Source organism: Mesorhizobium sp. M8A.F.Ca.ET.207.01.1.1 (genome assembly GCF_004794715.1).
Lineage (GTDB): Bacteria > Pseudomonadota > Alphaproteobacteria > Rhizobiales > Rhizobiaceae > Mesorhizobium.
Window position 1 is genome coordinate 684,825 of record NZ_SRUS01000002.1, and the last position, 54,035, is coordinate 738,859.

General features: G+C 63.9%; 61 protein-coding genes (2 of these 61 cut by a window edge). 24 read left to right on the top strand and 37 right to left on the bottom strand.

Going from position 1 to position 54,035, the window contains the following annotated elements:
- The 6 genes from EN850_RS08140 to EN850_RS08165 form a co-directional block, all read right to left on the bottom strand.
- Positions 1-81: the 5' end (the start) of an ATP-binding protein gene (locus EN850_RS08140; RefSeq protein WP_135867504.1), read on the bottom strand. 1,830 nt of this gene lie to the left of the window's left edge; 81 of the gene's 1,911 nt are visible here — the first part of the coding sequence; it begins with the start codon at positions 79-81; its stop codon lies off the left edge, out of view.
- Positions 82-83: 2 nt separating this feature from the next.
- On the bottom strand, positions 84-875 hold the full coding sequence (locus EN850_RS08145; protein ID WP_135867503.1) for a Fic family protein: 792 nt from the start codon (positions 873-875) through the stop codon (positions 84-86).
- Positions 876-923: 48 nt separating this feature from the next.
- Positions 924-2,069, bottom strand: coding sequence for a hypothetical protein (locus tag EN850_RS08150; protein WP_136090968.1), 1,146 nt, complete (start codon positions 2,067-2,069; stop codon positions 924-926).
- Positions 2,070-2,109: 40 nt separating this feature from the next.
- Entirely contained in the window at positions 2,110-3,198 is a 1,089-nt protein-coding gene (locus EN850_RS08155; RefSeq protein WP_027143401.1) for a hypothetical protein, read from the bottom strand.
- 318 nt (positions 3,199-3,516) lie between these two features.
- On the bottom strand, positions 3,517-3,906 hold the full coding sequence (locus tag EN850_RS08160; RefSeq protein WP_127869783.1) for a cytochrome c family protein: 390 nt from the start codon (positions 3,904-3,906) through the stop codon (positions 3,517-3,519).
- A 131-nt stretch (positions 3,907-4,037) separates the two neighbouring features.
- Positions 4,038-4,649 (bottom strand): thymidine kinase, encoded by a 612-nt coding sequence (locus tag EN850_RS08165; protein ID WP_127278094.1) that lies wholly within the window; start codon positions 4,647-4,649, stop codon positions 4,038-4,040.
- 404 nt (positions 4,650-5,053) lie between these two features.
- Here EN850_RS08165 and EN850_RS08170 point away from each other — a divergent pair, with 404 nt between their 5' ends.
- The 3 genes from EN850_RS08170 (at position 5,054) to choV (ending at position 8,143) form a co-directional block, all read left to right on the top strand.
- Positions 5,054-5,989: a choline ABC transporter substrate-binding protein gene (locus EN850_RS08170; protein WP_135881226.1), complete on the top strand. Its 936-nt coding sequence runs from the start codon at positions 5,054-5,056 to the stop codon at positions 5,987-5,989.
- Positions 5,990-6,110: 121 nt separating this feature from the next.
- Positions 6,111-6,965 (top strand): choline ABC transporter permease subunit, encoded by an 855-nt coding sequence (gene choW / locus EN850_RS08175; protein WP_135881225.1) that lies wholly within the window; start codon positions 6,111-6,113, stop codon positions 6,963-6,965.
- On the top strand, positions 6,962-8,143 hold the full coding sequence (choV, locus tag EN850_RS08180; RefSeq protein ID WP_127869780.1) for a choline ABC transporter ATP-binding protein: 1,182 nt from the start codon (positions 6,962-6,964) through the stop codon (positions 8,141-8,143). Before choW ends, choV begins: the two co-directional genes overlap by 4 nt.
- A gap of 17 nt (positions 8,144-8,160) precedes the next feature.
- On the opposite strand, the gene EN850_RS08185 is transcribed toward choV, so the two are convergent.
- Positions 8,161-9,570 (bottom strand): ATP-binding protein, encoded by a 1,410-nt coding sequence (locus EN850_RS08185; RefSeq protein ID WP_135929218.1) that lies wholly within the window; start codon positions 9,568-9,570, stop codon positions 8,161-8,163.
- Positions 9,567-10,283, bottom strand: a complete 717-nt coding sequence (locus EN850_RS08190) for a response regulator transcription factor (RefSeq protein ID WP_127278089.1) — start codon at positions 10,281-10,283, stop codon at positions 9,567-9,569. The genes EN850_RS08185 and EN850_RS08190 overlap by 4 nt, the downstream gene beginning before the upstream one ends.
- A gap of 282 nt (positions 10,284-10,565) precedes the next feature.
- On the opposite strand from EN850_RS08190, the gene EN850_RS08195 reads away from it, so the two are divergent.
- The 4 genes from EN850_RS08195 to clpS all read left to right on the top strand — a co-directional run bounded on the left by EN850_RS08195 (position 10,566) and on the right by clpS (position 12,123).
- Positions 10,566-10,865 carry a hypothetical protein gene (locus EN850_RS08195; RefSeq protein WP_127278088.1) on the top strand — a complete coding sequence of 100 codons (300 nt, stop codon included), beginning with the start codon at positions 10,566-10,568 and terminating at the stop codon, positions 10,863-10,865.
- A 37-nt stretch (positions 10,866-10,902) separates the two neighbouring features.
- On the top strand, positions 10,903-11,211 hold the full coding sequence (locus EN850_RS08200; protein WP_127869778.1) for a hypothetical protein: 309 nt from the start codon (positions 10,903-10,905) through the stop codon (positions 11,209-11,211).
- A gap of 162 nt (positions 11,212-11,373) precedes the next feature.
- Positions 11,374-11,688: a hypothetical protein gene (locus EN850_RS08205; protein WP_127278086.1), complete on the top strand. Its 315-nt coding sequence runs from the start codon at positions 11,374-11,376 to the stop codon at positions 11,686-11,688.
- 129 nt (positions 11,689-11,817) lie between these two features.
- Positions 11,818-12,123, top strand: coding sequence for an ATP-dependent Clp protease adapter ClpS (clpS, locus tag EN850_RS08210; RefSeq protein WP_127278085.1), 306 nt, complete (start codon positions 11,818-11,820; stop codon positions 12,121-12,123).
- A gap of 174 nt (positions 12,124-12,297) precedes the next feature.
- Here the strand turns inward: clpS and EN850_RS08215 are convergent, their stop codons facing one another.
- From EN850_RS08215 to EN850_RS08230, 4 genes are all read right to left on the bottom strand, one after another.
- Positions 12,298-14,370, bottom strand: a complete 2,073-nt coding sequence (locus EN850_RS08215; RefSeq protein ID WP_136090969.1) for a hypothetical protein — start codon at positions 14,368-14,370, stop codon at positions 12,298-12,300.
- A 63-nt stretch (positions 14,371-14,433) separates the two neighbouring features.
- Positions 14,434-17,256, bottom strand: a complete 2,823-nt coding sequence (locus EN850_RS08220; RefSeq protein WP_136090970.1) for a DUF4159 domain-containing protein — start codon at positions 17,254-17,256, stop codon at positions 14,434-14,436.
- The gene (locus EN850_RS08225) at positions 17,253-18,221 is read right to left on the bottom strand and encodes a DUF58 domain-containing protein (protein WP_135881221.1); all 969 of its coding nucleotides are present in this window, start codon (positions 18,219-18,221) and stop codon (positions 17,253-17,255) included. The genes EN850_RS08220 and EN850_RS08225 overlap by 4 nt, the downstream gene beginning before the upstream one ends.
- On the bottom strand, positions 18,221-19,225 hold the full coding sequence (locus EN850_RS08230; RefSeq protein WP_127280906.1) for a MoxR family ATPase: 1,005 nt from the start codon (positions 19,223-19,225) through the stop codon (positions 18,221-18,223). The genes EN850_RS08225 and EN850_RS08230 overlap by 1 nt, the downstream gene beginning before the upstream one ends.
- Before the next feature lie 158 nt (positions 19,226-19,383).
- Here EN850_RS08230 and EN850_RS08235 point away from each other — a divergent pair, with 158 nt between their 5' ends.
- From EN850_RS08235 to EN850_RS08245, 3 genes are read left to right on the top strand one after another with little or no spacing between them, the layout of a single operon-like run.
- Positions 19,384-20,013 carry a DUF1285 domain-containing protein gene (locus tag EN850_RS08235; protein WP_127280907.1) on the top strand — a complete coding sequence of 210 codons (630 nt, stop codon included), beginning with the start codon at positions 19,384-19,386 and terminating at the stop codon, positions 20,011-20,013.
- Positions 20,013-20,645, top strand: a complete 633-nt coding sequence (locus EN850_RS08240) for a CoA pyrophosphatase (RefSeq protein WP_127869773.1) — start codon at positions 20,013-20,015, stop codon at positions 20,643-20,645. Before EN850_RS08235 ends, EN850_RS08240 begins: the two co-directional genes overlap by 1 nt.
- Entirely contained in the window at positions 20,642-21,904 is a 1,263-nt protein-coding gene (locus tag EN850_RS08245) for a CCA tRNA nucleotidyltransferase (protein ID WP_127869772.1), read from the top strand. Before EN850_RS08240 ends, EN850_RS08245 begins: the two co-directional genes overlap by 4 nt.
- Positions 21,905-21,952: 48 nt before the next feature.
- Here EN850_RS08245 and EN850_RS08250 read toward each other — a convergent pair whose 3' ends face one another.
- The 4 genes from EN850_RS08250 to hemF form a co-directional block, all read right to left on the bottom strand.
- Positions 21,953-22,939: a S8 family serine peptidase gene (locus EN850_RS08250; protein ID WP_127280919.1), complete on the bottom strand. Its 987-nt coding sequence runs from the start codon at positions 22,937-22,939 to the stop codon at positions 21,953-21,955.
- Positions 22,940-23,026: 87 nt separating this feature from the next.
- Positions 23,027-23,605, bottom strand: coding sequence for a hypothetical protein (locus EN850_RS08255; protein ID WP_136090971.1), 579 nt, complete (start codon positions 23,603-23,605; stop codon positions 23,027-23,029).
- A gap of 245 nt (positions 23,606-23,850) precedes the next feature.
- On the bottom strand, positions 23,851-24,036 hold the full coding sequence (locus EN850_RS08260) for a DUF1059 domain-containing protein (RefSeq protein WP_027047304.1): 186 nt from the start codon (positions 24,034-24,036) through the stop codon (positions 23,851-23,853).
- Between the two features lie 152 nt (positions 24,037-24,188).
- On the bottom strand, positions 24,189-25,103 hold the full coding sequence (hemF, locus tag EN850_RS08265; RefSeq protein ID WP_135915188.1) for an oxygen-dependent coproporphyrinogen oxidase: 915 nt from the start codon (positions 25,101-25,103) through the stop codon (positions 24,189-24,191).
- Positions 25,104-25,235: 132 nt separating this feature from the next.
- On the opposite strand from hemF, the gene EN850_RS08270 reads away from it, so the two are divergent.
- Positions 25,236-25,493, top strand: a complete 258-nt coding sequence (locus EN850_RS08270; protein WP_023770299.1) for a hypothetical protein — start codon at positions 25,236-25,238, stop codon at positions 25,491-25,493.
- Here the strand turns inward: EN850_RS08270 and soxR are convergent.
- Together soxR and EN850_RS08280 are read right to left on the bottom strand one after the other, a co-directional pair.
- Complete coding sequence (gene soxR / locus EN850_RS08275; RefSeq protein ID WP_127276069.1) at positions 25,490-25,936, bottom strand: redox-sensitive transcriptional activator SoxR; 447 nt, start codon at positions 25,934-25,936, stop codon at positions 25,490-25,492. The two genes, EN850_RS08270 and soxR, sit on opposite strands and share 4 nt — an antisense overlap.
- A gap of 129 nt (positions 25,937-26,065) precedes the next feature.
- Positions 26,066-26,524 carry a tRNA (cytidine(34)-2'-O)-methyltransferase gene (locus EN850_RS08280; RefSeq protein ID WP_135915189.1) on the bottom strand — a complete coding sequence of 153 codons (459 nt, stop codon included), beginning with the start codon at positions 26,522-26,524 and terminating at the stop codon, positions 26,066-26,068.
- Positions 26,525-26,807: 283 nt separating this feature from the next.
- On the opposite strand from EN850_RS08280, the gene EN850_RS08285 reads away from it, so the two are divergent.
- The 5 genes from EN850_RS08285 to EN850_RS08305 are packed head-to-tail and all read left to right on the top strand — an operon-like array spanning position 26,808 to position 31,976.
- Positions 26,808-27,329 (top strand): hypothetical protein, encoded by a 522-nt coding sequence (locus EN850_RS08285; RefSeq protein ID WP_189524053.1) that lies wholly within the window; start codon positions 26,808-26,810, stop codon positions 27,327-27,329.
- 30 nt (positions 27,330-27,359) lie between these two features.
- Entirely contained in the window at positions 27,360-29,261 is a 1,902-nt protein-coding gene (locus EN850_RS08290; RefSeq protein WP_127869767.1) for an ABC transporter ATP-binding protein, read from the top strand.
- Between the two features lie 10 nt (positions 29,262-29,271).
- On the top strand, positions 29,272-31,155 hold the full coding sequence (locus EN850_RS08295) for an ABC transporter ATP-binding protein (RefSeq protein ID WP_136090972.1): 1,884 nt from the start codon (positions 29,272-29,274) through the stop codon (positions 31,153-31,155).
- 4 nt (positions 31,156-31,159) lie between these two features.
- Positions 31,160-31,663: a GNAT family N-acetyltransferase gene (locus EN850_RS08300; protein ID WP_136090973.1), complete on the top strand. Its 504-nt coding sequence runs from the start codon at positions 31,160-31,162 to the stop codon at positions 31,661-31,663.
- Between the two features lies 1 nt (position 31,664).
- On the top strand, positions 31,665-31,976 hold the full coding sequence (locus tag EN850_RS08305) for a DUF6665 family protein (protein WP_136090974.1): 312 nt from the start codon (positions 31,665-31,667) through the stop codon (positions 31,974-31,976).
- Here the strand turns inward: EN850_RS08305 and EN850_RS08310 are convergent.
- Both EN850_RS08310 and EN850_RS08315 read right to left on the bottom strand, forming a co-directional pair.
- Entirely contained in the window at positions 31,957-32,841 is an 885-nt protein-coding gene (locus EN850_RS08310; RefSeq protein WP_136090975.1) for an alpha/beta hydrolase, read from the bottom strand. The genes EN850_RS08305 and EN850_RS08310 overlap by 20 nt on opposite strands.
- An 83-nt stretch (positions 32,842-32,924) precedes the next feature.
- The gene (locus EN850_RS08315) at positions 32,925-33,269 is read right to left on the bottom strand and encodes a cupin domain-containing protein (protein ID WP_127276062.1); all 345 of its coding nucleotides are present in this window, start codon (positions 33,267-33,269) and stop codon (positions 32,925-32,927) included.
- A gap of 314 nt (positions 33,270-33,583) precedes the next feature.
- On the opposite strand from EN850_RS08315, the gene petA reads away from it, so the two are divergent.
- From petA to EN850_RS08340, 5 genes are all read left to right on the top strand, one after another.
- On the top strand, positions 33,584-34,144 hold the full coding sequence (petA, locus tag EN850_RS08320) for a ubiquinol-cytochrome c reductase iron-sulfur subunit (RefSeq protein WP_127276061.1): 561 nt from the start codon (positions 33,584-33,586) through the stop codon (positions 34,142-34,144).
- A gap of 16 nt (positions 34,145-34,160) precedes the next feature.
- Entirely contained in the window at positions 34,161-35,462 is a 1,302-nt protein-coding gene (locus EN850_RS08325) for a cytochrome b N-terminal domain-containing protein (RefSeq protein ID WP_127276060.1), read from the top strand.
- A 27-nt stretch (positions 35,463-35,489) separates the two neighbouring features.
- Positions 35,490-36,362, top strand: coding sequence for a cytochrome c1 (locus EN850_RS08330; protein WP_127276059.1), 873 nt, complete (start codon positions 35,490-35,492; stop codon positions 36,360-36,362).
- Positions 36,363-36,511: 149 nt separating this feature from the next.
- Complete coding sequence (locus EN850_RS08335) at positions 36,512-37,207, top strand: phosphatase PAP2 family protein (RefSeq protein ID WP_136090976.1); 696 nt, start codon at positions 36,512-36,514, stop codon at positions 37,205-37,207.
- A gap of 228 nt (positions 37,208-37,435) precedes the next feature.
- Entirely contained in the window at positions 37,436-37,981 is a 546-nt protein-coding gene (locus tag EN850_RS08340; RefSeq protein ID WP_027143364.1) for an adenine phosphoribosyltransferase, read from the top strand.
- 42 nt (positions 37,982-38,023) lie between these two features.
- Here EN850_RS08340 and EN850_RS08345 read toward each other — a convergent pair whose 3' ends face one another.
- The 7 genes from EN850_RS08345 to EN850_RS08375 form a co-directional block, all read right to left on the bottom strand.
- Complete coding sequence (locus EN850_RS08345; RefSeq protein ID WP_127276057.1) at positions 38,024-38,482, bottom strand: MaoC family dehydratase; 459 nt, start codon at positions 38,480-38,482, stop codon at positions 38,024-38,026.
- Positions 38,479-38,949, bottom strand: coding sequence for a MaoC family dehydratase (locus EN850_RS08350; RefSeq protein WP_189591026.1), 471 nt, complete (start codon positions 38,947-38,949; stop codon positions 38,479-38,481). The genes EN850_RS08345 and EN850_RS08350 overlap by 4 nt, the downstream gene beginning before the upstream one ends.
- 114 nt (positions 38,950-39,063) lie before the next feature.
- Entirely contained in the window at positions 39,064-40,038 is a 975-nt protein-coding gene (gene corA, locus EN850_RS08355; protein WP_135929209.1) for a magnesium/cobalt transporter CorA, read from the bottom strand.
- A 234-nt stretch (positions 40,039-40,272) separates the two neighbouring features.
- Complete coding sequence (ychF, locus tag EN850_RS08360; RefSeq protein WP_127276055.1) at positions 40,273-41,376, bottom strand: redox-regulated ATPase YchF; 1,104 nt, start codon at positions 41,374-41,376, stop codon at positions 40,273-40,275.
- A 96-nt stretch (positions 41,377-41,472) separates the two neighbouring features.
- Positions 41,473-42,210, bottom strand: a complete 738-nt coding sequence (pth, locus tag EN850_RS08365) for an aminoacyl-tRNA hydrolase (RefSeq protein ID WP_127869760.1) — start codon at positions 42,208-42,210, stop codon at positions 41,473-41,475.
- Between the two features lie 23 nt (positions 42,211-42,233).
- The gene (locus tag EN850_RS08370) at positions 42,234-42,875 is read right to left on the bottom strand and encodes a 50S ribosomal protein L25/general stress protein Ctc (RefSeq protein WP_135867490.1); all 642 of its coding nucleotides are present in this window, start codon (positions 42,873-42,875) and stop codon (positions 42,234-42,236) included.
- Between the two features lie 236 nt (positions 42,876-43,111).
- Positions 43,112-43,540, bottom strand: a complete 429-nt coding sequence (locus EN850_RS08375) for a MarR family transcriptional regulator (RefSeq protein WP_127278808.1) — start codon at positions 43,538-43,540, stop codon at positions 43,112-43,114.
- Between the two features lie 153 nt (positions 43,541-43,693).
- Here EN850_RS08375 and EN850_RS08380 point away from each other — a divergent pair, with 153 nt between their 5' ends.
- Positions 43,694-44,551: an alpha/beta hydrolase gene (locus EN850_RS08380; protein ID WP_127278809.1), complete on the top strand. Its 858-nt coding sequence runs from the start codon at positions 43,694-43,696 to the stop codon at positions 44,549-44,551.
- Positions 44,552-44,623: 72 nt separating this feature from the next.
- On the opposite strand, the gene EN850_RS08385 is transcribed toward EN850_RS08380, so the two are convergent.
- Positions 44,624-45,865: an MFS transporter gene (locus EN850_RS08385; protein ID WP_189343780.1), complete on the bottom strand. Its 1,242-nt coding sequence runs from the start codon at positions 45,863-45,865 to the stop codon at positions 44,624-44,626.
- A gap of 139 nt (positions 45,866-46,004) precedes the next feature.
- On the opposite strand from EN850_RS08385, the gene EN850_RS08390 reads away from it, so the two are divergent.
- A complete protein-coding gene (locus EN850_RS08390; protein ID WP_127278810.1) occupies positions 46,005-46,901 on the top strand; it encodes a helix-turn-helix transcriptional regulator in 897 nt (298 codons plus the stop codon).
- Positions 46,902-46,924: 23 nt separating this feature from the next.
- On the opposite strand, the gene EN850_RS08395 is transcribed toward EN850_RS08390, so the two are convergent.
- The 9 genes from EN850_RS08395 to EN850_RS08435 form a co-directional block, all read right to left on the bottom strand.
- A complete protein-coding gene (locus EN850_RS08395) occupies positions 46,925-47,860 on the bottom strand; it encodes a ribose-phosphate pyrophosphokinase (RefSeq protein WP_019860650.1) in 936 nt (311 codons plus the stop codon).
- 155 nt (positions 47,861-48,015) lie between these two features.
- Positions 48,016-48,654 (bottom strand): hypothetical protein, encoded by a 639-nt coding sequence (locus EN850_RS08400; protein ID WP_136090977.1) that lies wholly within the window; start codon positions 48,652-48,654, stop codon positions 48,016-48,018.
- A 43-nt stretch (positions 48,655-48,697) separates the two neighbouring features.
- Positions 48,698-49,849 carry a Xaa-Pro peptidase family protein gene (locus tag EN850_RS08405; RefSeq protein ID WP_127278812.1) on the bottom strand — a complete coding sequence of 384 codons (1,152 nt, stop codon included), beginning with the start codon at positions 49,847-49,849 and terminating at the stop codon, positions 48,698-48,700.
- Positions 49,849-50,643 (bottom strand): peptidoglycan editing factor PgeF, encoded by a 795-nt coding sequence (pgeF, locus tag EN850_RS08410; protein WP_127869759.1) that lies wholly within the window; start codon positions 50,641-50,643, stop codon positions 49,849-49,851. Before pgeF ends, EN850_RS08405 begins: the two co-directional genes overlap by 1 nt.
- Positions 50,644-50,746: 103 nt before the next feature.
- Complete coding sequence (locus EN850_RS08415) at positions 50,747-51,835, bottom strand: class I SAM-dependent methyltransferase (RefSeq protein ID WP_136090978.1); 1,089 nt, start codon at positions 51,833-51,835, stop codon at positions 50,747-50,749.
- Positions 51,832-52,692: a prolipoprotein diacylglyceryl transferase gene (gene lgt, locus EN850_RS08420; protein WP_127869757.1), complete on the bottom strand. Its 861-nt coding sequence runs from the start codon at positions 52,690-52,692 to the stop codon at positions 51,832-51,834. The genes EN850_RS08415 and lgt overlap by 4 nt, the downstream gene beginning before the upstream one ends.
- 126 nt (positions 52,693-52,818) lie before the next feature.
- Positions 52,819-53,061: a BrnA antitoxin family protein gene (locus tag EN850_RS08425; RefSeq protein ID WP_127280608.1), complete on the bottom strand. Its 243-nt coding sequence runs from the start codon at positions 53,059-53,061 to the stop codon at positions 52,819-52,821.
- Positions 53,062-53,191: 130 nt separating this feature from the next.
- Positions 53,192-53,455: a type II toxin-antitoxin system RelE/ParE family toxin gene (locus tag EN850_RS08430; RefSeq protein WP_246689164.1), complete on the bottom strand. Its 264-nt coding sequence runs from the start codon at positions 53,453-53,455 to the stop codon at positions 53,192-53,194.
- Between the two features lie 36 nt (positions 53,456-53,491).
- Entirely contained in the window at positions 53,492-53,749 is a 258-nt protein-coding gene (locus EN850_RS08435) for a type II toxin-antitoxin system ParD family antitoxin (protein ID WP_127869755.1), read from the bottom strand.
- 160 nt (positions 53,750-53,909) lie between these two features.
- Between EN850_RS08435 and EN850_RS08440 the strand changes: the two genes are divergently transcribed.
- Positions 53,910-54,035: the start of an accessory factor UbiK family protein gene (locus EN850_RS08440; RefSeq protein ID WP_127280606.1), read on the top strand. The gene runs 177 nt beyond the window's last position; the window shows 126 of its 303 coding nt (coding positions 1-126); it begins with the start codon at positions 53,910-53,912; its stop codon lies off the right edge, out of view.

Genomic DNA, 54,035 nt, shown 5'->3' on the forward strand with positions numbered 1-54,035 from the left:
GATGCGGGTGATGAAGCTCTGCGCGGTGGCGCGGTGCTTTTCGATCGCCGCTTCCGGAATGGTGGTCAGGCCGGTGTCCATGGTCAGCTCCTTATCGGGATTACTTTCCCGGCTTCCGCAGAACGATCCTGCGCCTGACGCGCTGCGTCCAGATAGATGTCCAAAGTCTGATCCAGCCTTTCGAAAAGCAGCTTGTCGAAAGCAATGTGCCCGCCGCCGCTCTGGTCGATCTCAAGCGCTGCAATGTAATCGGGGCGATCTTCCGGGCGGATCGCTACCGGCGGGTATCCACCGCGTGCCAACACCAGATTCATCAAAAGGCGCGCTGTACGTCCGTTGCCGTCGTTGAACGGGTGAATGGCGACAAAGCGCCGATGAGCCTCGAAGGCAGTTCGTGGTGTGCTTGGCGCTGCGCTCAACCACCGGCAAAAAACCTCCATCAGCGCTGGAATCTCCACGGGGGCGGGAAAATTGAATACGCCGACATTCGTATTCACGTAACGAGCGCTGTCGGCGTATTGGCCGGCTATCTCCGGCTTGGAATTCGCCACGACCAGATGATGAAGATTGCGGATGTCCGCCTCCATGATCGGATGGTCGTCCTTTGAAGCGATTTCGAGTACCCAACTCAATGCGCGCGCGTGGTCGATTGCCTCGAGGTGATCCTTGAGCGGCTTGCCACTGATCGTGATGCCTTTTTCCAGAACGAGGGCTGTCTCGCCCGCCGTCAGTGTATTTCCCTCGATCGCGTTCGACGTGTACGTTATGTCGATACGCTGGCTGCGTTCCAAGCCTTCCAGGGCGCCGGGCCGAACTCTCCTCTTGAGCGCATCGAGCTGCCGCTTCTTGCCGGATATTTTAGCTGCGGCGGTCATTGCTGGCGCCTCGGTGCTGTGTGGTTTTCAATGACGCAAAGCAGGTTCCTAGACATCCGATATCACCTGTCCATTCGACAGGATGTGAACCTTGTAGCCGGCAAAAATCTTCTGTGCTTCGCCGGCGGCGTAGAGCGCCTGGTAGGCCTCGTGCGGGATCAGCGCGTGGTTTTCGTAGCTCGATACGCCTTGGCGCGCGGCCTCCAGGTCGTCGGTGTTGATGAAGAATTCCTGCGTCGTCTTCTCGCTGGAGAATAGGCCCCTGCGGCCGGGCTTCTCGCCCTTGGAGTAGACCTCCTGGATGGTCCAGGTCAAAAGCCAGGCGTTTTCCGGCTTGCGCACCTTGGCCAGCACTTCCGTCACCGTCGAATTGTTGTCGGTAATGCCCGCCGAATAGAAGGGACCGAGCACCACGCGCCTCAGCTGCTTGGGGTGCAGTGGCTCGAAATCCTTGTCGAGGTTGACCGCGATGGTCGCCGGCGACAGCGTATAGGCCGAATTCTTCTCGGTGAAATCGTCGAAGCGGTGGGCAAGCCCGGGGTTGAGCAAGCCGTCGACCGGCAGCGGAATGTCGACCTTGTCGTTGAGCTTGCCGCTCCGGTCGACAAGCTGGCTGACCATGCTTTCCGAGGAATCCTCCACCGTCACCATGTAGATCAAGGGCAAGTTGGCGCTGCCGTCGAAGGTCGCCCAGTGGACCAGATAATAAGGCCGCGCCGTCTTCGGATTGACCGACACCTTGGCTGTCTGCGCCAGCGTGAACGGACCGAAGGTCTGTTCGCTCTTGACGTCCTCGAGATAGAGCCGCTCGGCCATCGTTTTCTGCAGCGCCTCGGGGAACGCCTTGTGGCGCAGGATGAAGTCGGCCATCTCCTCGCGCAGTTCGCCGGCCAGCGGGATGTTGGCAAGGCGTGCATCAGCCTGCCGGCGGTCGTTCTCCAGTTCGAGCAGGTTCTGGAACACCGGGAAACCGCTTTCGGCGCGCGAAATGCGGAACGTGTCCATGAAGCCCAGGCGATTGCGCCAGCAGGAGAAGGACTTGTCGAGCCGGGCGATGTATTCGGCAACGATCCTGGCGACGATGCCGTGCCGGTAGAGCGGCGAGCGGTCGTCGCGCATGAACACTTCAAGGCCGCTAAGCGCGGCCGTGATTGCCGAGAAATACCGCGCCGCAGCGTCGTTTTCGGGGGTCATGCTGTCAGCCCTGGGATTGTCGCACCGGTGCGCGCGGCAATTATGACTGCACGTAGTTGGCCGAATTGTGCTTCTTCAGCACCTCGTCGAAGCGGCGGGCGAAGGCATCGTCGGCCAGCTTCTTGCGGCGCTGGATGTCGGCGCTGGCCACCATGTTCTTCTCGTGCATCTCCAGCAGGTCACCAATGTGCTTCTGCGAGGCGGCGCCGATGCCGGCCATGGTTTCCTCGGCGGTGTTGTCGACCTGGCTGCCCAGCGTGTTGATCTTGTGGGCGACGTCCTGCTGGGCGGCGGTCTTCAAGGAATCTTCCAAAGCCTTGTACAGCACGATGCGCTGCTCGGTATCGATGGTCAGCTTGTTGATCAGCGTCGACTGCGCGGCGATCTGGTTGTTGAGCGAATCGACAAAGGTCTGGAACATGGAGGTGTAGCGCTCCAGCGTCTGGCTTTCGGCCAGCAGCTCCTGCTCCTTGGCCTGCTTTTCATTGTATTCGGTGGCGAGCTTGGAGCGCTCGCCCTCGAGCTGCGTGCGGTCCTTCTGGCTGGTCGAGGCGGCGATCTTGTTCTCAATGTCGAGCAACATCGGATTGAGCTCCTCGATGCGCTTCTGCACGGCTTCGAGGTTGGTCATGGTGGTCTTGCGGCGTTCGATAACCTGCGACAGGCTGGCCTCGGAGGTCTTGTAGCGCTGGTCGAGAACTTCCTTCTGCGCCTTCAATATGCCGACGATGGTGTCGGACTTGGCCAGCAGTTCCTGCAAATTGCCGGCGAGCGACATGTTGCGCACGCGGTCGGTGCGCATGCGCTGCTTGCGCTGTGCCGAAAAAACGCCGACGAAGTTTTCCCAGCCGGTATAGTTCTTCATGCTCTCGAACTCGGCGCCGAAGACATTGGTGGCGTCCTCGAGCCCGATGATCAGGTCGGCGATGTTGCCTTCCATCACCTTCTGCTGCTTCAGCACATCCTCGATGCGGGCGTTCTCGATGTCGAAATTGGCGTCGCCAATCTTCTTGTCGGCGGTTGCGAGCGTGTCGAGCACGGTGCCGGATTGCTCGATCTTGGTGCGCATATCCTGGACGACCTGCTTGGTCTTGGCAATTTCGGCATCGAAATTCTGCAATGTCGCCATAGGGGCCTCCCGCTTCGGCTTCCGCTCGCTGGTTGCGAACAGCGGCGAATATATGTGGGGTATCAGGGGATTGAAAGACGTGAAGAGAGTGCGCGGCGCGAAAACAAATATTCGGCCGAACCCTTGAATGGTAATGGAGCCGTGGTCATGGCGGGATCAACTGGCCGGCCAAGCCTGGTTCAGCTGATTTTGAACTTTCATGCCGGCAAAGCAATCAGTCGACGCCGAAGCGGATCGTTCTGAAACTCGACAACAACTGGCGCTTTGCAGCCCCGACCCGGCGCGCACAAGTCGCCCCGTCCGACAACGAACGGCTGCTCAGGGCTTGGGATCGGCTTTCAGATAAGCGATGACGTTGGCGATGTCGTCGTCATTGCCCAGGCCGCCAAAGGCCATCCTGTTGCCGGGCACCTTCAGCTTGGGCGATTTGAGGTATTCGGCAAGATTTGCCTCGTCCCACACGAGACCGGCAGCCCCCGCGTTCTTCATGGCATCCGAATAATGGCCGAGGAAGCTTTCGGCGGTCCCCGCCTTGCGGCCGACGACGCCCATCAGATGCGGGCCGACCTTGTCGTGGTCGGTCGCCGCCTCATGACAGGCCATGCACCGATTGAAGACATGTTTGCCCAGGATGGGATCGCCTCCGGCCCGGGCGGCAAGGGAAGTGGCAAGCAAAAGAAGGCTGGCGGACAAGACGGCTCGAAGCATAGCTGACCCCGGAGAGTTCTGGCTGAGCGCGTGAAAATACGGCGCTGACCTTAACAAAGGCACCATAGAATGGCGTGGCTGCAAGAGGTGGCAGCCGGCTACCCGAGGCCGACGTCCAGCGGGCCTTCGTTTCAACCGCTGACAAAGCCGATGAAGTCGTCGGGTGCGGCGCGGCCCATTTCCTCTTCCCAGTGGCGGCGGCAGAGCGAGACATAGACATCCTTGCCGATCGCCACCTGTTCGCCCTGCCGGGCCACCTTGCCGTCGGGACCGAGGCGCACGACCATGGTCGCCTTGCGGCCGCAGCGGCAGATGGTGCGCACTTCGCGCAGATCGTCGGCGATCGCCAGCAGCGCGCGCGAGCCGGGAAACAGCTTGCCCTGGAAATCGGTGCGCAGGCCATAGCACATGACCGGGATGTTGAGCCGGTCGGCGATGCGGGCAAGCTGCCAGACCTGCTCCTCCTCCAGGAACTGCGCCTCATCGACGAAGATGCAATGCACCGCCGTGTGCTGGTGATGCTCGGCCACGCGGGCGAACAGGTCGTCGCCGTCGCGGAACATCTCGGCTTCCGTCTCCAGCCCGATGCGCGACGAGATCAGGCCGGTATCGCCCTTGCGGTAATGGCCGGCGACGAACAGCATCGTCGTCATGCCGCGCTCGCGGTAATTGTACGATGCCTGCAACAGCATGGTCGTCTTGCCGGCGTTCATCGTCGCGTAATGGAAATACAGCTTGGCCATGCCGCCCTTTAAGGTCTGTTCATATTCAGGTGAGGCCGGCCTGCAAAAGGCGGTTCCTCCGCTTCCGGTGCTCGCGTACTCAAAGTACGCTCCGCTCCGGTTCTCGGAGCCCACCATTTTCGGCGCGGCCTGACCTGAATCCAAACAGACCTTAAGCCGACTTGCCGCCGCGCGGGGAGGGGCCGCCGCCGCATTCCCCTGAAAAAGCCGCCGTTGCCGAGGCAGATTGCGCTCAGGCTTGGCACGGAAAGCGTCAGCGGTGTCGCTGATTGGCCAGCCAGCGCCGTTGATCGTGATTGTCTTAGCGCTTGAAACCACTCCAGAATGGTGTTTGGCTGACGAAACAAGGCGGACACAAAAACCGTAACTTCGCCCCGCCAAAGAATCGCAATGGGAGAATACAGATGTCGCGTATGAATTCCTTCGTCGCCGGCCTCGGCTTGGCGGCCTTCCTGTCCACGAGTGCCGCCTTCGCCGGCGATCCGGCGAGCTGCAAGGCGGTTCGCCTCTCCGATGTCGGCTGGACCGACATCCAGGCCACCACCGGGCTGGCCTCGGTGCTGCTCACCGCGCTCGGCTACGAGCCGCAGGTGATCCAGCTCTCGGTTCCGGTGACCTATGCGTCGCTGAAGAACAAGGACCTCGACGTCTTCCTCGGCAACTGGATGCCGTCGATGACCAACGACATCAAGGACTACACGGCCGACGGTTCGGTCGAGACCGTCAGCCAGAACCTGGCCGGCGCCGGTTACGGCATCGTCGTGCCGACCTATGTCGCGGATGCCGGCGTCAAGACGCTAACCGATCTCGGCAAGTTCAAGGACAAGTTCAACGGCAAGATCTACGGCATCGAGGCCGGCAATGACGGTAATCGCATCATCCTCGACATGATCAAGAACCCGAAGGACAATCTCGACGGGTTCGAACTGGTCGAATCCTCGGAGGCCGGCATGCTGACGCAGGCCGAGCAGTCGATGAAGAACAATGAGTGGATCGCCTTCCTCGGCTGGACGCCGCATCCTGTGATGGGCGCCATGAAGATCACCTATCTCGACGGCATGGGCGACAGCGGTTTCGGCGCCGCCACCGTCTCGACCAACGTGCGCAAGGGCTACACGACCGAGTGCCCGAACGTCGGCAAGTTCATCACCAACCTGAAGTTCAATCTGGATATGGAAGGCCAGATGATGGACGCCATCCTGAAGGGCAGCGATGCCAACAAGGTGGCAACCGACTGGCTGAAGAAAAACCCGGATGCGATCAAGCCCTGGATCGCCGGCGTGACCACCTTCGACGGCGGCGACGCGGCGGCGGCGGTCAAGACCGCGCTCGGAGGCTAAGCCGGCTTTGATTTCGGCATGACCTCAAAAACAGGGCAGCCACTGGAAAAGGCTGCCCTTTTTCATATGCTGTGAGAAGATGACCGTCCGGCAAGGACGGCGCAGGCCAAAGAGGGGCAAGATGGATCCGATTTCCAAATTCCTGATCGATTACAAGATTCCCATCGGGCCCTGGGGCAAGGCTTTCTTCGGGTTCCTCACCGACCATTTCGACACTGTGTTCAGGGCGTTCTCGAATGGCCTGAATTTCATCCTCGACGGGCTGGTCAACATCCTGCTGATGGTGCCGCCGGTGCTGCTCGCTTTGGTGATCGCCATCGTCGCCTGGCTGCTGCAGCGCTCACGGCCGCTCGCCATCGGCGTTTTCCTCGGCCTGATCTTCATCATCAACCAGAATCTCTGGAAACAGACGGTGCAGACGCTGGTGCTGGTCGTGGCCGCCGCCGCCATGGCGATGGCCATCGGCGTGCCGCTCGGCATCTGGGCGGCGCACAAGCCGAAGGTCTACCGCGTCATGCTGCCGGTGCTCGACCTGATGCAGACACTGCCGACCTTCGTCTACCTGATCCCGGTGCTGACGCTGTTCGGCCTTGGCAACGCGCCCGGCCTGATCGTCACCATCATTTTCGTCATCCCGACAGCGGTCAGGCTCACTCATCTGGGCGTCGTTTCGGTGCCGAAGTCGATCATCGAGGCCGGCGAGGCCTTCGGCGCCACCAAGAGCCAGCTGTTGTGGAAGGTCGAGCTGCCCTCCGCACTGCCCACCATCATGGCGGGCCTGACGCAGTCGATCATGCTGTCGCTGTCGATGGTGGTGTTCGCGGCCCTGATCGGCGCCGGTGGCCTCGGCACGGAAATCAACCGGGCGCTCGGTTCGCGCCGCATCGACCTTGGCCTTGAGGCCGGTCTCGCCATCGTCGTGCTCGCCATCGTGCTCGACCGGATGACCCGCATTGGCGTTGGAGGCAAGAAATGACCGTCGCCGTCGATTTCAGGAATGTCGATATCGTCTTCGGCGCCGACCAGGCCGGCTCGCTGGCGATGATCGACAAGGGCGCTACCCGGGCCGAGATCCTCGAGAAGACCGGCAATGTGCTCGGCTGCGCCGGCGCCAGCCTCACCGTGCATGAAGGCGAAATCTCGGTGCTGATGGGCCTGTCGGGCTCCGGCAAGTCGACGCTGCTTCGCGCGGTCAACCGGCTCAACGTGGTGTCGCGCGGACAAGTGCTGGTCAAGGACGGCGACCGCACGGTCGACGTCGTCACCTGCGACGAGCCGACCTTGCGGCGGCTGCGACAGAAACAGGTGGCGATGGTGTTCCAGCAGTTCGGCCTCCTGCCATGGCGCACGGTGGAAGAGAATGTCGGCCTCGGTCTCGAACTCGCCGGCGTGCCGGATGCCGAGCGCAAGGAGCGGGTGCATCGCCAGCTCAAGCTGGTCAACCTCGATCAATGGTCGAACAAATACGCCCATGAGCTTTCGGGCGGCATGCAGCAGCGCGTCGGTCTGGCGCGCGCCTTCGCGACCGAGGCGCCTATCCTGTTGATGGACGAGCCGTTCTCGGCTCTCGACCCGCTGATCCGCACCAAGCTGCAGGACGAGCTTCTGCAACTGCAGGCGGAGCTGAAGAAGACCATCATCTTCGTCAGCCACGACCTCGAGGAGGCCCTGAAGATCGGCAGCCACATCACCATCATGGAGGGCGGCCGTATCGTCCAGACGGGCGCGCCGGAAGACATCGTGCTGCGCCCCGCCAACGACTATGTCCGCGACTTCATCGCCAATGTGAACCCGCTCTCGGTGTTGACCGCATGGAACGTGATGCGCGACCGCCGCGATCTCGAACAGGGCACGGACGGCTGGGTGTGGCTCGACCGACGCAAGACGACCCGTTTCAAGATCGACGAGCACGGGCTGGTGGCGGCGGCCGAACGCGACGGCAAGCCGGCGGTGTGGACGTCGTGCACCGGGATAGAGGGCCAGCCCGAAGAAGCAGGTCAGGTGTTCTGGGCCAATCCGGGCACGTCGCTGAAAACCGTGATGCTGGCCATGCACCGCTCGCAGACGGCGCCGGTGGCGTTGTTCGACGACCAGTCCCGCTTCGTCGGCGCCATCGGCATCAGGGATGTGCTGAGCGCGGTGCTGCGGCGGTAGAGGCCCCAAGCGAAGGCTCAAGCCGCCAGCGGCAGCCTCAGCTCCGTCAGCAACCCACCTTGCGGGTGGTTGGACAGGCGCACTTCGCCGCCCGCCGCCCGCGCGATGTTGCGGGCGATGGTCAGCCCAAGCCCGAGCCCGCCGGTCTGGCGGTTGCGGGAGTGTTCGAGGCGCACGAAGGAGCCGAACACGGCGTCGATCTGGGCTTGGGGTATGCCCGGCCCTTCGTCGCGGATGGCGAGCGTGATCGTGCCGTCCGAGCGGCTGAGGCTGAGATGCGCATGCTTGCCGTAGGTGACGGCGTTCTGCACAAGATTGGTAACGCAGCGCTTAAGCGCCACCGGCCGCGCCATGCAGATCAGGCCGCGTGAGCGGGTGTCGTCATTGTCGAAGGAAACGGTCTCGTAGCTGTCGGCGATCGATTCCACGAGCGACCAGAAATCGATCCTCTCGGCCTTCTCTTCCGTGACCTCGAATTTGGCGAAGTCTATCACCGAGCTCGCGATGCCTTCGATGTCGGCGAGATCGTGCGCGAGCGCTTCGCGCGCCGGTGATCTGCGCAACAGTTCCAGACGCAGCCGCATCCTTGTCATCGGCGTGCGCAGGTCGTGCGCAAGGGCCGCCGCGAGGTGCTCGCGGTCCTCGACATATTCGCGCAGTCTCGTCTGCATGGCGTTGATCGCCCTGGCGGCCGCGCGCACCTCACGGCTGCCGCTCTCGGTGACCGGCGGGCTCTTGAGGTCATTGCCGATCCGGTTGACGGCGGTTTCCATCATCCGGTAGGGCGCGGTCAGCCGGCGCAGCGACCAGATCGACATGATCACCACCAGCCCGGCGATCAGCGCATAGAGCGGCAGGCTGTCGATGCTCAGGATCGGGCCGACGGGCGTGATGGGTTCGGTGAAGTTCAGCCACTGGCCGTCGGCGAAGCGCAGCGAGGCCGTCAGCTTGTCGCTCTGGGCGAAATCGGCGGCCAGCACCAGGAGGTCCCGCTCGACCTGGCCGATATCGGGGCCCGGCGCGGCGCCGCCGGCATCGTCGGCTTCGCGCGTCGCCGGATCGCGGCGCACGCGCGCGTCGGTGATGCCGAACTTCGACAGCCGGCCGACAAGAATGTCCTCGAGCTCGGCCAGTTCGTCATCGCCGGCGATCGAGGAGGTGACGGCGGGCGTGTCCGAGACGGTGAGCGCGTATGTTGAGTTGAACAGGCCCGCGGCGGTCGCCTTGCGCTCCTCCGGCGTGGCGCCACTCATCAGCTGCACGAGCGAGAAGGCGCGGTCGTTGAGGCGGTAGAGGTCGACCACGTCATTGGCAGCAGCGCGGTCGCGCGACACGATGTAGAGCGTCGCGACCTGGCTGATCAGCAGGCCGGCAATGACGATCAGCAGCACCCAGACAGGCAAGGTCTGCGGCAGGAAACGTCTCATTCGGAGGTCGTCTCGGGCAGGAACTGGTAGCCGCCGCTGCGCACGGTGAGGATCAGTTTGGGCGTCTTGGGATCATCTTCCATCTTGCGCCGCAACCGGCTGACCAGGATGTCGATACTGCGGTCGAAGGAATAGTCGCTGTCGCCGCCGGACAGTTCGATGAGCTGGTCGCGGGTCAGCACGCGCTGGGCACTCTTGACGAAGGTGTGCAGGAGGTTGAACTCGGCCATGGTCAGTTCGACCCTGACATCGTCGGGCGCGGTCAACCGGCGCCGCGAGCAGTCCATCGTCCAGCCGGCGAAATGGTAAATCTGCTTGCTGGTGGCGCGCTTGGGCTCTGTGGCGCCATTGCGCCGCAGCACGGCGCGGATGCGGGCCAGCAACTCGCGCGGGTCGAAGGGTTTGGGCACATAGTCGTCGGCGCCCATCTCGAGGCCGACGACACGGTCCGTTGTCTCGGTGACGGCGGTCAGCATGATGATAGGCGTCGTATACTGGGCGCGCAGGTCGCGGCACAGTTCCAGCCCGCTCCTGCCGGGCAGCATCACGTCGAGCACGATGAGGTCCACCTGCGAGCGGCGCAGGATGGCTTCCATCTCGTTGCCGTCGGCGGCAACCGAGGTGTGCAGGCCCCGCTTCTGGAAGAACTCCTGAAGCAGGTCGCGGATGCCCTTGTCGTCGTCGACGATCAGTATGTGCGCATCGGATTTCACAGCTGCCCTGTCTGGTTTGCCGGCCAAGCCATTCTTGGCTGGTGAGCCACACGATAGAATTCGGGCCATATGTTGGCCAGTGCCTTGCTTTTCAAGGGAGAATGAATTCCGCCTTCTCCACATGGAAAGCGACGGCCGGCCTGGCCCCGGCCTGGCCAGACACAATCCAGAAACAAAATTCTACAATTGGGAAAAACTCCTGAAAAGGTAGGTCGGCATAAAGGTGCCGTGGCGGTCAGGTCATCGGCTGCGACGCTAGTCTCCGGGTTCACGGATAAACCAATGCCAAGATTGTCGATCAGTTTGTTGGGAGTTTTGCTGGGCCTTGGCCTGCTCACTGCCGCTGTCGGCCAATCGGATGCAAAGGCGCCGCTCACCCGGAGCGAACGGTGCGCCAATCTCAGCCACCAATTTGATGAAGCCCTCGAAACCCATGCCACGGCAACGCAGGTCACCGCGGCAAAGGCACTTCAGAGGAAGGGCAACCGGTACTGTGCCGCCAAGAAACAGGCGCAGGGCATCCGGATGCTCGCCAATGCTCTGAAGCTGCTTGGAGTGACACCGAACGACCCGGTCCAGTGACACTCAAAAAGACCCGCATACAAAAGGAAATGAAGCCATGAACAAGTCCATCCTGTCCGCCCTTGGTCTCTCCGTCGCTCTCGCCTTCTCGATGCCGGTTCTCGGCTATGCAGCCGCCACCACGACCGCTGCCCCGGCTGCCGCCGCCACGACCACCGCTCCGGCTGCTGCCGCGACGACCACCGCTCCGGCCAAGGCTGCTCCGAAGAAGGTCGCCAAGAAGACCGTCTGCAAGGAGACCAAGAAGCACAAGTGCCCGGTCAAGAAGGCCCCCGCGAAGGCGGCCCCCGCGAAGATGGCTCCCGCGACGGCGGCCCCCGCGAAGGCTGCTCCCAAGAAGCCCTGATCAGCTTCGAGGTCAGTTCTAGCAAGGCCGCTCCAGCCGCAAACCGGCTGGGGCGGCCTTCTGCCAAGTGCATGATCGATGAGCTGAACACCGGCGGCTTCCAGCCACGCATCTCGATCGTGCTTAACCCGTTTGCAATGCCGGCCCTGTAGGACAATCCGCATGAAGAAGCGGCCTTCGTCCATTTTTCGCTCCATGGTGATCGGCGGCCTGGTTGCCACCGGCGCCGCCAGGGTGCTGATTCTGCTCACCGCCAGCCCCGTGCCGGATCCGGCAAGCGGGCGCACCGAGCCCTCGCTGTTCGCGCCGGCGATTTCCAGCAATTGGGATTACATCACGCCCGTGCAGGCCTGGCTCTTGATCGTGCTCGCCGGCGCGACACTGATCTGCGTTGCCGGATGGCCGATCGCGGCATGGCTGGAACGCCGGGCGGATGCCGATGCAAGTCGCCGCATCTTCGGCCGTCAGGGCCGTTGAACCGCGAAAGACCATTTCCCACATGATCGTGAAGGACCGGGCGTGCCCGCCGACGGTCCGCAAATGGACGATCGCTGCCGCCCGTGGCAAAATGCGGACTTAAGCTCGATCGCGAAACAGTCGGTTCGAATGCCTGAAATCGCCACAAAACCGCGCGTAAAGGTCAAGCCGCAGACAGAGCGGCCGAAGCTCTACAAGGTCATCCTCGTCAACGACGATTTCACGCCGCGCGAATTCGTGGTGACGGTGCTGAAGGGCGAGTTCAAGCTCAGTGAGGACCAGGCGCACCGGGTCATGATCACCGCGCACCGGCACGGCGTCTGCGTGGTCGCGGTCTTCACCAGGGATGTCGCCGAGACCAAGGCGACGAGAGCCACCGACGCCGGCAAGGCGAAGGGTTATCCGCTGCTGTTCACGACGGAACCGGAGGAGTAGGGGAGGGCGCTTTTTCCTTCTCCCCTTGTGGGAGAAGGTGGATCGGCGCGCAGCGCCGAGACGGTTGAGGGGTGGGTGCCGGTGTGTCGTCGGCGCCAAGCTGGAGCACCCCTCATCCGACCTCGCTTCGCGAGGCCACCTTCTCCCACAAGGGGAGAAGGGAAGAGCGCTCCGCTACCTTCCCTCGCGGTACCACATCGAGCCCATCGCCAGAAGCAGCAGGCCGAGGCCAAGGAAGCCGCCGAACAGCGGTACGCGCGACACGGCCTTCAACACGCTGTCGTCGGTGGTGCGCAGGCCGATCCAGTCGCTGCCCGACGCTTCGCCGGCCGAACGCACCGGCACGATGGATGGCAGCGTCACGTCGCTGCCCGTGGACGAGGCCAGCCGGCGCACACTGCCGCCGGTGGCGTCCGCCGGCGCCTTCAGCCGCTCCTGCGTGGAGACGACGTCGGCGAATTCGGGTGCGTTGACCGGGCCGACATGGGCGAGCGCGGTGAGATCGCCATTGGCGACCTGGAAGAGGCCGATCTCGCTGGTCTGAACGCTGCCGAGAAAGACGCCGGGTTCGGATTTGTCGAGCTTGACGGTGAGCGTCTTGCCGGAGGGGGTGATGATCTGCGCGGGGCCGGGATCGTCGGCCATGGTCTGGCGGCGGATCTCCAGCACCATGCCGCGTCCCTCGGCGGTCAGGCGTTCTTCCTCGAGCTCCGGCTCCTTCATCAGCCAGTGGGCGATGCGCCGGTAGAGCTGGACATGCGGGCCGCCGCCCTCGAAGCCGCGCGCCCACAGCCAGCCCTGGTCGGACAGAAGCATGCCGACGCGGCCTTCGCCCTTGCGGTCGAGCAGCAGCAGCGGCCGGTTGTCGGCGCCCTTCATCACCACTTCGCCTTGCGGGTTCTGCACGCCGATGGTGCGGAACCAGCGGCTCCAGTGCGGCGGCTCGGTGGCCGACCCGTCGAGGCCGCGCGTGACCGGATGACGTTGGCCGAGTTCGGTGAGGCGGGGATAAAAGGCCTTGTCGACGACCTCGCCGGTCGGCATCGCCGGCAGGGCCGACATCAGCGGCGTGCGGGCGATCGACGACTCGCCGGCATATTCGGGACCAGCGGCGATCAGCAGCGCGCCGCCCTTTTCGACATATTCGGAGATGTAGTCGTAATAGAGGATCGGCAGCACGTCGCGGTGCTGGTAGCGGTCGAAGATGATGAGGTCGAAATCCTTGATCTTCTCGACGAACAGTTCGCGGGTCGGGAAGGCGATCAGCGACAATTCATTGATCGGCGTGCCGTCCTGCTTCTCCGGCGGCCGCAGGATGGTGAAATGGACGAGATCGACCGAGGCGTCGGATTTCAGCAGGTTGCGCCAGGTGCGCTCGCCCGCATGCGGTTCGCCCGAAACCAGCAGCACGCGCAGGTTCTCGCGGATGCCGTCGACCAGCGCGATGGCGCGGTTGTTGGTATCGGTCAGTTCGCCCGGCTCGCGGTCGATGGCCAGTTCGATGATGTTGCGGCCGGCACCCGGGATGGTCACCTGCAGCGGCATGGCCTGGCCGACGGTGGCATGCTCGACCGAAACCTGCTCGCCATTGACCGAGACCCGGACGTCGACCGGTCCGGTCTCGTTTTCGGTCGAGATGACACGATAACTCATGTCGAGCGGCTTGCCGACAAGGCCGAAACGCGGCGCGTTCTCGAAGCGGATGCGGCGATCTTTTTCATGATCGTTGCCGGTGATCAAGGCGTGCAGCGGGGCGTTGAAATCGGGCGTGCCCGACGGCGTGTCATGCACCTCGCCATCGGTGATCATGATGGCGCCGCCGATGCGCGAGGGCGGCACGTCGCGGAAGGCGCCTTCCAGCGCGCCGAACAGCCGTGTTTCGGTGCGCTCCTCGGCGGCGTCGGACTTGCCGGCCTCGACGACGCGGACGTCGAACTGCTTGAAGCTGCCAAGACGCTGCTGCAACCCGGCCATTGCCTCGTCGGTCTGTTTGGTGCGGTCGCCAATATCCTGGCTCTGGCTGCGGTCGACGATCAGCGCGACGACGCTTTTCAGCGGCTCGCGTTCCTCATTGAGGAACACCGGATTGAAGAGGGCGGCGGCGAGCGCCAACAGGGCGACGAAGCGCAGGACCGCGCCGCGCTGGCGGAACCACAGGCCGACGAGCGCCAGCAGCGCCAACGGCACCAGCACCAGGGCCAAAAGCGGCCAGGATAGAAGCGGTTCGAAGGAGATCGACCAGTTCATGCCCTATCCTCCCGCGTCGGGGGAGGATCGATCATCGTGAGGGGCGCAAGAAAACGCATCATCCTACTGCCCCAGACGTTCGAGCAGGATGGGAACATGCACCTGGTCGGATTTGTAATTGCCGGTCAGCATGTACATCATGATGTTGACGCCGGCGCGCAGCGCGTAGACCCGCTGCATCGGGTCGGCGGGCACGGTCGGCAAGAGCGGGTCGCCATTCTCGTCGACTGCCCAGGCGCCGGCGAAATCATTGGCGGTGATCATGATCGGCGACACGCCGTCGCCGGTGCGTACCGGCCGGTTGTCGGCATTGCTGGCATCGAGCGATGCCTCGACCCAGAGCGGGCTGCCGGCGAAGCGGCCTGGAAATTCGGGCAGGATGAAGAAGGACTTGGTCAGCACATGGTCCGACGGCACCGGCTCCAGCGGCGGCACGTTGAGGTTGCCGAGAATGTCGCGCAGCCGCTCGGTCGCCGGGCTGGTGGAATCGGCGCCGATGCCGTTGGCGAACTGGTCGCGCGTGTCGAACAGCACCGTGCCGCCTTGCTGCATATAGGCGTCGATGCGGGCGATGGCCGCCTGGCTCGGCATCGGTGCCGCCGGGTCGATCGGCCAGTAGATCAGGGGATAGAAGGACAGCTCGTCCTTCGAAATGTCGACGCCGGCCGGCGCCCCTGGTTCGAGCGCCGTCTTCTCGATCAGGAAGCGGGTCAGGCCCTCGAGCCCGGCGCGGCTGATCGAATCGACACCCGGCACGCCGGTCAGCACATAGGCGATGCGGGTTTTCGAAATTGCCTCGATAGCGCCCTGGTCACCCGGCTTGGCGTCGTCGGCACGGGCAAGGTCGGCGTGGCCGAACAGCGCGCCAAGCGCGATCAGCACGGCGGCGGCGGTTGCCGCGGCACCGGCGCGGCGCGGCCGGCGCGAAAACAGGCCGCCCATCCACAACACCGCCAGCGTGTCGAGCAGCATCAGCAACAGAGCCGCGGCGACCAACGCGCCCTTCAGGTTGCGCGATTCGTCAAAGGCATACTGGATGGTGGTGACCGGCACCGTCAGTTGCGGGCGCGCCAGCGGCTCGAACGTGCTTGCGACATCGAGCAGATTGTGGGCGAAGACGCCGGTCTCCGAACCATATAGGCCTGGCGGGTTCTCGAAGGTGACCGGCAGCGTGCCCGCGCCCGGCACAAGCGGCCGTGCATCGGGTGTCGGCGGCACCAGCGAGCCGTCGGCCGCGATCATGCGATAGGGTGCCAGCGACGTGGCGGCGGCTTCGGCATTGGCGACCGCCGCACCCTGGTTGCGCGACAGCTGCACGATGCGGCGCAGCATCTCGACGAAACTGCCCGAGATCGGCAGGTTCGACCATGTCGCCTCGGGCGTGACGTGGAACAGCACCAGCGTGCCCTTGCCCTTCTTCAGCCCGGTGACCAGCGGCGTGCCGTCGGCAAGGGCGGCCCAGGTGCGCTCGACGATGTCGGGTGTCGGTTCGGCCAGCACCTGCCTGGTCACCGTGACCTCGGTCGGCGGCGCCAGGTCGGCGAACGGGCCGGCCTTGGGAAATTCGGTGACCGGCTGCGGCGAGGTCCATGACAGCGCGCCGCCGAGCGAACGTTCGCCGGTGCGCAGGCGGACCGGCAGCAAATCGTCATCATTGCCGGCGGCGGCCAGCCGCGAGCCTGCGAAGCGCACCAGCGTGCCGCCATTGTCGACCCAGTCGACCAGCCTTTGCCGAACCTGGGCGGGAATGGTGCCGATATCGGCCATGACGATCATCGCCGGCTTCTGGTCGAGGATCTGCGGGATGGCGTCGGCGAGATCGGCGCTGGAGGGCTCGACCAGATCGGCGAAGGGCTGCAGCGCGCGCCTGATGTAGTAGAGCGGCGACAGAAGCGGCTGCGCCTGGTCGGCCTCGGCTTGCGACAACAGCCCGACGCGGCGGCGCTTGGAGCTTTCGTCGAGCACGCGCACGGCACCCGCATGCCGCTCGCCATCGAGCGCGATCGAGGCGAAGTCGTTGCGCAATTCGAACGGCACCGCCATGGTGCCGGTGGCCGCGGCCTCGCCCGGCGCGAAGGTCAGGGTCGCATCGGCGATGCGGCGGCCCTTGTCGTCGAAGGCGCCGGCGGTGACCTGAGCCGGGGCGGGATCGCCGGGCGCGCGGACGGCGGTCAGGGCAAAGCCATCGACCTGGTTTTCGGCAGACGTCAGGCCGGTCAGGGAAAGCCGGTCGGCCACCGCCCAGACGACGCGGGCGGCATTTTTCGACAACAGCGTGTTGAAGGCGGCCTCGTCGCCCTTTGCCGCCAGGCCATCGGCGAGCACGGCGACGCTGGCGCCGGGCAAGCCCCCCAGCACGCCGGCGACGCGGGCATAGACGGCGGGCCGGTCGGTCGGGATCGGCCGCGGCTTGGCGGCGCGCAAGCGGTCGAGTGCGGCGGCGGCATCGAAGGGGCCGATCTCCGCATTGGGCTTTTCGGCGGTGAAGGCGATAACGACCGGCACGCCGTTCGAGCCGGCGTCGTTGATCAGCCGTTCGGCGGTGGCGACGCGCTTGTTCCAGTCGGCGGCGCTGGCCCAGTCATTGTCGATGACCAGGGCAAGCGCGGCACCCTCGGCCGGCAGCTTTTCGCGCGGATTGAAGACCGGTTCGGCCAATGCCGCGACGACGAGGGCCGCCATCAGCAGCCTGAGCAGCGTCAGCCACCAGGGGCTGCGCTGCGGGGTTTCCTCACGCCTCAGCACACGGGCCAGGATCTTCAGCGGCGGAAAGACCTCGGTCTGCGGCTTAGGCGGGGTGAGCCGCAGCAGCCACCAGATCACCGGCAGCGCCAACAGGCCCCACAGCACCATGGGGGCGCCGAAGGAGAGCGGCAGCCAGCTCATGCGACAGCCTTCCCAGGCTTACCGCCATCGGCGGAAATGCCAGGCTTACCGCCATCGGCGGAAATGCCGGGCTTACCGCCATCGGCGGTCATCGCCATGTGCAGGCGCACCAGCGCGTCGGACGCCAGCCGGTCGGTGTGGTTGACGGTAAAGCTCCAGCCGAGCCGCTTGCACCAACTGGCCAGTTCCTGGCGGCGGGCGGTGTAGAGCAGGCGGTATTCGTCGGCCAGCATTTCGGCGCGTCCCGCGGTCAGCTTGTCGCCGGTCTCGGGATCGGTGAACTCGGTGCGGCCGGCATAAGGGAAGGTTTCCTCGGCCGGGTCGGCGACCTCGATCAGATGCGCGCGCACGCCGTGGCGGGCGAGCACGTCCAGCCAGGCCATGGTCTCTTCGACCGGATCGAGGAAATCGCTGGCGATGACGATGTCGCAGAAGCGCCTGATGTCGGAGAGATCGGGTTTTGCCGGCAGCTCGCCGGCATGCATGAGCTGGGCGGCGATGCGTTCGGCGCCGTTGCGGGCGGTGAACGGATCGGTCAGATCTGGCCAGGCGATGCGCTCGCCGCTGCGCGACAGAAGCTCGGCCATGGCCAGCGTCAGCACCAGCGCGCGCGATTGCTTGGAAACGCCGGCGCCGGTCGACTTGTAGAGCATGGACGGCGAGGGATCGGCCCACAGCCAGACCGTGTGGGCGGCTTCCCATTCACGGTCGCGCACATAGGTGTGGTCGTCGCGGGCCGAGCGGCGCCAGTCGATGCGCGAGGAATCGCCTTCGACGTAGGGCCGGAACTGCCAGAAATTCTCGCCGATGCCGCGCTTGCGGCGGCCATGCCAGCCGGCGATCACGGTGTTGACGATGCGGCGCGCCTCGACCAGCAGGTCAGGCACGAGCGAAGCCCGCAACCGGCCGCGGGCGAGCGCGTCGCGCGTCGCTGCCGGAGCCTGGACCTCGCCGATACGCGCCATCAAATACCTTTCACGAGTTTCGCCACCACATCGCGTACGCTGGTGCCTTCGGCACGGGCGGCGAAGGTCAGCGCCATGCGGTGCTGCAGCACCGGCTCGGCCAGCGCCCTGACATCGTCGACCGAGGGTGCCAGCCGTCCGTCATAGAGCGCGCGGGCCCTGGTGCACAGCATCAGCGCCTGGCTGGCGCGCGGGCCTGGGCCCCAGGCGACATGCTTGTCGGTGTCGGCATTGCCTTGGCCCGGACGCGCCGAGCGCACCAGGGTGAGGATCGCCTCGACCACGCTTTCGGGCACCGGCATGCGGCGGATCAGTGTCTGGATCTCCTTCAGCCGTGCCGGCTGCAGCACGTTGGTGGCCTTGGCGTCCTCGACGCCGGTGGTTTCCAGAAGGATGCGGCGCTCGGCCTCGATTTCTGGATAGAGGATGTCGACCTGCATCAGGAAGCGATCGAGCTGGGCTTCGGGCAACGGGTAGGTGCCTTCCTGCTCCAGCGGGTTCTGCGTCGCCAGCACATGGAAGGGCGAGGGCAGATCGTAGCGCGCGCCGGCGATGGTGACGTGATATTCCTGCATCGCCTGCAGCAGCGCCGATTGCGTGCGCGGCGAGGCGCGGTTGATCTCGTCGGCCATCAGCAGCTGGGCGAAAATCGGGCCGGAGATGAAGCGGAACGAGCGCTTGCCGGTCTCATCCTGCTCCATGACCTCGGAACCGAGGATGTCGGACGGCATCAGGTCGGGCGTGAACTGGATGCGGCGTGAATCGAGCCCGAGCACGATGCCCAGCGTCTCGACCAGCTTGGTCTTGGCCAGGCCTGGCACGCCGACCAGCAGCGCGTGGCCGCCGGCAAGCAGCGCCACCAGGGTGCGCTCGACGACGTGCTCCTGGCCGAAGATCACCCGGCCAACCCCGTCGCGGATCCTGGAGATGTCTGCAAGCGCCTTCTCGGCCTCGGCGACCATGTCCGTTTCGCTAATCGGGCTTTCCTTGACCATCACGCTCATGCCGCATCGATCCCTTTGGTTGGAAATGCCATGGTTTGGAAATACTGGCCCGCACCATACCATAGGTTGCCGCGATTCGGCCTCGCGGAGCGCCTATGCTGGAACTTAAATCACAGACTTAGGCTGACAAGCGGAACAACAGTGACTATTTCGTGACGATGAGCGAACACCACGAACATCGCCAACAAAGCCTTACGCAGGCCACCGAGGCCCGAGGCCTCGAGGCGCTGATCTCGCGCGCGGCCCGTGCCGGCAAGGGCGCGGCGCCGGTCGAGCGCTGGAATCCCGACTTTTGCGGCGATCTCGACATGGAGATCAAGGCCGACGGCACCTGGTTCTACCTGGGCACGCCGATCGGCCGCATGCCGCTGGTGCAACTTTTCTCGTCCGTGCTGCGCAAGGACGCCGACGGCAGGACCTATCTGGTGACGCCGGTGGAAAAGGTCGGCATCCGCGTCGCCGATGCGCCGTTCATCGCCGTCGAGATGGATGTTTCGGGCGAAGGCGAGGATCAGGTCATCACCTTCCGCACCAATGTCGGCGACGTGGTCGAGGCCGGGCCGGAGCGGCCGCTGCGCTTCGTCGACGAGAACGAGACCGGCGGTTTGAAGCCATATCTGCTGGTGCGCGGCAGGCTGGAGGCGCTGGTGGCGCGGCCGGTCATGTATGAGTTGGTGGGGCATGGCGAGGAGATCGAGATCGACGGCCGGACGATGTTTTCGGTGCGCTCGAAGAATGCCGTGTTTCCGATCATGCCTGCGGATCAGTTGAAGCGGTTGAGCGCGTGATGGACCAGATATCGCCGGCGCCGTTCTCATCGGCGGATTTTCGCGCGCGCTTCGCCGCGCAGCCGGACGCGCATGCCGGCGACGACTATGGCGATCACCGCTTCAATCCCGGCCACCCACGCCTCAACCCGGGCAAGCCGCTGCGCAACGCTGCGGTGCTGATCCCGGTGGTCGACCATGACGGCGAGGCGACGGTTCTCCTGACCAAACGGGCCGAGAGACTGCGCAATCATTCCGGGCAAGTGGCTTTCCCGGGCGGCACGATCGATGCGACCGACGCGAGCCCGGAGGCGGCGGCGCTGCGCGAGACCTTCGAGGAGATCGGCCTTGGCCAGGATCGTATCGAAATCATCGGCCGCATGCCGGATTACGTTGCCGGCAGCGGCTACCGCATCGCACCGGTGCTCGGCATCGTGCGGCCGGGTTTCCAATTGGCTTTGAACGCCGACGAAGTCGATGCCGCCTTCGAGGTGCCGCTGCGCTTCCTGATGGACGCCGCCAATCACAAGCGCGACAGCCGCATGTGGAACGATCTCGAATGGTTCTTCTACGACATGCCCTATGGTGACCGGCGCATCTGGGGCGTCACCGCCGGCATCATCCGTACGCTCTATGAAAGGCTCTATGCGTGAGTGTTTCGATCGCGGGCAGGGCCGACTGGCTCTCCGACAAGCATCTGCAGCGCCTGCTTGGCGCGCTCACCGAAGGCGGTGAAGAGGCGCGTATCGCCGGCGGCGCCGTGCGCAACGCGCTGATGGGCCAGCCTGTCGCCGACGTCGACATCGCCACCTCTTGCCTGCCGCAGGAGACCATCCGCCGTGCCGAAGCGGAAGGCTTCAAGGCGGTGCCGACCGGCATCGAACATGGCACGATCACGGTGGTCGCGGGCGGCAAACCCTACGAGGTCACCACCTTGCGCGCCGACGTCGAGACCGATGGCCGCCGCGCCAAGGTGTCGTTCGGACGCGACTGGAAGCTCGACGCCGAGCGGCGCGACTTCACCATCAACGCGCTCTACGCCGAGGCCGACGGCAGGGTTGTCGACCTTGTCGGCGGCATCGCCGACATCGAGGCGCGCCGGCTGCGCTTCATCGGCGACCCGGAGGCGCGCATCCGCGAGGATTATCTGCGCATCCTGCGCTTCTTCCGTTTCTTTGCCTGGTATGGCGACGGCCGGCCGGATGCCGAGGGGTTGAAGGCCTGCGCTCGGCTGAAGGACGGCCTTGGCCAGCTCTCGGCCGAACGCGTCTGGTCCGAACTGAAGAAGCTTTTGTCGGCCCCCGATCCCTCACGCGCACTGCTGTGGATGCGCCAGGCTGGTGTCCTGACCGCCGCGCTGTCGGAAAGCGAGAAATGGGGTATCGATGCGATCCACGGGTTGACCAAGGCCGAGAAAGACCTGGGCTGGGCGGTGGATCCGATGCTGCGGCTGGAGGCAATCGTGCCGCCGGATGCGGCGCGCATGAAGACGTTGGCCGAGAGGCTCAGGTTCTCGACCGCCGAAGCCGACCGCATGCTCCATTGGGCCCTCACCACGGCCGTCGAGCCGAAGACGACCGAAGGCGAACTGGCGAAACGGCTCTATCGCGGCAACCGGCAAGGGCTTGTCGACCGCCTGCGTCTGTCGCTTGCCGCGGCGCGGGTGCGCGCCGTCGAGGACAATGACGCATTGCTTCAAGCGGGCGGCTTTTCGCGCCTGCTTGGCTTTGCGCTCAAATGGGAACGGCCCGAGTTTCCGCTCAGAGGGGCCGATCTGACGGCGCTCGGCGCAAAGCCGGGACCGAAGCTCGGCGAAATCCTCAAGAACCTCGAAGCCGAATGGGTCGAGGCGGGATTTGCGCCTGATCGCGACACGCTGCTCGAACGCGCCGCGCAAGCGCTTGACACGTAGGTCGGAAACGCCGGGTCTCCGCCGGTGTTGCCCTGCTGTTCCGTCCTGCTACTTGATCGACAGCGGAGCCAGGGCACGCGAAAGGCTTGCCTCGCCCTTGCCATAGACGGAGGCGCTGTAGTTGGCCAACGTGTCGGTCCGGGCCGTATTCAGCAACTGGTTGGTGATCTGGGTCGACGTTGCCTTGGTGAACTTGCTGCCCACGATGGCGGCGTAGCCGGCAACGATCGGCGCGGCGAAAGAGGTGCCGTAAAGGCCGGTCTTGTCCCCGGTGACACCCACGACCAGGAAATGGCTCTGCACAGCCGTGTTGGTGCCGGCGGTGTTGGAATACCAGGCCATGGTGGCCTTGTTCGACGTCGTGCCGTTGCTGTTGAGCGCGCCGACGAAAATCGCGGATGCCTTTCCGACCAAGGCGAGGTCGAGATAATCCTGCTGGCCGCTGGTGACGCCGCCCACGGCAACCGCGTCGTTGCCCGCGGCCTTCGAAACCACGGCCGTTCCCTTGGTGGCATAGGAGATGATGGAGGCCTCCTCGGCGCTCCATCCGATCTGGCTTGGGCTGTAGCCTGCCTTGGCGTACATGCCATAGCTCAGATTGAGCACGTTCAGGCCCGGCGCCAGCGCGACCGAGGAACTGGTGGAGAAGTCTTTCGACCGTATCGTCGCCAGCGGCGCGATCATGCTGGCTTCTTCGCGGGTCCATTCGCCATGGCGCTGGGTCTGGGTGCCGATGCCGAAATTGCCGCTGAACTTCGAGGTGCTGGAGAAGTCGTCGACGATCGTGATGGTGACGCCTTTGCCTTTGTAACCGGCACGCCATGCGGCCCCGACATCCGGGCTCATCCAGTTTTGCAAGGTCTGCGACGTGGCCGCCGGCAGGGTTGCGCTCAGGCATATGGATGCGTTGGATTGACCGCCGCCGCAGAGCGCGGACAGCGGATCTGGACCGACAGCTTCCTGAGCCACGGCAATCGATGCCGGCAGGAGGGCGAGGGCCGTGGCAATAGCGAATTTCCAATGCGTATTTGACATGTTTTTACCCCGGTTCAAACAGAAGCTAGGACGGAGGATCGCGGATCTTCCGCGGCTACGCGACATCTCGTGCCCGGCCCCTCGCGATCAGAAAGTAACACGGTAATTCAGCCACAGATGCTGGCTCTCCGGTTTAGCGTTAGCCAGATATTTCAAGGTTTCCTCGGGTGCCATCTCCCCGGCGGCGAGCCGGCAATTGACGCTGAGGGTGCCCAGATCGCCATAATCGGCCTGGCAGGGCTTTTCGCTGAGCTTGCCGCCGAAGGTCGTGGTGAACGACAGGGACAGGATGCTGTTCGCGCTCGGATGCAACTGTGTGAGGAATCCGAGCTTGAGGCTGGGCGCGATGCGATACTTCTCGCCTTGTTCCCCAGTGCCAAATCCCCAAAGGATACCGGTGTCCTGCGTGATCTGCGTCATCAGGTCCACATGCGTGTCGACCCAGTTTGTCTGGTACCACTGGTTGAACGATACCCGGCTTCCGGTCTGCAACTCATACCCGCCGTCACCCAGGCCTCTCGCCTTGTCGCTGACCGGCGAGCCCTGATGGATGTCGATGAGCGATGTCGTCATGTCCTGGGCAATCGCCGGCGACGCGCCAAGGAGCGCCCACGGCAGGAGCGCCGTTGCGCACAAACTGGCACGATTGCCGGACTTTTCGCGCATGCGCGAACACCTCGCCCACCGATTCCGGACCAGTGCCTGACGGCGACGGGCTTCTCTGGCAGCCCCCTGTAGTCTGGAAATCAGTCCGACGATCGCACGGGTTCGGTTACCGCACGGTTTATTTTAGCTGGAGCAAATATAATTTTTTGAGATGCAGGCAGTGTCTCGCAAATAAATCGACGCGGCACGCGTTACCCAAGCGCACCGCGGTTCTTTTGTTATTACCTGAAAACCCGCCGCCGCACCTACGCGGCGTCGCGGACCTTCTCGATGCGCGAGCGGATCGCCTCGATCATCGTCTCGCGGATGGTCGTCTCGCCATGCGTCTCGCGCATATGCTCGACGGCGCGGCGCATCACCTCGGCCTCCTCGTCGGCCCGTGTGTGCCATTCGCAGCCGGGAACGAGCGACCCGCAGTGAAATTGCTTCATGGGATTTCTCCTCTTGCTCCATGGAGCCGGTCGAGGCTCCGCCACTTTTGGCTTACGGTCGGATGGTCAGACGTAAGCGGGGCGAAAGCTATAACACGGGAGGGGCGGCATGGTTGCATCAAAGCTGCGTGCGCCGTCCTGTCACCGGACGTCTACGGCCAGCGCACCTCCGGCGGTAGGCTGGAGAGGATCGAGGCGACATTGCCGCCGGTCTTCAGCCCGAAAATGGTGCCACGGTCGTGCAGCAGGTTGAATTCGACGTAGCGGCCGCGGCGGATGAGCTGTTCATCGCGGTCGCCATCGGTCCAGTTCTCGTTGAAGTTGGCGCGCACGAGGTGGCCGTAGACGACGAGGAACGAACGCCCGACATCCTGGACGAAGTTGAAATCGGCGTTCCAGCCGCCTTTCTCCTCGCCCGAATGCAGCCAGTCGAAGAAGATGCCGCCGGTGCCGCGCGGCTCGTTGCGGTGCGGCAGGAAGAAATACTCGTCGCACCAGGCCTTGAATTTCGGATAGTCGGCGACGTCGGCGTTCTTCTCGCAAGCGAACTGCATGGCGCGGTGGAAGGCTGCCGTGTCGGGATCATCCTGGGTGCGGCGGCGGTCGAGCACCGGCGTCAGGTCGGCGCCGCCGCCGAACCATTGCCTGGATGTGACGACCATACGCGTGTTCATGTGCACGGCCGGAACGTTGGGGTTCCAGGGATGCGCGATCAGCGAAATGCCCGATGCCCAGAAGCGCGGGTCTTCCTCGGCGCCAGGCATCTGCTTGCGGAACTCGGGCGAGAACTCGCCATAGACGGTCGAGGTGTGGACGCCGACCTTCTCGAAGACGCGGCCGTGCATCATCGACATGGTGCCCCCGCCGCCCTTGCCCTGATCGCGCTCCCACGGCGTTTTCTCGAAACGGCCCGGCGACCATGAGGCGAGCGGGCCCTGCAGGTCCTGCTCGATCTGCTCGAAGCCGGCGCAGATGCGCTCGCGCAGCGCCTCGAACCAGAGCCGGGCCTTCATCTTCTTCTCTTCGATGTCGGCGGGCAGCCCTGCCGGTATTTCGGGTCGTTCCAAGTGCCGTCTCCGGTTGTGGGCCACCCGTCGTGGGGATTCCCGATAAATGACTCGTCTTTTGCCGGCGCGATCCCTAATCTCTTGAGGGTCAGGGTCAAGTCCCGTCTGATTTAGGGTGTAAGGAGTTGCTTCGTGCGCACCCCGGCAAGACCGCCGCTGGATGGCCTGAAGAAAAGGCTCGACCAAAGCCGGGCCGAGCGCGCGCGTATGCCACGCGACGGCTTTTTGCGCGAGACGTTCGTCCTGCCGCGCTCCGATGCCCGGCTCAAGGCCAAGGAATGGTTCGAGCGCTTTCCCAAGCAGGCCTACTGGACCGAGATCGAAAGCTGGTTCGAGCGCCCGGGCGATCTGATCGAGTTCACGATCAGGCGCCTGCCGGCAGCGGATTAACGCTCGACCAACAGCCTTCTCGCGCCAGTTCCCTCCCCGGCAAGCCGATCCCCCTTGTTCCTCAGCGGGCATTTGTCGATCGACATGCAGCCGCAGCCGATGCAGTCGGTCAGCCCGTCGCGCAGTTTCTTCAGCTGGCTGATTTTCTGATCGAGGCTATCGCGCCAAGCCGTTGAAAGCAGATTCCAATCCTCGCGCGTCGGGGTGCGGCCTTCAGGTAATGATTCAAGTGCGACACCGATCTCCGCGAGCGTGATGCCGACCTCCTGGGCAATCCGGATTATGGCCACGCGTCGCAGGACATCGCGGCCGTAGCGGCGCTGGTTGCCGGAGGTGCGGTGGCTGCGAATCAGCCCGCGGGCTTCATAGAAATGCAGCGCCGACACCGCCACGCCGCTGCGCGCGGCCACTTGGCCGACCGTCAATTCCGTTACCGGCGCCATCTTCGCACTTTCCCCTTGACCTCAAGTTAAGTTGAGCTTGTAGCCAAGAAAGCCTGGATGTGCAAACGAAGGAGAAGGCGGATGTGCGCCTGGGCAAAAATCACCGCGGACCGCGCTGCCGGCGATCCCCTAGCCGAGTTGCCGGATGGCTTCGCCCGCCACCATGGCCACGGAAAGGGCGACGTTGAGGCTGCGCGCGGTGGGCTGCATCGGGATCGTCAGCCGAACATCCGCCGCCTGATGGACTGGATCCGGCACGCCCGCGGATTCGCGGCCAAACAGGAGGATGTCGCGGTCGGTGAAGCTGAAGTCGGTGTAGGGGGCCGTGGCCCTGGTCGACAGCAACACCAGCCGGTCCGCGCGGGCCTTGCGCCACTCCTCGAAGGCATTCCAGTCGACATGCCGGGTCAGGGCGGCCATTTCGAGATAGTCCATGCCGGCGCGCCTGAGCGCTCTGTCGGAAAGCGGGAAGCCGGCCGGCTCGATGATGTCGACGCCAAGGCCGAGGCAAGCGGCGAAGCGCAGGATTGTCCCGGTATTGCCGGCTATGTCAGGCTGGTAGAGCGCGATGCGGAGACCACGGTTCACTTTCGCGTCCTTCTAATAAGTGGCAGATCGGCCACAGCAGCTTCCTGGTTTTGGAAATTCCTGGACCTGCGGGTGGCCATTTTTTTCGAAGTCGGGTATACGACCAGCATTGTCAACCCGAACCGATGGAGGGGTAATTCATGATGACCATGCACATCCAGCGCCCCACCCGTGGGCTTACTTGCGCCCTGGCGGTTTCGGTACGACGTTTCTCCTGATCTTTTAGGCACTTCCGCACCGATCTCCGCCGAAACCATACCCTGGTCTTCGAAGGAATCCTGCGATGTTTTTCAAGCTGCCGAAGGGGCCGATGGCCCCGTCCCAACGCGTTCCGACTGATCCGCCGCCGATCCCGCGGCACGATGTCGATCATCCTTTTTATCTCTATTTCAACACGGAGGACGGACCGATGTTCGATCCATACAGAATACCGGGCTCGAGGAGCCTGCATATCCACCGGCTGCCGACCTGGGCGCTGCTGATCGGCGAAACCTATTCGTCGGCGGTTCATGCCGAAGTGCGCCGGCGTCCGCATCGCGGCATGCTGCCGGATGTCGATTTCTCGCACGCGGTTCCCGACCTGAGCCGACCGTCGCTGGTGCGCCGCATCATCCGGCTGATCCGGCCGGGCGCGAAAAACCGCACTGGTGGCACCGTGTCGTCAGCATCGACAAAGGTGGCTGTCGGCGAAAAGCCGGCGAGCCCCTATATTGCGCGAAGCAGGGCCGACGCTCCGGATGATTCCGGAGCGTCGGCCCTCGACGCCATGCGATCCGAGGACTTTGTACGTCGCCAAGCCGCGTAAGCGGAAAACAGATTTTACAGGCATGCCCTAATGTTGTTGTTTAGCTGGTTTGAAAGAAGGCTCGATCCGTTCCCGGCTGCGGAACCGGTCGAACCGCCCAAGACGCTGGTTGCCTTCTGCCTGCATTATACGCGCGGCGCATGGCCCTATATCCTTATCGATGCGGTACTGGTGGCGGCCATCGCCATCGCGGAAGTGTGGATGTTCGGCTTCCTTGGCCGCATCGTCGACTGGCTGTCGGGGCAGAACCGCGAGACCTTCCTGCAGACGGAGGGCTGGAAGCTCGCCGGCATGGCGTTCATCGTGCTGTTCGCGCTGCCCGGCACGGTTTGGCTGCATTCGCTGCTCAACCAGCAGACGCTGATGGGCAACTATCCCATGCGCATCCGCTGGCAGGTGCATCGCTATCTGCTCAAGCAATCGATGAGCTTCTACCAAGACGAATTCGCCGGCCGCATCGCCACCAAGCTGATGCAGACGGCGCTCGCCGTGCGCGAATGCGTCATCAAGGTGATCGACGTCCTGAACTACGTCATCGTCTATTTCCTCGGCATGCTGCTGATCGTCGGTTCGGCCGACTGGCGGCTGGCCGCGCCGCTCGGGGTCTGGCTGGTCGGCTACATCCTGTTGCTGCGCTTTTTCATCCCGCGCCTGGGCAAGGTCGGCGAGGAGCAGGCCAATGCGCGCTCGACCATGACCGGCCGCGTCGTCGACAGCTACACCAACATCCAGACGGTCAAGCTGTTCAGTCATTCGCGCCGCGAGGCCGCCTTCGCCAGGGAAGGCATGATGGGCTTCCTCGACACGGTCTACCGGTCGATGCGGCTGGTGACGGTGCTGTTCGGCTCGCTCTACATATTGAACGCGCTTCTGCTGTTCTCGGTCACCGCCATCTCGCTGTGGCTGTGGATGGGGCAAGCTGTGACGATCGGCGCGGTCGCCGTGGTCATCGGCCTGGTGCTCCGGATGTGGGGCATGTCGCAGTGGATCATGTGGGAAATGTCGGGCCTGTTCGAGAATATCGGCACGGTGCAGGACGGCATTGCCTCCATCTCGCTGCCGCGCCTCGTCGAGGACAGGCCGGATGCCAGGGAGATCAACGTTTCAAAAGGCGATATCCGCTTCGAGGACATCCGCTTCCACTACGGCAAGCAGAAGGGCGTCATCGAAAACCTGTCGCTGGCGGTGAAACCGGGCGAGAAGGTCGGCATCGTCGGACGCTCGGGCGCCGGCAAGTCGACGCTGGTCAATCTCCTCCTGCGCTTCTACGACCTGGAATCCGGCCGGATCCTGATCGACGGCCAGGAGATCGCCGGCGTGAAGCAGGATTCGCTGCGTGCCCAGATCGGCATGGTCACACAGGACACCTCGCTGCTGCATCGTTCGGTGCGCGAGAACATCCTTTATGGCCGGCCCGATGCGAGCGATGAGATGTTGGTCGAGGCGGCACGGCGGGCCGAGGCGCTGGATTTCATATCGGCGCTTTCGGACCATAGCGGCCGCAAGGGTTTCGACGCCTATGTCGGCGACCGCGGCGTCAAACTGTCCGGTGGCCAGCGGCAACGCATCGCCATTGCTCGCGTTATGTTGAAGGACGCGCCTATTCTTATCCTTGACGAAGCGACGTCGGCGCTCGATTCCGAGGCGGAAGCCGCCATCCAGGAGAATCTCTACAAGCTCATGCAGGGCAAGACCGTCATCGCGATCGCGCACCGGCTGTCGACCATCGCTGCGATGGACAGGCTCGTCGTGATGGACCAGGGCCGCGTCATCGAGGAGGGTTCGCACGAGGAACTGGTCGCCGGCGGCGGGCTCTACGCGCAACTCTGGCAGCGCCAGTCGGGTGGATTCCTGTTCGAGGACAGTCCGGTCGGCGCCGCCAACGACAGTGTCGCCAACGACATTGGCGCGAAGGGGCAAGCCGCAGAATGATGGCCGCCGCATGATGACAGCCGTCTACCGCTGGTTCGAAAACTGGGTCTATCCGTTCAGGGAGCCGGCGCATCTTCGGCCACCGGCCAGCGTCGCCGGCTTCCTCTGGCACTATGTCGGCCAGGCGAAGTTCGCCTTCTTCGCCATGCTGGTCGTCGGCGGCATCGCGCCGCTGGTCGAGGCCGGGCTGTTCTATTTCGTCGGGCGGCTGGTCGATATTCTCGATCAATTGCCCGGCGAGCGGAACTGGCATGCATTATGGACCGCCGCCGGCCCCGAACTGATGTTCATGGTCGCAGTGGTGCTGGTCCTCCGCACAATGGTCGTGGCCCTCTCGGCGCTGGTCGACGAGCAGACGATCACGCCCGGCTTCTACAATCTGGTGCGCTGGCAGGCGCACCGGCACGTCTCGCGCCAGTCCTACGCCTTCTTCCAGAACGACTTCGCCGGCCGGATCGCGACGAAAGTCTGGCAGGCGGGGCAGGCGACCGGCGACCTGATGGAAAGCTTCATCGAGGTCGTCTGGTTCATGATCGTCTATACGGTGACGACGCTGGCACTGGTCGCAGGACTCGATCTCAGGCTGGCGGCATTGGTGGTGATCTGGATCACCGCTTTCGGCTTTCTGGCCAGGCGCTATCTGCCGGCAATCCGCAAGCACGCCGAAGCGACGGCCGAGGCGGGCTCGATGATCAATGGCCGCATCGTCGATTCCTACTCCAACGTGCAGACGCTGAAACTTTTCGCGGCGGACGGCGACGACCGCTACATCAGGAACGGCTTCGACATCTATCTCGACGCATTGCGCCCCTTCACCCGCCGGTTGACCGGCGTGCGCATGGCGCTGACGACGCTGTCGGGCATCATGATCACGGCGATCGGCTGCTTTGCCGTCTATCTCTGGGTCGAGGGCTCGATCACCGTCGGCGCCGTCGCCTTCACGCTGTCGCTGGTGCTGCGCCTCAACATGCTGCTCGGCCGGCTGATGATGCAGATGAACAGTATCTTGCGAAACCTCGGCGTGCTGGAGAACTCCAAGGCGCTGATCTCGCAGCCGCTGGGGCTGACCGACGCACTGGACGCGAAAGAGCTGGTCGTCACGGGCGGACGCATCGACGTGAAGAATGTCGAGTTCCATTACGGCAAGGGGTTTGGCGTGCTCAACGGCGTCGACCTTGTCGTCAAGCCGGGCGAGAAGGTCGGGCTGGTCGGGCCATCGGGCGCCGGCAAGACGACGTTGGCCAACCTGATCCTGCGCCTCTACGACCTCGAAAGCGGCCGGATCACCATCGACGGCCAGGACGTCTCCGGTGTGACGCAGAATTCGCTGCGCGCCAATATCGGCGTCGTCAGCCAGGACACCGCCCTGTTCCATCGCTCGCTGCGCGACAACATCAAGCTCGGCATGCCCGATGCGACCGACGCGCAGGTGATCGCGGCGGCCAAGAAGGCCGAGGCCCACGAATTCATCCTGAGCTTGCGCGACAACAGGGATCGCCAGGGCTACGAAGCCTTTGTCGGCGAACGCGGCGTCAAGCTGTCGGGCGGCCAGCGCCAGCGCGTGGCGATCGCCCGCGTCTTCCTCAAGGACGCGCCGATCCTGATCCTCGACGAGGCGACGTCGGCGCTCGATTCCGACATCGAGGCGGCGATCCAGGAGAATCTGACGCGGCTGATGGAGAACAAGACCGTGATCGCCATCGCGCACCGGCTGTCGACGATCGCGGCACTTGATCGCCTGGTGGTGCTCGACGGCGGCCGCATCGTCGAGCAAGGCACGCATGACGAACTGGTGGCGCGCGATGGGCTCTATGCCCGGCTGTGGAAGCGCCAGTCCGGCGGCTTCCTCTATCACGAGGAAAGCGTGCTCGAAGAGACGCGGCCGGCGGAGTAGGCGCATGGCTGGATCGCCAGAGGTGAGCCCGGAGATCGGCCCAGAGGTCGGCCCGGAGATCGACTATGTGCTCAAGCGTTTGCGACCAACCGTGGCGGCCTTCGACGCGTTGAAGGACGAGAGCCGGCTGGAAGGCTACTGGATGCTGGTGCGGTTGGCGGATGGCTGGGCAAGCGGCCGCAACAAGTTCCTGAAGCACGGCGAGGGACTGTTCGGGCTATGGCATGGCCGGGAACTCGCCGGCGTATGCGGGCTGAACATCGATCCCTATTTCGAGGGCAGGGACCAGGGCCGGGTCCGGCACCTGTTCGTCAGTGCGCGCCACCGCCGCAACGGCCTCGGCCGCATGCTGGTCGAGACCGTGATCGATCGGGCCGGCCAATATTTCTCCGTGTTGAACACCCGCGCGCCGCCGGAAGCCTTCGGTTTTTATGAACGGCTTGGCTTTCAGCGCGTGGAAGGCGAAGAATTCGTCACCCACCGCATGGTGTTCGGGAAAGGGAACTGAAATGTCCTTGCGTCCGCCATCTCATCTTGCCGGCGCGTCGGCCGCCGAAGCGGCGTTCGACGCGCTTGGTCATGAGATCCTCGCCGAGAAGGCGGCGGCACTTGGCCGCGCCGGTCAAAAGGTCGAGGAGACGCTGGCCCGGCTAACCAGCAATGCCGACGAGGACATGCGTCCCTTGCTTCTCAAGGAGGCTGCCGCGGCCGTTCACGGCTATTTCATCCAGCGCGAATTGTGCGGCCTTCGCAAGCATGACGCCGTCATCCGCGAATACAACATCCCCAAAGCCGTGCTGGTCAGGCTTGGCGCCATGTAGAGTTGGAACCTGCCGCGCTGATTTCCCTGTGGAAGCGCGCCAGGCGGGCAGCAAGCGCTTCGGGATTTTCATCGGCAACGAAGTGTCCGCTGTCGGCTATGATGTCGCCCTCGACATTTGAGAGCCCGGCCGCGCGCAGGCCATCGACATAGTCGCCGATGTCGCCGGACTCGGCCGCACCCCTGAGATACAGCACCGGAACCGCAATCGGCTTCGCGGGCCGCGCGGCATTGGCCTTGGCATCCTCGGGAAAGGCACGATACCAGTCGAACCCCGCCTGGAGGCTTTCCGGCCGGGAATAGGCCTTGGCGTAGATTTCCCTGGCGTCGTCAGGGATCGAGGCTCGATCCTTCGAAAGCACATTGAAGAAGAAGTCGAAATAAGCGCTCTGATGGCCGCTGACCAGCGTTTCCGGCAAGGCTGGAATAGCGTGAAAGGCGAAATGCCAGATTTGCGGATTGCGAATGACCTTCTCCCACGGAGCGACGCCCGGAATGACGACATCCATGATCGCCGCGCCGGAAAGAATCTCAGGATGGTCGCTCAACAAGGCAAATACGATCTGGCCGCCGACATCGTGGCCGGCGGCCACGAGCTGGCGCAGCCCGCAAGTCTCCGCGACGCCTCTCATCAGCCTCGCCAAGGTTCTCTTGTCACCAGCCTCGGGTACGCCTTGCGAGCCACCGATGCAGGGCAGGTCAGGGGCGACGACCCGGTAGTCGGCCGCCAACCGGCCGACTACCCGCTCGAAGGCGTAGGAGCTTTGCGGCCATCCGTGCAGCAGAAGGAAAGCCGGCGCACCAGCGGGGCCTGCCTCGCGGGTCGCAATGCTCAGCCCTTCGATTTCGATGGTCGAGGTTTGCATATCCTGGCTCTGGCGGCTCTCTGGTTGGCGCCTATGCCGTAGATCTAGGCGCCAACCGGGACGCCGCCAGGGCTATGCAGGAATTACTCCAGCCATTCCGTGATGAAGCTACCGTTTTCGTGGATGTCGGTCGTTTCCAGCGGACCTGGACCGAGATTGGTGAATTTGTGCGGCGTGTGCGGCGGCACGATGACGATCTGCCCCGCCGAGGCCTCGATCTCCTGGTCGCCGACCGTGAACAGGCCGGTTCCCTCGCGAATGATGAAGATCTCCGCATAGGGATGGGCGTGCAGCCGCGGGCCGCCGCCGACATCGGGCAAGTAGTTGAAGATCAGGCAGGAGTTGGAGCCGTAGACGCCGCCTTGCAGTTCGCCCTTCCAGTGGTTGGAACGAACAGACCATTCCTCGCGATCGATGACATGCACCATGGTAGGGAAAATAGATCACTCGGGCAGCCTATGTCGAGGCAAACAACGATGCCGGATTTGCGGTTGTTTCCCGGTTGTTTAGCCGCCTTTTGCGGCCATTCGCCGCCTTGCCGCGCGACAGCGGATTTTGTCCCCGCGACAATCTGCCCTTGTGCCTTGACCCGTCTGGACAAAAACGGGCTTCACGCATAAACCGAAGTCCAAATGCCGGAGGAATTCGCTAGCCTGTTCGCCATGCGCTGTCGGGTTGGCGTGATTGAGCGGGGAACAAGGCTCAGCCACCGGCGCGGAAGAGGCGAAAGGATCAGGCACCCGTGAGCGCAACCGACATCCACGATCCCAACCGTCGAGATTTTCTCTACGTCGCCACCGGCATGGCCGCTGTGGTCGGCGCCGGTGCCGTCGCCTGGCCGTTCATCGACCAGATGCGCCCCGACGCCTCGACGCTGGCGCTCGCTTCGGTCGAGGTCGATGTCTCCTCGCTGACGCCCGGCAGCTCGCTGATCGTCAAGTGGCGCGGCAAGCCGGTCGTGGTGCGCAACCGCACCGAGAAGGAAATGAAGGACGGCGAGGCCGTCAGCCTTTCCGATCTCAAGGATCCGATCGCCCGCAACGCCAATTTGCCGTCCGATGCGCCGGCGACCGACGCCAACCGCACCACGCCCGGCAAGGAAGCCTGGATGGTGATGGTTCAGGTCTGCACCCATCTGGGGTGCATTCCGCTCGGCCAGGAAGGCGATTTCGGCGGCTGGTTCTGCCCGTGCCATGGCTCGCAATACGACACTGCCGGCCGCATCCGCAAAGGCCCGGCACCGGAGAACATGGCGATTCCGGTATTCAAGTTCATTTCCGATACCAAACTCCTTATCGGTTGAGGCAGGGGATATTTCGATGAGCGAGGGACACTCGACCTATACGCCGAAGACCGGTATCGAACGCTGGTTCGACGCCCGCATGCCGCTGCCCAGGATGGTCTATGACAGCTTCATCGCCTATCCGGTGCCGCGCAACCTGAACTATATGTGGACCTTCGGCGGCATCCTGGCGATCATGCTAGTGGCGCAGATCCTGACCGGCATCGTCCTGGCCATGCACTATACTGCCGACACCAATCTCGCCTTCGGTTCGGTCGAGAAGATCATGCGCGACGTGAATTCCGGATGGCTCCTGCGTTACATGCACGCCAACGGCGCCTCGTTCTTCTTCATCGCCGTCTACCTGCACATCTTCCGCGGTCTCTACTACGGCTCCTACAAGGCGCCGCGCGAACTGCTGTGGATCCTGGGTTGCATCATCTACCTCCTGATGATGGCGACCGGCTTCATGGGCTATGTGCTGCCATGGGGGCAGATGAGCTTCTGGGGCGCCACCGTCATCACCGGCTTCTTCAGCGCCATCCCGCTGGTCGGCGACTGGATCCAGCAACTGCTGCTCGGCGGCTTCGCCGTCGACAATCCGACGCTCAACCGCTTCTTCGCGCTGCATTACCTGCTGCCGTTCATGATTGCCGGCGTCGTCGTGCTGCACGTCTGGGCGCTGCATGTCGTCGGCCAGTCGAACCCGACTGGCATCGAGGTCAAGTCGAAGACCGATACCGTCGCCTTCACGCCCTACGCGACCATCAAGGACGCGTTCGGCATGATCGTGTTCCTGTTCGTCTTCGCCTACTTCGTCTTCTACCTGCCGAACTATCTCGGCCATCCGGACAACTACACGGTCGCCAACCCGCTGAAGACGCCGGCCCATATCGTTCCGGAATGGTACTTCCTGCCGTTCTACGCGATCCTGCGCGCCATCACCTTCAACATCGGCCCGATCAATTCCAAGCTCGGCGGCGTGCTGTGTATGTTCGGCGCCATCGTCATGCTGTTCCTGGTGCCGTGGCTCGACACTTCCAAGGTGCGCTCGGCGGTCTACCGGCCCTGGTACAAGCTGTTCTTCTGGCTGTTCGTGGCCGATGCCATCCTGCTGGGCTGGCTGGGCTCGCAGCCGGCGGAAGGTAGCTATGTGTTCATGGCGCAGATGGCGACGCTGTTCTACTTCGCCTTCTTCCTGGTCGCGCTGCCCGTGCTCGGCTTGATCGAGACTCCGCGCAGGCTGCCGAACTCGATCACCGAGGCGGTGCTCGAAAAGAACAAGGGTGGCGGCGGACATCCGGCGGGCGCCACGGCAGCACCCGAGACCAAGGGCTGAGCGGTAGAGAATCTAAGGGGATTTGGCATGAAGAAGATTCTCACCTCGCTGGCGCTGGTCGGCCTTGTGGCCGCCGGCACTGGGGTTGCAGGCACTTGGGCGTTCGCGGCCGAAGAAGCGCACAACGCGGCGGCACCCACGCATTTCCCGATCAACGAGCCGAAGGAAATGAGCTGGAGCTTCACCGGCCCGTTCGGCACCTATGACAAGGCGCAGCTGCAGCGCGGCCTGAAGGTCTACAAGGAAGTCTGCTCGGCCTGTCATTCGATGAACCTGGTGGCGTTCCGCACGCTGTCGGACCTCGGCTATAGCGACGCGCAGATCAAGACGCTGTCAGCAGAATACACCATCCACGACGGCCCCAACGATGCCGGTGACATGTTCGACCGTCCCGGCAAGCCGTCCGACCATTTCCCGGCGCCCTTCGCCAATGAGGAAGCCGCCGCTGCGTCCAATGGCGGCGCGGCGCCGCCCGACATGTCGCTGCTGGCCAAGGCGCGCGGCGTCGAGCGCGGCTTCCCGCAGTTCGTCTTCGACATCTTCACCCAGTATGATGCGGGTGGTCCTGACTACATCCATTCGCTGCTGACAGGCTACGACGAGACGCCGCCCGCCGGCATGGTCATCCCGGAAGGCACCCACTACAATCCGTACTTCATGTCCGGCGTGTCGCTGAAGATGCCCAAGCCGCTCTCCGACGGCCAGGTGACCTATGACGACGGCTCGCCGCAGACCATCGACCAGTATTCCCGCGACGTGGCTGCCTTCCTGACCTGGGCGGCCGAGCCGCACATGGAAGACCGCAAGAAGATGGGCTTCCGCGTGCTGGTGTTCCTGCTTCTGTTTGGCGCCCTGGTCTACCTGACCAAGCGTAAGGTATGGGAAGCCGTCGCTCACTAAGCGATGCCATAGTCTGGAATTCAAAAGGGGCGCCGCGAGGTGCCCTTTTCTGCTTTTGGGGTGGATAGCTCAGGCCACGCGTCGGCGGTGTCACATGGCCGTCATCGCACATCGCGATCCTGCGGTGCTCTCATCAAAGGATCACGCCCATGAAAAGATACGCATCGCTTGCGGCAGGCCTGCTGCTGCTCGTCGTTGGTTCCGCGGCCCGCGCCGAAGACGCGAAACCCTTCATTACCAACAAGGATGTCGACCTGACGATGATCCTGCCGCCGCCTCCGGCCAATGATTCGGCCGAGACCAAGGCCGAGCTTGGCGAGGTGCTGACCATGCAAGTCACGCGCACACCCGAAATGGAAGCCCGCGCCATCGCCGATGCCGAGGAAAACGTCTGGCGTTTCGCCGATGTCATGGGGCCGGATTTCAACAAGGACAAGCTGCCGAAATTCAGCGCCTTCTTCGATCGCGTGGTGGAGACCGAAGGCGCCGTCGTCGATCCGGCCAAGGACGTCTGGAAGCGTCCGCGTCCGCACCAGCTCAGCGATCTCGTCAAGCCGGTGGTCAAGCTGTCGAGCTCCGGTTCCTGGCCGTCCGGCCATGCGACCGTCGGCACGATGATGGGCATCATCCTGGCCGACATGGTTCCGGAAAAGCGGGCCCAGATCATGGCGCGCGCGGCCGAGTTCGCCCACAACCGCATCGTCGGCGGCATCCATTATCCGTCCGACGTCGAGATGGGCAAGATTTCCGGCAGCGTCATCGCCGCGGTCCTGCTCAACCGCGACGATTTCAAGGCCGAGTACGAAGTGGCCAGGGCGGAGCTTCGCTCCGATCTCGGCATGTAGGACTGGCCGGTAGCCATCTTTCCGAGCGGGGCGCCTTCGGGCGCCCCTTTTCGTGTCGGCCGCGGCCTGCGCCCACTGCAAGGAAATCGCCTCGCGTTTGCCGCCATATCCTTTGCCGGACGTGCTTGTGTCGACCGTCACATCGCGCTAGCCGTTGTCGGCCGCGCCGGGCTACGATCGGCCCCGCGCCGTTTCGCTTCTGTCAGCTGGATCACCCGGAGCCGCTTCATGAAATCCTCTCTCGAAGACACGCTGCTGGCGTCGATCCGAACCATCCCGGACTATCCCAGGCCCGGCATCCTGTTTCGCGACATCACCACGCTGCTCGGCAACGCACGCGCCTTCCGCCGCGCCATCGACGAGCTGGTGCATCCCTATGCCGGGCAGAAGATCGACAAGATCGCCGGTATCGAGGCGCGCGGCTTCATCCTCGGCGGCGCCGTCGCCCACCAGCTCTCGGCCGGCTTCGTGCCGATCCGCAAGAAGGGCAAGCTGCCTTACGAGACCGTGCGCGTCGCCTACAGCCTGGAATACGGGCTGGATGAGATGGAGATGCACAAGGACGGCGTCGCGCCCGGCGAGAAGGTCATCCTGGTCGACGACCTGATCGCCACCGGCGGCACGGCGGAAGCGGCGGTCAAGCTGCTGCGCCAGATCGGCGCCGACATCCTCGCCGCCTGCTTCGTCATCGACCTGCCGGATCTGGGCGGACGCGCCAAGCTCGAAGCGCTCGGCGTGCCGGTGAGGACGCTGATCGGGTTCGAGGGGCATTGAGCATTTTTCCCTTCTCCCCTTGTGGGAGAAGGGAAAGACACCTCATTCCACCTTCACCAGCACGGCGCTCTCGAATTCCAGCACCTTGGCGCCGGTCGAATCGGAGGCCTCGCAGAGCAGCGCCAGCAACCGCCAGCCGGGACGGGACGCTATGGGGCGGTGGGAAAGCGCCGTGCGTGCGAAGGTGATGGTTTGCCCGGCATGGACGGGCTTTAGCCATTTCAGGTTCTTGAATCCGGGCGAGGGGCCGAATTCGGGCACCGGGCCGTCCCAGCCTTCGGCGTCCAGGCGGGTTTCCAGATTAAGCTTCATCCAGGTGGCCGCGGTGTGCCAGCCGGAGGCGCAGAGCCCGCCAAGCACGCTCTTCCTCGCCGCCTCCTCGTCGATATGGAAGATCTGAGGGTCGTATTTGCGGGCGAACGCCTTGATCGCCTCGGGCTCGAATGTGTGCGAGCCCAGCGTCACCGTGGTGCCGATGCGGAAGAATTCGTCCAATGTCATGACAGGCTCCCAGCGGCATCGCGCGTCAGGAACATGATGGAGTTCTCGAGCTCGAAGACACTTTCGCCGCGCTGGTTGACCAGTTCGCTGCGCATGGTCACGAAGCCGAGTTGCGGCTTCGATTTCGACAGGCGCCTGGCGAGAACCACCAGGTTGCCCCGCAGCGTATCGCCGGCGAGCACCGGCTTCTTCCATTTGACCTGATCGACGCCGGGCGCGCCCTGGCAGGTGGAATCCAGCAGGAAGGCATCGCACAGCATGCGCATGAACATGGCGCAGGTGTGCCAGCCCGAGGCCGAGAGGCCACCGAGGATGCTGGCCTTGCCGGCCTCCTCGTCGAGATGCATCGGCTGAGCGTCGAACTCGCTGGCGAACTCGATGATCTCGGCCGCGCTTACTTTTTTCGCGCCGAGGTCGAACGAGGTCCCCTCGACGAAGTCCTCATACGCCCATGTCTTTCCGGTCATGGTCAGCAATCCGGTTGTAGAATGCGCGATCCCTTTGGATCGGAAAACCCGGATGCAGGCCGCGGGCGGTTTGGTCAAGCCCTTTCTGGTGAGCCAGGCCCAGGCAGCGGGCGTTCAGAGCCAGCCGCGGCGGCGGAAATACCAGAAAGGCAGGATCGCCGAGATCACCATCATGGCAATGGCGAAGGGATAGCCGAACTCCCACTTCAGCTCGGGGATGACATCGAAATTCATGCCGTAGATCGAGGCGACGAGTGTCGGCGGCAGGAAGATGACGGCGGCGACGGAGAAGATCTTGATGATGGCGTTCTGCTCGATCGAGATCATGCCGAGCGTGGCGTCGAGCAGGAAGGAGATCTTCTGCGACAGGAAGGTGGCGTGGTCGGCAAGCGACAGCACGTCGCGCGACAGGGTCTTGATGCGGGCGCGGACGTCCTTGCTCATCTTGGTCAGAGTCGCGACATGGGCGAGGAAACCCGCCAGCCGCTGCAGCGAGATCAGGCTGTCACGGATGGAGGAGGCGATGTCTTCCTTGCGGCCGATGGCCTTCAGCAGTTCCTGGAAGTCGCGGTTGCGCTTCGACACCTTGGTCGAGCGCGCCTCGAAGATGTCGCGCGAAATCACTTCGACATCGCGGCCGGCGCGCTCGAGGATGTCGGCGAGGCGGTCGACGATCGCCTCCAGCAGGCCGATCAGGATGGTGTCGCCGCTGCTGCAGCCGGTCGCCACCTTCTCGGCGCGCAGCGGGAAGGTCTTGAACGCCTTCGGTTCGTGATAGCGTACGGTGATCAGCCTGGCGCCGGCGAGCACGAAGGTGACCGGCGACATCAGGGGATCGTCGACCTCGGTCTGCGCGGGCAAGGTGGCGGTCATGAAGTAGGCGCCGTCCTCGATATAGAGGCGGCTTGAAATCTCGATCTCCTCCATCTCCTCGCGGGTCGGGATGGCGATGCCGAGCCAGCTTTCGATGGTGGCCTCTTCCTCCTTGGTCGGATTGACGAGATCGGCCCAGACGACCTTGTCGCCATTGACCAGCAGGTCGTCGGTGAGGCGCAGGCGATCATTGTCGACGACGAAGGCCTTGATCATCGCCGAATCTCCCTGCCAGAGCCGCGTTGAGGTTACGCATCGTGTCGGATTGCACGGTTTTTCGTCGCACGCCGACCGTGTGGCTGCCGCTTAGACCCGCGGCATGACAAAATCAAGACAAGCCGAGCAGGGCCGGCTGGCATCGGCCACTCAGAAAAATTCGTCGAGGAGCCGGTGGTACGAAAGCTTCGTCGGCTCTACTTCCGCCCAGACATTGTCGACTGGGCAGGAGGGTCATGTGTTGAACTTGAACAGCATGATGTCGCCGTCCTGGACGACATATTCCTTGCCTTCATCGCGCGCCTTGCCGGCTTCCTTGGCCGCCACTTCCCCGCCCAGCGTGACAAAGTCGTTGTAGGCGATGGTCTGGGCGCGGATGAAGCCGCGCTCGAAATCGGTGTGGATGACGCCGGCCGCCTGAGGTGCCTTGTCGCCCTTGTGCACGGTCCAGGCGCGCGTCTCCTTCGGCCCAACGGTAAAATAGGTGATGAGGTGCAACAGGTCGTAGCCGGCACGGATCACCTTGTTCAGGCCGGGCTCGTCGAGGCCGAGCGAGGATAGGAATTCCATTTCCTCCTCGTCGGAAAGCTGGGCGACTTCCGCCTCGATCGCCGCCGAGATCACTACGGTGCCGGCGCCCTGCGCGGCGGCCATTTTCTCCACAGCCTTTGTGTGCTCGTTGCCGGTCGCGGCATCGGCCTCGGCGACGTTGCAGACATAGAGCACTGGATGCGAGGTGAGCAGGTTCAGCCCCTGCAGGATGCGCAAATCTTCGGCCGAAATACCCTTGAGCAGGATGCGGGTCGGCTTGCCGGCCTGCAGCAACTCGAGCGCTGCCTCCATCATCGGCAGCACGGCGGTGGCTTCCTTGTCCTTGCTGCCGGCGCGCTTGCGGAATTGCACGATGCGGCGCTCGAGGCTGTCGAGGTCGGCAAGCATCAGCTCGGTCTCGACCGTCTCGGCGTCGGCGACGGGGTCGATGCGGCCCTCGACATGGGTGATGTCGTCATCCTCGAAGCAGCGCAGCACGTGGACGATGGCGTCGACCTCGCGGATGTTGGCGAGAAACTGGTTCCCCAGCCCTTCGCCCTTAGAGGCGCCGCGCACCAGGCCGGCAATATCGACGAAGGAGATGCGAGTCGGGATGATCTCCTTCGACTTGCCGATCGCGGCGATCTTCTGCAGGCGCGGGTCCGGCACCGCCACCTCGCCGGTGTTCGGTTCGATGGTGCAGAACGGATAGTTGGCGGCCTGTGCGGCGGCCGTCCTCGTCAGCGCGTTGAAGAGCGTCGACTTGCCGACATTGGGCAAGCCAACGATGCCGCATTTGAAACCCATTTTGTCCGGTCCTATCGGGAAAAGCGAAATTTGATGAGGGCTATGGGCGATAGGGGTTGGGAACGTCAAGCCCTGTAACGCCGATGGTCCCGCGGCTCAGTCCTTGTTGCCGAACAGTTTCTTCAGCATCGCCGCCATCGGGCCGGTCTCGGGCAGCTTGGCGGGCGCCTGCTGGGGGCGGGCCTGGCGGACATGGCTTTGCTGTTTCGGAGCCTGTTTTTGCGCCGGCTTTTCCGGTTCGGCGCCCGCCTTGCCCTGTACGGCAAGGGCGGCCTTGTTCATGAAGCCGGATTCGTCGCCCTTGACGATCATGGCAGCGTTGTCGGCGATCGCGTCGAGCAACGGGTCGAGCCAGTCGCGGTCGGCCTTGGCGAAATCGCCGAGCACATGATGCTGGACCATTTCCTTGACGCCGGGATGGCCGACGCCGATGCGCACGCGGCGATAGGCGTTGCCGACATGGCCATCGATCGAGCGGATGCCGTTGTGGCCGCCGGCACCGCCGCCGGTCTTGATGCGCAGCTTGCCTTCGGCAAGATCGATCTCGTCATAGAAGACGGTGAGGGCGGAAAGGTCGAGCTTGTAGAAGCGCAGCGCTTCCCCGACCGACTGGCCGGACAGGTTCATGAAGGTCTGCGGCTTGATCAGGATGATCTTTTCACCGCCGAGCGTGCCCTCGGCGATCAGGCCCTGGAACTTCTTCGACCAGGGCGAAAAGGAATGGCGGCGGGCGATAGCGTCCGCCGCCATGAAGCCGACATTGTGCCGGTTTTCAGCATATTTCGCGCCCGGATTGCCGAGGCCTGCAAAGACAAGCGCCGTCTTCCCTGGCATCGTCTGCTCCGGGCGTGAAAGAGTTACTTCTCTTCGGCGGCAGGAGCCGCTTCGGGGGCCGCAACCTCAGCCGTCTCTTCCGTCTCCGGCTTCATCGCCGCCGAACCGGCAATGGTCGCGATGGTGAAGTCGCGATCGGAGATGACCGGCTTGACGCCAGCCGGCAGCTTGACCGCCGAGATATGGATCGAATCGCCGATGTCGGCGCCGGTGAGATCGACGGTGATGAATTCCGGGATCGCATTGGCCGGGCAGTGGAACTCGACCTCGTGACGCACGATGTTGAGCACGCCGCCGCGCTTGATGCCGGGCGACTTGTCTTCATTGATGAAGTGGACAGGCACGTCGACATTGACTTCCGTGTCCTTGCCGATGCGCAGGAAATCCACATGCATCGGGAAGTCCTTGACCGGGTCGAGCTGGAAGTCCTTCGGCAGGACCTGGATCTTCTTGCCGTCGACATCGATCGTGGCGACCGTGGTCAGGAACCCGCCGCCATGGATCTTGTAGAAGATGTCCTTGTAGGTGAGCGCAATCGCCAGGGGAGGCTGCTTGTCACCGTAAATTACTGCAGGCACTTTACCGTTGCGGCGAACTGCTCGGGCGGACCCCTTACCGACCTGTTCGCGCGCTTCGGCCTTGAGCTCGTAAGTATCGTGGCTCATGGCTTTTCCTTTCGCGTGTTATGGAGCGCCTACGGTTGGCGATGTGCCAGGCCGTAAACGTCGAAAGCCGCCGGACCTCGATGTCCGAATGCCGGAAACCGCAGCGAGCGGATCTTTGTTCGGGATCACAAGGGGAAGGCAGCCTTCCGCCGCGTTGCCTCCAAGGGTGTCTACGCGGGTGGCGGCTCTATAGCGGAAGGTGGTCCCAGGTGCAAGCGGCGGCCGAAGAGCCGTCGCTACCGGTCGCCGCTCAACGCATCGCGCAGTGCCTGGACCTGCCGGTTCAGGGCGTCGAGTTCGGCCAGCGTCATGCCCGAGCGCTCGATCAGGGTCTCGTTCAGGCAATTGCACTGGACGAGCAGCTTGCGGCCGGCGGATGTCAGGTCGACCTGTACCTGGCGCTCGTCGGCCTGATTGCGCTGGCGGGTCACCACGCCAGCCTGTTCCATACGCTTGACCAGCGGCGTGACGGTGCTCGATTCCAGAGCGAGCCTGTGCGCGATCGCGCCGACCGACATGCCGTCGGCCTCGCCCAACGCGTTGAGTACGAGATATTGCGGATAGGTGATGCCCATCTCGTCCAGCATCGGCTTGTAGGTGCGGTTGATCGCCATGCTGGTGGCGTAGAGCGTGAAACAGAGCTGATTGTCCAACGGGAGAGGCACGACGCAGTCCTTTGCCGATTAAGCGCCTCAAGTATGTACCACGAGAAATGATATCGCGATATATATTTTTTGTGGACACGGGGATCAAGCTGCGTTAGCAATATTGATATCGCGATATTGTTTATCGCGACACCAAATTTAACGGAGATTGAGATGACCTCGCAGACCAAATCAGGCTCAGGCAGCGGCACGATCACCACCAAGGACGGCACGCAGATCTATTACAAGGACTGGGGAACCGGTCAGCCTATCGTCTTCCATCACGGCTGGCCGTTGAGCAGCGACGACTGGGACGCCCAGATGCTCTTCTTCCTGGCACAGGGCTACCGCGTCATCGCCCATGACCGCCGCGGCCACGGCCGCTCGACCCAAACAGATGTCGGCAACGAGATGGACACCTACGCCGCCGACGTGGCTGAACTTGCCGCGCATCTCGACCTCAAGGATGCCATCCATGTCGGCCATTCGACCGGCGGCGGCGAAGTGGCGCGCTATGTCGCCCAGTATGGAGCGGGCGGACGCGTCGCCAAGGCAGCGTTGCTCGGCGCGGTGCCGCCGATCATGCTCAAGACGCCGGCCAATCCCGGCGGCCTTCCCATCGAGGTGTTCGACGGCTTCCGCTCCGGCGTCGCCGCCAACCGCGCCCAGCTTTACGTGGACGTTCCCACTGGGCCGTTCTACGGTTTCAACCGTCCAGGCGCCGAGGTTTCGCAAGGTGTCATCGACAACTGGTACCGCCAGGGCATGATGGGCGGCACCAAGGCGCACTATGATTGCATCAAGGCCTTCTCGGAGACCGACTTCACCGAGGACCTCAAGAAGATCGACGTGCCGGTGCTGGTCATGCATGGCGATGACGACCAGATCGTTCCGATCGCCGACTCGGCGCTGTTGACCATCAAGCTGCTCAAGAAGGGCGAGCTCAAGGTCTACAAGGGTTTCCCGCACGGCATGGCCACGACCCACGCCGCAGTCATCAACGCCGACCTGCTGGCCTTCTTCAAGGCCTGAAACCTTCCCGCCTGAACGAAAAAGGCACCCGCGATATGGCGGGTGCCTTTGCCTGGACACAGCCCGGATGATTTAAGCGGCCGCTTGCGCCTTGCGAGCTTGCTTCATGTTGGGCAGGAACACGGTCAGCAGCCCCAGGAACGGCAGGTAGGAGCAGATCTGGAAGACGAAATCGATGCCCTTCATGTCGGCGACGACGCCAAGTACGGCGGCCGCGATGCCGCCGACGCCGAAGGCGAAGCCGAAGAAGATGCCGGCGATCGTGCCGACGCGGCCCGGCACCAGTTCCTGCGCGAAGACGACGATGTTGGAGAAGGCCGACGACAGGATGAGGCCGATCAGCACGGTCAGCACCATCGTCCATTCCAGGTTGGCGTAAGGGAGCGCCAGCGTGAAGGGTAGCACGCCGACGATCGAGAACCAGATCATCGCCTTTTGTCCATAGCGGTCGCCGAACGGACCGCCGAGCAGGATGCCCAGCGCCGAGGAGCCAAGGAAGAGGAACAGCATGACCTGCGACATCTGCACCGAAACGCCGAACTTATGGATGGAGTAGAAGGTGTAGTAGCTGGCGAGGCTGGCGATGTAGGCGTTCTTGGTCAGCACCAGCAAGGTCAGCACCGCCAAGGCCCACATAACTTTGCGGCGCGGGAAGGGCGAGACGAAGCTTGCCGTCTTGCGATTGCCTTGCGCGGCGCGCAGACGGCTGTACCAGCCGCCGACCTGCCACAGGATGACGATGCCGATCAGCGAGCCGACGGCGAACCAGGCGATGCTGGTCTGGCCGAAGGGCACGACGATGAAGGCGGCGAGCAACGGGCCCATGGACTGGCCGAAATTGCCGCCGACCTGGAACAGCGACTGCGCCAGGCCGAACCGGCCGCCGGAAGCGAAGCGGGCGATGCGCGAGGATTCGGGATGGAAGATCGCCGAACCGATGCCGATCAGCGAGGCGCCGATCAGCAGCAGGTAGTAGTGCCCGGCATAGGCCAGCACGACCAGGCCGATCAGCGAGGACGCCATGCCCCAGGGCAGCGAATAAGGCATCGGCCGCTTGTCGGTGACCGCGCCGATGATCGGCTGCAGTAGCGATGCCGTCACCTGGAAGGTGAAGGTCAACAGGCCGATCTGCCAGAAGTCGAGGCCGTAATTGTCTTTCAGAAGCGGATAAATGGCCGATAGCAGCGACTGCATGATGTCGTTGATGCAGTGGCACAGGCTCACCGCCAGGATGACGGTGAAGGCCGTCGCCTGGGCTGAAGCGTGACTGGCGGTCGCAGGCGGCGCGACGCTGGTGGCTGTCGTATCGGTCAAGATAGGCTCCGTAGTCTTTTTGGCGGGTTGTTCCCGCAGGCGACGTGGCGGGCGCTTCCCGCAGGCAGCCTTATAGTCCGGTTGCCAAGCGACTTCTTTCGTGGTTTGGTCCAATAGTTTCGCAAGTGGGCCATACCGAATGCCAAAAGCCAGGGAGATTTTCGGCGCCGGCCACACCGATCTCGGGCAATTGCACGGGCTGCGTTGGCAGTGGCTCGAGCAGGCGGTCGGGCCGGCGGTGGTGTTGCCGACGGAATATCCGGACGGCTACCACGTGCCGCACCACCACCACAGCCGCAGCCAGTTGCTGCATGCGCTGGTCGGCGTCGTGCTGGTAACGACGCGGCATGGGCGCTGGATGGTGCCGCCCGACCATGCGATGTGGATTCCGGCCGGTATCGAACATTCCGTCGAGATGCTGGGCGATGTGTCGATGCGCTCGGTCTATGTCATGCCGCAGGCGATCCCGGGCCTGCCGGAGGGCATGCGCGTCGTCGGCATCACCGACCTGATGCACAGCCTGATCGTGGAATCCGAGAAGCTGCCGCAAGGCGGCGAACTGGAGGGACGCGGCGGCCTGATCATGAACCTGCTCCTGCACGAGATCCCGCAATTGCCGGAGCGGCCGCTCGGCCTGCCGTTCCCGTCCGATCCCAAGCTGGCGGCGCTCTGCAGGCGTTTCGTCGCCGCACCCTCGCCGCACGCGACGATCGACGAATGGGCCGATACTGTCGGCATGAGCCGGCGCTCCTTCACGCGCGCCTTCCAGCGCCAGACCGGCCTGTCGCTGTCGACGTGGCGCCAGCAGGCCTGCCTGTTCGCGGCCTTGCCGAGGCTCGCCGATGGCGAGCCGATCACCAGGGTGGCGCTCGATCTCGGCTATGACAGCGTGCCGGCCTTCATCACTATGTTCAAGCGCATGCTCGGCTCCTCGCCGCGCGGCTATATGCGCGGCGCGCGCGATGCCGGCGAAGGCATGCGGCGAGCCCCGGCCCGGCTAGAAGCGCCGACGCCATCGGCCTTGCCTCAGGGGTAACTGGCCGCAGGGGTAACTGGCTTTCAGTCGAACAGGCTCGACACCGATTCCTCGGTCGCCGTGCGCGAGATGGCTTCGCCCATCAGGTCGGCGATCGAGATGACGCGGATGTTGGGCGCGTCGAGCACGCCTTGCGTCGGCTGGATGGAATCGGTGATCACCAGTTCCTGCAGCTTCGAGCCGCTGATGCGGGCAACCGCGCCGCCCGACAGCACGCCGTGGGTGATGTAGGCGGTGACGCTAGTGGCGCCGTTGGCGAGCAGCGCATCGGCGGCATTGCACAGCGTGCCGCCGGAATCGACGATATCGTCGATCAAAAGGCAATCCTTGCCGGCGACCGCGCCGATGATGTTCATGACTTCCGATTCGCCCGGACGCTCGCGGCGCTTGTCGACGATGGCGAGCTGTGCGTCGAAGCGCTTGGCCAGCGCGCGGGCGCGCACCACGCCGCCAATATCGGGCGACACCACCACGACATTGCCGAGCTGCTTGTATTTCGCCTTCACGTCGCGGGCCATCACCGGCACCGAGAACAGATTGTCGGTCGGAATGTCGAAGAAACCCTGGATCTGGCCGGCATGGAGATCCAGCGTCAAAACCCGGTCGACACCGGCGCGTGTGATCATGTTGGCGACCAGCTTGGCCGAGATCGGCGTGCGCCCGGAAGCGCGGCGGTCCTGCCTGGCATAGCCGAAATAGGGGATAACCGCCGTGATGCGCTTGGCCGAGGAGCGCATGAAGGCGTCGATCATGATGAGCAGTTCCATCAGGTGATCGTTGGTCGGGAACGAGGTCGACTGCAGGATGAAGACATCCTCGCCGCGCACATTCTCCTGGATTTCGACGAAGATTTCCTGGTCGGCGAAGCGCCTGACACTGGCCTTGCCCAGCGGGATGTTGAGATAGCGAGCGACCGCTTCGGCCAGCACCCTGTTGGAATTGCCTGCGAAGAGTTTCATGCACCGTTCCTGGTGGAGGAAGGAGAGCCCCAACAGACTCTCCTGCGCCTTTTAACCGGGCTTTTAGCGGCCCGCGCGGCTATTGCAAGCGCCGTGATCGCGAATCCGCCGGCGAAGCCTAAGAAAGCTGTTCGGCATCACCGGCTGGCAACACCTCAACCCGCCTTGCCGCTGAGAAAGGCCGTAAACTGATCGATGGTCTGGTCGGCGATCGCCTGCATGGTGGCTGGCGAGACCGACTTCCAGCTGTCGGCCGCGCTGCCGCCGGAACCGGTCGAAGGCGCCTTCATCTGGCCGTTGATGCGGTGCAGCCGGTTGCCGGAGGGGTCGTAGACGTCCCAGACATAGATGACGGTGGTGTCCTTGCCCTCCGTCATCGTCGAGAAGTAACCCTTGAGCACATGGGTCGCGGTCTGGTCCTGGCTGCCGGCCAGAGTGATGCCGCGCTGCTTGGCGCGTGTCTGCAGTTCCGCCGTCAGCGGCGTGGCGGCGTCCACCGAAGCGCCGACGATCGGCGCGATCTGCAGCCGGGTCTTCGACAGGATCGCGGCGGCCTGGGCGGAGGTGACGGGCGAGGCGGCGGGTGCGCCCGCGGTCGTGGAGGCCGGCGCGGCCGTCGATGGCGGGGGGGCGGGAACGGTCGCGGCGGCGCTGCCTTGCGTGGCGGGTGCTGGCTGTGCCGAGGCTGCCGGCGGGGTGATGGCGGAGGGTTCGAGAACGTCCTTTGCGTTGGTGCAGGCAGTCAAAGCCAATGCCACAAGCAATGACACGGTCGTCAGGTGCGATCGTCTCATTTGCCTTCTAACTCCTTGGCGAAGAACGCCTCCCATTATGGATTCACTGCACGATCAAGTCGAGATCATGGCGGGACAGCGGCTTCGGCTGGGATTCGGTGGTCAGGTAGGTGCGGCCAAGCGTCATCGCCGTCTCGGTCTCGGAATCCATGATGATCATGTGGGCAAACAGCGTCATGTTCGGCGCGATCGGCTCGGGATTGCCCTGGTAGAACATCGGCATGTCCATCCAGGACGGCGTGAAGCGGGCGCCGACCGAATAGCCGCAGGCGTTCAGCCGATGCTTGGTCAGGCCGTGCGATTCCATGGTGCGGGCGTGGGCGTCGAACACGTCGCCGAAGGTGTTTGCGGGCGTCATCGCCTTTTCGACGGCCAGAAGCGCGGCGCGTGCGGCGTCGAACAGCTCCTGATGGCGCTTGGAGACCTTGCCGGTCAGCACGGTACGCATCATCGGCGCATGGTAGTGATGGAAGACGCCGGCCCATTCGAGCGTCAGCTGGTCGTTCTTGGTGAGCTTGCGGCGGCCGGCCTTGTAACGGCACAGCAGCGCATCGACGCCGGAGCCGATGATGAACTCGTTGGCCGGGTAGTCGCCGCCGCCGGCGAAGACCGCGCCCTGCATGGCGGCCAGGATCAGGGCCTCGTCGCCGCCCTGCTTGATCAGCGGCAGGGCCGCGTCCAGCGCGTCGTCGGAGAGATTGGCGGCCTTTTCCGCCTTGGCGACCTCGGCCGGGCTCTTGAACAGGCGCAGCCGGCCGACGATGCCGGAGGCATCGGCGATCTGGCCGAAGGTCTGCAACTGCTCGTCCAGGCGGCGGCCATTATAGGCGGTGAGGCCGTGGGTGTCGTATTCGACGCCGATGCGGGCGCCGAGCAGGTCGAGTTCGTTGAGCAGGTTGCGCAGGTCGACCGCCGGATTGGCGCCGTCGCGGTCGGTCCACAGCACGATGTTGTCGATGATCGAGGTGTTGCGCGCCTGGCGAAGGTCCGCCGAGCGCGTCAGAAGCACCATGGAGCCGTCGGCCTTCACCACCAGGCACTGGAAGAAGCAGAAGCCGAACGTGTCGTAGCCGGTCAGCCAGTACATGCTTTCCTGCGCGAACAGCAGCATGGCGTCGAGCTTCTTTTCGGCCATCTCGATCATCAGCCGGTCGCGCCGCGCGTCGAATTCCGATCGTTCAAAATGCAGCGCCATTATATCTTCTCCAAAACGATTGCCGAAACCTGCCGGCCATAATCGGGCTCCTTGCGGTGCGTGGTGCGCCGGTAGGAGTAAAACAGATCTTCCTCGGCATAGGTGCAGCGGCCGAGACCCTCGGCCGTCACGCCGGCCCTGGCCAGCCGGTCGACCGTGTAACTGGCGAGGTCGAACATCGAATGGCCGGCATGTGCCGAAGGCACGAAATACCGGGCATTTTCGCTGTCGGCCTCGACGAAGCGGGCGACGAATTCCGGCCCCACTTCGTAATTGTCGGGGCCGATCGAAGGGCCGAGCACGGCGATGATGTTTTCGCGACGGGCGCCGAGGCTCTCCATGGCGGCAATGGTGTTTTCGAGCACGCCGGTGAAAGCGCCTTTCCAGCCGGCATGCGCCGCGCCGATGATGCGCGCGCCGGCATCCGCGAACAGAACCGGGCCGCAATCGGCGGTCGAGGCGCCGATGGCGATGCCGGGCCGGTCGGTGACGATGGCATCGGCCTTGGGCCGCTCGCCCGCGAATGGTTCCCTGGCGATGACGACGTCGGGCGAATGGATCTGCCAGGCGGTCAGGAGATGGCTTGCGGGCACGCCCATCCAGGCGGCGACACGGGCCCGGTTCTCGGCCACCAGCGCCTGGTCGTCATCCGACCCGGTGCCGATGTTGAGGCCCTGGTAGATGCCGGTGGAGACGCCGCCATTGCGGGTGAAATAGCCGTGGCGGATGCCTTGTGCCTGCGCCTTGTCCAGCAGCGGCGACCGAACGGGATCCGGTTTGGTCTGATTGAGCATGTGGGCGTTGTTGTCCGTGTGGGCGGTTTCGTCAAGGAAAAGCAGCCGGCGGTCCGGCCGCTCTCTTACCGGACGGGAGATTGGGAGGGGCAGCGGCAAAAAGTCAATCCGCCGTGGCGAAGGGCCTGACGGAGATACCACGCGGCATGACGGCAAGCACCTTGAACAACTCGCCCATCGCTTGCGGGCCGGCGAGGCGCTCGACGGCATTGGATATCCTGTTGCGTGCCGCCTGGCCGGCATCGGCGCCCAGCTGGCCGGCGCGCTCCAGAATGCCCATCCCGAGCAGGAAATCGCCCTGCGTCGACAGATGGGCGTCGAGACCATGCGCGCGCACGACTGACGCAAGAGCGGCGAAATCGACATGCGAGGTGAGGTCGGCCTCGCCGGGATTGGCCAGCACATCTTCATGATTGTGCCTGCGCAAGGCCTGCAGCGTGTCGCCGATACCGGGCCGCAGATGGCCGTAGTCGGGGAATAGTCCGGCGCCGCCGTCGCTGGCTATGCGTTCGGCGATGGCCGCCATCAGGGCGATGCGGGCGGGCGCGACTTCGACGATCGCGCCTTGCGGCGCGTCGCCCGCATCCCTGGGCAGCAGCGTCGGGTCGACCGAGCCGGCGCCGGCGAAGAAGCAGAGATTGCCGGCCTCGTCCAGGCCGACCATGCGCTCGCGCCATTCGGCGCCGGCGCGGAGGAACTGGCGGATGGGCACGGCATCGAACACTTCGTTGCCGACGATCAGCAGCGGCTGCCGCGGCAGCGTGTCGATGATCTCGTGCCAGGAAACATCGAATGGTGTCTCGCCGAGCGTCTGTTTCTGGACTTCCGTCAGGCGCGGGCTGGTCTCGACCATGGCGAACGCGGCGCCATCGGCCAAGGCCGGATCGAGCCGCGACAAGGTGCGCAGCATGTCCTTCATCAGCGTGCCGCGGCCGGGGCCGATCTCGGCGATGGTGACCGGCATCGGCCGGCCGATTGCTGTCCAGGCCTGGTAAAGCCAGACGGCGACGAGCTCGCCGAACATCTGGCTGATCTCCGGCGCGGTGATGAAGTCGCCGGCCGCGCCGAACGGTTCGCGGGTCGTGTAGTAACCGTCGCGCGGATCGAACAGGCACAGCGCCATGTATTGGTTGACGGGCATCGGGCCCACCGCCTCGATCAGGTCGACGATGCGGGATTTCAGTCGCGTCATGTCACCTGCGGTTGTGCTTGGGTCACCGGCTTGGCTGTCGCCATCGCCCAAATGCCGGCCAGCACCATCGGCGTCGACAGGATCATGCCCATGGTCAGCCAGTTGGTGCCGAGGAGATAGCCGAGCTGCTGGTCGGGTTCGCGGAAGAACTCGACAAAGATGCGCGACAGGCCGTAGCCGCAGATGAAGGCGCCGCCGACAAAGCGCGGCGTCTTCAGCTTGAGACGCGAATGGGTGAGGATGCGCAGGACGACAAACAGCACCAGGCCTTCGAGCAGGGCCTCATAGAGCTGGCTCGGATGGCGGGTGAACGGACCGCCATTGGGGAATTCGATCGCCCAGGGCACATCGGTCGGCCGCCCCCAGAGCTCGGAGTTGATGAAGTTGGCGACACGCACGAGGCCGAGGCCGACCGGCACGCCGGCTGCCACGACATCGAACAGCGACCATGTGCGGATGCCGCGCTTCATGGAAAACAGCGTCATGGCCAGGATGACGCCGAGCAGGCCGCCATGGAAGGACATGCCGCCTTGCCAGACGGCGAAGATATCGAGCGGATGGGCGATATAGCGCGCCAGGTCATAGAACAGGACATAGCCGGTGCGGCCGCCCAGAACCACGCCGATGGCCGCCCAGACGATGAAATCGTCGAGATCCTCCGGCTTCATCGGCAGGACGCCATCGGGCCAGAGTTTCGGATTTGCCGCGAGCCGCTTGGCATACCACCAGGCAAACAGGATGCCGACGATGTAACCGATGCCGTACCAGTGCACCGCCAGCGGCCCGATCTGGACGAGGATCGGGTTGATGTTCGGGAAAGGCAGCGACGCCAGCGGCAGCAGGAAATATTCGTTCAACGGGGAGCTCTCGGTTGCGATCGGCGCGGACCATGCGGCAGGGTTTTGGCAGGGTCAAGGCAAGGTCACGGCCGTCCATGGTCCGTGAACAGGATCGCTCCCAGCTCCGTCGCCGGGTGGGCGTGCTCAACCCCTGGGCTTGGCGGACACCAGTTCACGCAAGGCGTCGTTGATCCTATCCTGCCAGCCGGGACCATCTTCCTGGAAATGATCGAGCACGGCCCGGTCGATCCTGATCGAGACAAGCTCGCGGACATTGGGAGCGGTGGAGGGTTCGCGAGGCGGGGCCGCGGCCGGCTTCTTGACCGGCTTGAAGACAGCTTCGGCGGCTTCCATCGCATTTGTCGGTCGGCGCGGAGGCGTTGCCATTGGGTGACCCTGATTGGAAGCGACTCATGCTCGATGCAGGTCGTGAGAAAAACAGCACACTAAGCGAATTGACGCCATGCCGTACAGTAGGAGCCGTTCGAAAGCCGGTCCATGCTCGGGTATCGATCCGTCAGTTATCCAGGAACGGAATTGCTCTAAGGTCCATTGAGCCGTGCAGGATGTGCAATATCTCAACGGTTTCTACGCCAACGCGATAGAAAATCAGATAGTTGCCGTGAGGACGCCGCCGAATGCCGGAAGATCGATGGTGTTCAAAGAGTGGATATCGCTCCGGCATGGTGCGCAATTCCATACAATCGTGGCGCAATTCCTGCACGAATGTCACGGCATGAAATGGGTTGTCCATCGCGATATAATCGCCAATGGGCTTCAAGGTCCGCCTCCGCCTGATCGGTTAAGACCAGCCGCTTCACTTTTTGGCTGCCATTGCCTTGTACTTGGCCTCCAAGCGGTCAAACACTTCGTCAACCGCCTTTACGCGCCCAGCATCAGCGTCTGAAAGGCCTTTGGCGAGAGCCGCATCGAGAGCCGCAAGGCGTTTCTCGCGCTCTTCGACGAGGCGAACACCTTCGCGCAGCACTTCGCTTTTCGAGTTGTAGCGCCCTGTGTTGACAAGCTGGTTGACGATGTCTTCGAGCCGGGTGCCCAAATCCGCGCTAATGGCCATGGTGGCGCTCCTGCATATTCCCTCCAAAACAATAATAGTTATTGGCGCGACTTACCAGTCGTTTGGGAGGTTGGCGCCGACGTGATGCCGCACCGGCCTCAACGTTCTTGCATTCGGCGCGCAGCACCACTAACTCAAATCAAGCAAGCGAGGATTTGCCATGTCGACCGGACCGAACCGCATTCTCGATGAATTCGCCAAGCTGATGACCGATGCCGCCGGTGCCGCTCAAGGTGTGCGGCGCGAGGTGGAGACGGCCTTCAAGGGCCAGGCGGAGCGCATCCTC

Coding starts and splice junctions, on each gene's coding strand:
- EN850_RS08145 (WP_135867503.1), bottom strand. CDS start 875: ATGACCGCCGCAGCTAAAATATCCGGCAAGAAGCGGCAGCTCGATGCG.
- EN850_RS08150 (WP_136090968.1), bottom strand. CDS start 2,069: ATGACCCCCGAAAACGACGCTGCGGCGCGGTATTTCTCGGCAATCACG.
- EN850_RS08155 (WP_027143401.1), bottom strand. CDS start 3,198: ATGGCGACATTGCAGAATTTCGATGCCGAAATTGCCAAGACCAAGCAG.
- EN850_RS08160 (WP_127869783.1), bottom strand. CDS start 3,906: ATGCTTCGAGCCGTCTTGTCCGCCAGCCTTCTTTTGCTTGCCACTTCC.
- EN850_RS08165 (WP_127278094.1), bottom strand. CDS start 4,649: ATGGCCAAGCTGTATTTCCATTACGCGACGATGAACGCCGGCAAGACG.
- EN850_RS08170 (WP_135881226.1), top strand. CDS start 5,054: ATGTCGCGTATGAATTCCTTCGTCGCCGGCCTCGGCTTGGCGGCCTTC.
- choW (WP_135881225.1), top strand. CDS start 6,111: ATGGATCCGATTTCCAAATTCCTGATCGATTACAAGATTCCCATCGGG.
- choV (WP_127869780.1), top strand. CDS start 6,962: ATGACCGTCGCCGTCGATTTCAGGAATGTCGATATCGTCTTCGGCGCC.
- EN850_RS08185 (WP_135929218.1), bottom strand. CDS start 9,570: ATGAGACGTTTCCTGCCGCAGACCTTGCCTGTCTGGGTGCTGCTGATC.
- EN850_RS08195 (WP_127278088.1), top strand. CDS start 10,566: ATGCCAAGATTGTCGATCAGTTTGTTGGGAGTTTTGCTGGGCCTTGGC.
- EN850_RS08200 (WP_127869778.1), top strand. CDS start 10,903: ATGAACAAGTCCATCCTGTCCGCCCTTGGTCTCTCCGTCGCTCTCGCC.
- EN850_RS08205 (WP_127278086.1), top strand. CDS start 11,374: ATGAAGAAGCGGCCTTCGTCCATTTTTCGCTCCATGGTGATCGGCGGC.
- clpS (WP_127278085.1), top strand. CDS start 11,818: ATGCCTGAAATCGCCACAAAACCGCGCGTAAAGGTCAAGCCGCAGACA.
- EN850_RS08215 (WP_136090969.1), bottom strand. CDS start 14,370: ATGAACTGGTCGATCTCCTTCGAACCGCTTCTATCCTGGCCGCTTTTG.
- EN850_RS08220 (WP_136090970.1), bottom strand. CDS start 17,256: ATGAGCTGGCTGCCGCTCTCCTTCGGCGCCCCCATGGTGCTGTGGGGC.
- EN850_RS08225 (WP_135881221.1), bottom strand. CDS start 18,221: ATGGCGCGTATCGGCGAGGTCCAGGCTCCGGCAGCGACGCGCGACGCG.
- EN850_RS08230 (WP_127280906.1), bottom strand. CDS start 19,225: ATGAGCGTGATGGTCAAGGAAAGCCCGATTAGCGAAACGGACATGGTC.
- EN850_RS08235 (WP_127280907.1), top strand. CDS start 19,384: ATGAGCGAACACCACGAACATCGCCAACAAAGCCTTACGCAGGCCACC.
- EN850_RS08240 (WP_127869773.1), top strand. CDS start 20,013: ATGGACCAGATATCGCCGGCGCCGTTCTCATCGGCGGATTTTCGCGCG.
- EN850_RS08250 (WP_127280919.1), bottom strand. CDS start 22,939: ATGTCAAATACGCATTGGAAATTCGCTATTGCCACGGCCCTCGCCCTC.
- EN850_RS08255 (WP_136090971.1), bottom strand. CDS start 23,605: ATGCGCGAAAAGTCCGGCAATCGTGCCAGTTTGTGCGCAACGGCGCTC.
- EN850_RS08260 (WP_027047304.1), bottom strand. CDS start 24,036: ATGAAGCAATTTCACTGCGGGTCGCTCGTTCCCGGCTGCGAATGGCAC.
- soxR (WP_127276069.1), bottom strand. CDS start 25,936: ATGGCGCCGGTAACGGAATTGACGGTCGGCCAAGTGGCCGCGCGCAGC.
- EN850_RS08285 (WP_189524053.1), top strand. CDS start 26,808: ATGTTTTTCAAGCTGCCGAAGGGGCCGATGGCCCCGTCCCAACGCGTT.
- EN850_RS08290 (WP_127869767.1), top strand. CDS start 27,360: ATGTTGTTGTTTAGCTGGTTTGAAAGAAGGCTCGATCCGTTCCCGGCT.
- EN850_RS08295 (WP_136090972.1), top strand. CDS start 29,272: ATGATGACAGCCGTCTACCGCTGGTTCGAAAACTGGGTCTATCCGTTC.
- EN850_RS08300 (WP_136090973.1), top strand. CDS start 31,160: ATGGCTGGATCGCCAGAGGTGAGCCCGGAGATCGGCCCAGAGGTCGGC.
- EN850_RS08305 (WP_136090974.1), top strand. CDS start 31,665: ATGTCCTTGCGTCCGCCATCTCATCTTGCCGGCGCGTCGGCCGCCGAA.
- EN850_RS08310 (WP_136090975.1), bottom strand. CDS start 32,841: ATGCAAACCTCGACCATCGAAATCGAAGGGCTGAGCATTGCGACCCGC.
- EN850_RS08315 (WP_127276062.1), bottom strand. CDS start 33,269: ATGGTGCATGTCATCGATCGCGAGGAATGGTCTGTTCGTTCCAACCAC.
- EN850_RS08325 (WP_127276060.1), top strand. CDS start 34,161: ATGAGCGAGGGACACTCGACCTATACGCCGAAGACCGGTATCGAACGC.
- EN850_RS08330 (WP_127276059.1), top strand. CDS start 35,490: ATGAAGAAGATTCTCACCTCGCTGGCGCTGGTCGGCCTTGTGGCCGCC.
- EN850_RS08335 (WP_136090976.1), top strand. CDS start 36,512: ATGAAAAGATACGCATCGCTTGCGGCAGGCCTGCTGCTGCTCGTCGTT.
- EN850_RS08340 (WP_027143364.1), top strand. CDS start 37,436: ATGAAATCCTCTCTCGAAGACACGCTGCTGGCGTCGATCCGAACCATC.
- EN850_RS08345 (WP_127276057.1), bottom strand. CDS start 38,482: ATGACATTGGACGAATTCTTCCGCATCGGCACCACGGTGACGCTGGGC.
- EN850_RS08350 (WP_189591026.1), bottom strand. CDS start 38,949: ATGACCGGAAAGACATGGGCGTATGAGGACTTCGTCGAGGGGACCTCG.
- corA (WP_135929209.1), bottom strand. CDS start 40,038: ATGATCAAGGCCTTCGTCGTCGACAATGATCGCCTGCGCCTCACCGAC.
- ychF (WP_127276055.1), bottom strand. CDS start 41,376: ATGGGTTTCAAATGCGGCATCGTTGGCTTGCCCAATGTCGGCAAGTCG.
- pth (WP_127869760.1), bottom strand. CDS start 42,210: ATGCCAGGGAAGACGGCGCTTGTCTTTGCAGGCCTCGGCAATCCGGGC.
- EN850_RS08370 (WP_135867490.1), bottom strand. CDS start 42,875: ATGAGCCACGATACTTACGAGCTCAAGGCCGAAGCGCGCGAACAGGTC.
- EN850_RS08380 (WP_127278809.1), top strand. CDS start 43,694: ATGACCTCGCAGACCAAATCAGGCTCAGGCAGCGGCACGATCACCACC.
- EN850_RS08390 (WP_127278810.1), top strand. CDS start 46,005: ATGCCAAAAGCCAGGGAGATTTTCGGCGCCGGCCACACCGATCTCGGG.
- EN850_RS08395 (WP_019860650.1), bottom strand. CDS start 47,860: ATGAAACTCTTCGCAGGCAATTCCAACAGGGTGCTGGCCGAAGCGGTC.
- EN850_RS08400 (WP_136090977.1), bottom strand. CDS start 48,654: ATGAGACGATCGCACCTGACGACCGTGTCATTGCTTGTGGCATTGGCT.
- EN850_RS08405 (WP_127278812.1), bottom strand. CDS start 49,849: ATGGCGCTGCATTTTGAACGATCGGAATTCGACGCGCGGCGCGACCGG.
- pgeF (WP_127869759.1), bottom strand. CDS start 50,643: ATGCTCAATCAGACCAAACCGGATCCCGTTCGGTCGCCGCTGCTGGAC.
- EN850_RS08415 (WP_136090978.1), bottom strand. CDS start 51,835: ATGACGCGACTGAAATCCCGCATCGTCGACCTGATCGAGGCGGTGGGC.
- EN850_RS08425 (WP_127280608.1), bottom strand. CDS start 53,061: ATGGCAACGCCTCCGCGCCGACCGACAAATGCGATGGAAGCCGCCGAA.
- EN850_RS08435 (WP_127869755.1), bottom strand. CDS start 53,749: ATGGCCATTAGCGCGGATTTGGGCACCCGGCTCGAAGACATCGTCAAC.